The following is a 57671-nucleotide window of genomic DNA, read 5'->3' on the forward strand; positions in this document are numbered from 1 at the left end:
AGTACCATAGAGCTCTACTAACCTTACACCAAATTCTTTCTTGCAGGCCTCAAGATCCTTGTTTAGTTTCGAGCAAACTATTTCGAATAGCTTGTCTGCCTTTTGTTCGTTCTTCCATTCAGCTATCTTTTCCCTGCTTTGATGTTGGTTAACTCTCTTCAAAGAGAGGTCTACATTTTTCCTCTCCTGATTTACATTTATGACTTTGCAAACCACGCGCTGGCCTTCCCTAAGGTAGCTTCTTATGTGTTTTACCCAACCAGTTGCAACCTCTGATATATGTATGTAACCTTCGACACCAGGATACTCTTCTAGTATCCCATTTGCACCGAAGTTCTTAACCTCTGTTATCTTCACTACTACTAGATCGCCTACCTCTGGGAGCAGTTTTATGTTCATAGGCTCTCTATCACTTCTCCGGATGTTTCAAGCACTCCTCCTGTAGGCTTAGCTATTGTTGCCCCGCATATATTGCATGTCACAACGGATGATGGACGTGCGAAGACAACCTGTACATTGCCACAGTCCTTGCACTTTATCTTGAGAAAATGCCCACTAACGTTTTTTGGTTTTACAAATTTAACTTCACTCATGATTATGCCTCCACTATCTCGAATTTCTTAGCCCTTATCCCCGGCGGTGTAATAGCTTTATGGCATTCATCGCACACGAGGCGGAGAGCAATTCTCTTAGTTGGTTTCTCCCTACCTTCAAATCTCGGCCTTGGAAAACCTCCATATCCAGACGTTACCCTCCTGAATCTCCTTTGGCCAGCTTTCAACTCGCTTGCCTTCCTCTTTCTAACCCTCTCAACAGAATGAGTTGTATGCTTCTTACAGTATGGACAATACGTAACTATCTTTTTTGGCATTTTCAACTTGAATTCACCTTTGACTTCGAAAGTATTTCAATCTATTATTTTTACCTTTTCCAAGATTAATATTGTCAATTTTTTGTCGATTCTTTAATGGATCGATACTTGATCGATACTTCAAGTAAAATGATGAAATACTGTAAGTAGATTCATATACAATAACGGTATTTACGTTTGTGTATGCCTATAAGGCATGACACAGGATTTTTTAACATCCGATAACTTAAAGGCTCATGTACCAATTTATTGATATTATTAGCCTTACGATTACTATTGTGCTCGAGAAGAACATCACATCATGAAATTCTGTATCGAAGGAAGTTTATAAGGATCTCAAAAAGTACGGTACGCCTTCATGTTATTATTCGAATATAATCAATAAAGGAGTTGCACTTGTTAAGATCTAAAGGAAAAGGTTGTGAAAAAAGAGAAAGCAAAAGTAACGCATTTGGAAAGGCCAATGCTTTCTGCATTATTTGGTTTTAATATAATCGATGGGAATGCATAATTCATGTAGCTGTCAGAATGCACGACTACAGTAGGCATTGATCGAAAAATTAGGAATAATACTGTAGTAAATGAGTATAATCAACTCTAACCGCTTACCGTTTAGGAATAACAGACCTATTTATGCTTTCATTACTTAATGTTTTATCTCTATTTTAGTTCGGATGAACATTATTGTAATTTGATCTAGAGCTTTGACAGAACGTCTTTCAGTACATCCCCTTTCTTTATACCTAACGCAGATGCTGCACTGGTGACTTCTACGATTTTCCCATTTAGCATATCATCAAGTGTTTTAATGCCGGTTATGCGTACTGCAGTATCCCCAAGTTTTTCTGCTGCATCAAGGTTAAGATACCCGCACATAGCGTATCCATGTTCTCCTTTTAATATTAATAGTGGTGCATTACCTAGCCCCATTCTGAAAAACTGGAACGCTTTTCCATTTAGGTTAACGGTATCGATTTCTATCATAGTAACATGGTATCGTTGGAAAGCATAAATAACTCTGTTTGTTGATAATTCTATTTTCACGATGGCTAATAACCTAGATATGCTATTTGAGCGACAGCAATAATCAAACTGTGTCAGTGCATTGCATATTTGATAAAGGTTGGTAAACGTACACTAGAATTTATGCTAATGGAGTTATAGATGCGGTAATCTAATAATAATTAGAAGACTGAAAAGCTTGTTTTATGGCCATAGTACAATGCAGATTGCACGTAATGCCTAACATTAAATTTAACTTTAGATCGAGGCATAAAATCAACAAAGAGCAAGCAATATACAATGTTTAAAATATCAATGTATATTTAGCATCAGCATGGAGAAGTCTATCAGGGATTTCCAATTCATCATCTACGCTGCGTTGTTCGTAATTTCTATGGCGGTCTTGGTTATAGTTTCAAATCAGCTGATATTTCATAATTCATTTCTCAACGATGCACAGTTCAACGTCGGCGATTGGGTATATTGGATATTTGCTGTATCTTTTATAGCCGCCATTATGTTTGGATACTCGATGTGGGCAAACTTAAGGGATACCTCAAGGTTCGAATCCCTAATCAACAGCTCAAGTAAAAGCGTTTTCGTACGAAATCTTGATGAATTAGAGAGGCTTGCCAAAAAACTTGGCAAAGGTTATTTGATCCAGCTAGAAAATGCAAAGGAAAAGTGGAAAGTTAAGTAATTAAGTCCTTCACAAACTGCGGCAACTTGAACACCCCATCCAAGACATCTTCGTTGAAATACTTTCCCTTTATTGCCGGTTTTCTTGGGTTCATTGCATCTTCACTTGCTATCGTGAAGGACCAGAAACCACTAGGATAAGTGGGTATGAAGCCCGTATATACTTTCACGTCCTTAAAGAGCCTCCTCATGCCAGTGTAAGCTAGTTTTAATGCTTTTGGCTGATAAAATGGAGAACCTGACTGTGATACTATTACTCCGCCGTCGCTAAGTATTTTCGTTATATCACTATAAAATTCCATGGAAAAAAGGCCTTCAGCTGGACCCTCCGGATCGGTTGAATCTATTATAACCAAATCGAATTTTTCATTACATTTCCTTACATACTTTATGCCGTCGTCAATGATCAGGTTAACCCTCTTATCGGTGAAGGCCGAAGAAAGGTCCGGAAAGAACCGTTTCGAAACTTCGACGACCTGGCCATCTATCTCTACATTGACGATCTTATTTAGGCCTAGATCTAACAATCTTCTGGCAGCACCACCATCTCCCCCACCTATTACAAGGGCCGATTGAGGTGGATTCTTTGTCATGTGGTAAGGGATCATAGTTATGAGTTCGTGGTAGATGTACTCATCCCTCTCTGTTAGCTGGACCGTTCCGTCGATGGCTAGAAGCTTACCAAAGTCATATGTATCGAATAAATCGATTCTCTGGTAGTCAGTTTTTATGGAGAGGAGCTGATCGCTTACCCTGAACGATAGCTGCAAGTTATCAGAATACCGCTCGGAAAACCAATTTTCAATGAGCTTCATACGACTTTTATTCCTATACAATATTTAGATTTTGGCTTATACATCAATCATAGCTATACTAAAGAACGAGAATCCTGCTTAGAAATTAAATATGCATAACGCGGGTGATTTCCGTGCTATACAAAATATAGGGAAAAATGGTTTGGTATTACATTCGATAAAAGATTATATTCTCACATAATACCTCTGCATGGACAGAAAAGAATTACTTAGCAAGCCAGTTCAAGACCTGCGCATTGACGGGAATACAACCCTATCAAATCTTATGGCCCAGTTCTCTAACATAGGTGGCTTTACTGCTGCAAAACTCTATGAAGCCCATTCGATAATTTCTGACATGTTTTTGGAAGATAACACAACCTTCCTTTCGTTCCCTGCCGATATTATATCTACCGGTCTACGCGGCCTAATAAACGATGTTGTGAAGAGGAAACTAGTCGATGTCATAATTACTACTTCTGGAACGCTTGACCATGACATCGCAAGAACATTCGGAAAATATTACTGCGGTTCCTTCAACTACAGCGACGTGGAACTGAGGGAGATCAACATAAATAGGTTGGGAAACGTGCTTGTCCCAGATGAATCATATGGAGAACTCATAGAAGAAAAGGTGATGGAACAGCTCGAGAAGCTCTATTCGATAAAGAAAGAGTGGGCAACGGTCGATCTCATAAAAGAGATCGGGCTTAGCATTAACAACGAATCATCAATACTCTATAATGCTGCAAAGAACGATATCCCAATATTCGTGCCTGGCATAACCGATGGCTCCTTTGGTTCTCAGTTGTGGAGCTTTTACGAACAGCACCACGATTTTAAAATAAATTTGCTCGAGGATGAGCACAGACTTTCCGATATAATATTCGATGCAAAAAAGACGGGTGCAATAATGGTTGGTGGAGGTATATCGAAGCATCACACCATATGGTGGAATCAATTCAGGGATGGTTTGGATTACGCTGTCTACATAACTACTGCACAGGAATATGACGGCTCACTCTCAGGGGCAAAGCTTGAAGAAGCCATATCTTGGAAGAAGGTCAGGCCAAACGCTAGGTTTGTGAATATATATGGAGATGCGACTGTGATTATGCCAATACTCATGGCTCCATTCCTGTAGGTATACGTTAAACAAATATAAATAATTTTTATAAATTTATAAAATGAATTAGCGATTGTTCTGACCCTGAAATATAATTGTAATTTATAAAATATCATAATCTTTATTAATTGATACAACATATTTGTATATGGAACTGTTAAAGGTTGGTGATCAAGCCCCTGATTTTGAGACTGTTGATCAAAGTGGAAGCAAAGTTAGATTGAGCGACTTTAAGGGACAGCCAGTTGTTCTTTACTTTTACCCTAAGGATAACACTCCTGGATGCACAACGGAAGCCTGCAACTTTAGGGATAACTTTAACTCATTTAAGGAAGCCGGTATCAAGGTTATAGGGGTGAGCGTTGATTCGCCGGAATCACATAAGAGGTTCGCAGAAAAGTATCAGCTCAACTTTACGCTTGCCTCTGACAAAGAAAAGGAAATTTGTAAAAAATATGGTGTGCTAGGTCTTGCAACGGCTAAGAGAGTGACATACATAATAGATCGAGATGGAAAGATCGTCTACGTATATCCAAAAGTCACACCTAAGGATCACGCAGTGGAAGTTATGAACAAAATAAAGGAGCTAGGCCTTATACCATCCTGATCGTTGATCAGGAATAACTTTTTTCTTCTTGAATAAGCATAATTGAGACGAATATAGATCCAAGTATCCATATTATAGATATAAGCAAAAGTATGAAGATATCAAAAATGATCGCAAACGCAAATAATAAAATGGGGATTATGTATTTAAGCAATCCCCATACAAGGTCATAATAATCCATGAAGGATCATCCGAACAGTGCGCTCAGCCCGGACATTGCCTCTTCTTCTTCCTGCTCTTTGTTCTCTTCTTTCTTCTTTTCTTCCTTCTTCTTAGGCTCTTCCTTCTTCTCCTGTGGGGCTGCTGGTGCAGCAGCTACAGGAGCCACTGTGGCATTCTTCAGTACTTCATCTATGTTGACATCCTTAAGGCCAGAGACAAGAGTCTTGAGTCTTGCCTCATCGACCTGTACACCTACGTCCTCTAGTACCTTCTTCAGTTTCTCTTCATCTACTTCTTTGCCTGCTGCGTGAAGCAACAGAGCTCCATATACATACTCCATTCTTTCAACCTCCTTATTGGAACAGGGAACCTAGGCCCTCCGATATGCTTTCATCTACAGATTTTTCGGCTTCCTTAGGTTCCTCAACCTTTTCACTTTCTTTTTCTGTTGTATTACCCTTATTCAATTCATTGTTTAAAATTATCGCATTCCTGTTTGCAATTGCCAAGAATTCCTTTAAGTTCTCTTCCGTAATGAACTGGGCAGCAACTGCGAAAGCATCGGCCTTAACCTTTGCTTCAGCGATTAGATCCTTGAGCACCTCAGCCACAAAGAACATCGATGCCTTTGAGATTTGTAAGGCCTGTGCGTATCCTATTGCCATCTGTTCTGCTATCTTTTCTGGTGTTAAAGACAGAACATCAGCGCTGTATAATACACCGTCACTATAAAGGCCGAGCAGCTCCAACCCGACTTCTAGCGGCTTTATATCGAGCATAGCCATTATCTTAGCCTTGTCCTTTGGGATAACTTCGCCTTTTTTTACCAGTACGGCTTCTTTTTTTATAGCTATCTTTCCCTTCTCAACCCCTGTTTGAAGGCCAACTTTCTGGAATTCTGTCATCATTGGTCCAGGTGGGAAGCCAGTCACCATAGGTTCAACAGTTATGTCAGCAGGCGCAACTTCTCCACCTCTTGGCGAGGCCTTTGTCAATGTTGCCTGTACCATTTGGTAAATCTCAGTGGGATCGAGCTGAGATGTTAATACCGCTATTTGGCCAGTAGTAGCATCCTTAAGTTTCGTGAGCTTCTCGTCATTTATGCTGTCAAGCGCTTTGAATAGAAGGGTCTTTTTGACAACTTTTATCTTGACTTTGTCTCTGTTCTTTGCCCTTATATCCTGCATCTGCCTGGTGCGAACTCCTTTTATATCAACTATTGCAACGGCCTTAGACTTTGTTATGTCTTGTGCAAGTTCGCTGACTATTTCCTTCTTCTTTGGATTTATCTTCCTCAATTCTGATCACCTGTCCCTACCTGTACGGCTTTTCCCATAGTAGTCTTCACGTAAACATTCTTTATATTTGAATGCCCCCTCTCAAGCTTTCCGGTGATCCTGTTAAGTATAGCCATTATATTTTCACTTATTTTTTGGGTATCCATGGATCGAGTGCCAACAGGCACATGCAGAGTAAGAGAGTTCCGGCTTCTTGCTTTCACTGTGTTCTTCAGAGCTTTTATCAGCGGTACGGGGTCCTGCCCAGGTGGTATTGGCCTAGGCATCTTCCCTCTCGGCCCTAAGACTTGACCGAGGCTCTTACCTATGTTAGCCATTAGGGTTGCTTCAGCGATGAAGAAGTAGGCATCGTTAACTATCTTCTTAAAGGCCTTCTTATCCTCAGCAAATTTTGATATGTCTTCAGGCCCGAATATGTAGTCAGCGACCCCCTTCGCTTTGGCCTTAAGCTCTTCGGAACCGAATATGACTACCTTAACATCTTTTCCCCTCCCATTTGGAAGAAGTATCTCCTCATTTATCCTGTTCTTTGGGTTAGTCATATCGATATCTTTTAGGTTTATTGCTATTTCAACGCTTTCTTCGAACTTTCTCTGGGGGGAACTTTGTTTTACGGCTTCAACAGCCTTGCTAATATCATTGATATCCATATCGCCTCACCGACCTACTGTTCGATCTTGATTTGTCCACTCTTTATTAGCTTCTGGACTTCCTTCGGATCTTTCCCCTCAACGTTTATTCCCATAGCTACGCAGGTACCAAGAACCTCCAAAACAGCTGACTTTAGGTCTTTGGCGAGCATGGATGGCATCTTCTTTATCGCTACATTTTTTATCTGCTCTAAGGTAGCGTTACCTGCTACAGCTTCCTTTTTCTTAGAAGCTCCCTTCTCAAGCCCAAGCTCTTTTTTTAGAAGAGCTGACGTGGGCGGAACCCCTACCGTTATCTCATACTTCTTCGTCTCTGGATCTATAACGGTTACAGTCACAGGCACCTGCATACCCTGAAACTCTTTAGTCTTTTCATTTATTTCCTTTACTACCTGTGCTACGTTTAGTCCAAGTGGACCCAATGCTGGCCCTATAGGTGGTCCCGTGGTGGCTTTTCCACCTTCCACCATAGTCTTTACTGACTGCGCCATAGGTTAAACACCTTTTCAAGACAATATGAAACTCCTATATATACCCATGTCTACTTTTCTTGGGTTGAAGTTTTAGTTTCTCTACACGTTATCCTGATCTTGTTATGCATTGCTACCACAAAATTTCTATTTCTTCATTTCATGAATATTCGGTGGTAGTTGATGACAAAGGTTTTGATAATAACTGGCGATGCCGGAGAAAGCCTAGAGGTTATGTATCCATACCAGAGGTTGTTAGAAGAAGGTTATGAAGTAGATATAGCTGCACCCTCTGCAAAATACGTACAAACTGTAGTTCACGATTTTGTTCCTGGTTTTGACACATACACCGAAAAGCCAGGTTACCTGGTAAAAGCCAATAAAGCGTTCAAGGATGTAAATCCAGAAGAATATGCCGCTATCGTAATACCAGGCGGAAGAGCCCCAGAGTACATAAGGAATGATCCAGACGTGCAGAGGATCGTTAAATACTTCTTCAACAAGGATGCGCCTGTAGCTGAGTTATGCCACGCTCCTCTAATACTTGGGTCAGCTGGGCTTCTCAAGGGAAGGAAGACGGCAGCTTATCCTGCGCTGAAGAGTGACGTTGAGATAGCAGGCGGAACGTTTATTGACGAGGGGGCTGTCGTAGATCGAAACATTGTATCTGCTAGAGCATGGCCAGATCACCCATCTTGGATGAGAGAATTCATGAAAATACTTAAGACAAAATATCCTCCATGATATAAGCCAATATCTGATGTTCGTAGGTTTATCTTCGTAATATTCATTATTTTCTTGCTTTTGTAGTATACGGTTTTTTGTAGTTGTGGCCCGCAATATGCACGTAACTTCGCTTAGATGTAATCAAATCTATTTTGAAAATCTGAGAAATATTTTATGTATGTATATATTAATATAATACGTTTTAGCATTCCGCCTTATTATTTGAACGCTGAAATTATATTTAATCCACGTCCCAAATTTAAATTTCGTTTTCATGCGCTCTTTGTTCAAGAAAATTAAAATATAGGCTACTGCGATTGAAACACAAATGAATAGCATATTAATGCCGCCTTCTCTCGATTATCTAGTTGCTGTAAGAGTAAAAGTGCCTAATCCCATACCTGAAAAGTATTGGAAGAGTATTTCAGATGAGTTTTACGGTATACAGAAATATTATCATATTGGCGCAATGTTCGTCAAAGAGTCTGGGCATTGGAATATATTGATGAACGCCTTCAAGGTGCTTCCTACAGAGGAAGTTATATCTATAGTGGATTATATAAACAACGTCTACACTAAGATGGGTCTTGGAACTGTGGTAAGCAACGATGCAAAGCATATAATAAGAAGTATAACTGATATATCTGATAAATCTATAGATAGGCTTGCAGGCATAGATGGCCTAGTTCTCTACCCTGTAATAAGTATAGGAAACAACGAACTCATAATGGTGTTCGAATACCCTGAAGAAGCAAGCGATGAAGTTAGCCGCATGATACTGGATTACGTGAATAAAGCACCGTTGCCAGCTGAAATAATCAAGATGGAGATGAAAAAACCAGGGGACAAACCTTCCTTATTCAAGGCTATTGAATTGAAAGGCATAGATCCAAGCAGCGTCTTAATTCTGCATACAAGGTGGTTCATGAAACTAGAAGAGTTCGATAGGCAGGTCGGTGGCATATTTAGAAACCTAATGGCCTTCAGGATAAAAAAGTTCGACAGAGATGCATTTCAACTGATAGCTGAAGTGTTCGGTAACGAACTGAAATTCGATGGTCAGTATAAGGTATATAGGAAAAGTGAAAAATCACAGATAGTTCAGTTCACTCTTAATACAGGTTGGTTCAAAGATTTCTTCGACGATGTTATCAAGGTTTTTATGGGCCCGGTTGACTATTGGGGATACAGTGATGGTATAGGCAACGTAGACAACTACTTTATGATCAGGAAGAGTGACCAAGCAGACTTTCTTAAGGCTTTAGGCAAGCACTGGAAAAATCCAATCCGATATTATCACAGGAATAGGTTAATGGAGATTGTACCTATGTCTGATATTCTCCCATCAGACCCACGAAATAGTAAATGAGAACAAAAAAATGTAGAGTTTAAGTTCTAAATCACTAATTATCGATCAAAATTTATTCTATTTTATTTTCAAGGAAATATTCGTTTGCCTCCTTAGTGAAGTTGTTCAAGTCTCTAGTATGCCTATTAAAGTTGTAAGTTCCTTCTATGTATGGATCCTCAACGCTTTGCCTTAATTCCTCGATTAAGGACTTGTCTCTCGATAGAACCATTATTGAAGGGCCTGTGTCAGCCGTGAAAAACAGATCCCCATTCTTTTTAAAGTCTTGTATAGCACGTAGTATCCTCAGACTTTCCCCAGTCTGTATAATTAAGCCACCTGAGAAAAGAATTGCGTTTAGCTTTAGCATGTCATTTTCCCCCGATATGAGTAGTTCGTCGATGTCAAAGTTGTGCTCGATGAGCCTCTTGATATTTGCGTATTTGTCTTCTAGCCATGAAGCATAAAAAATGGATTTAACGGCGACGCTATGTGCGCTATCTGTGGCGATATCTGTATATTTTGGGAATATGCCGTAATATACATCATGGGGATCATCTGCTACTCTAAATGCAGCGCATTCGCGAAGGTTAATACCAGGATACGAAAGCCATATGGATATACCGCTGTGTGCAGCCCTTGTACCCGATCCGGATACAAGTCTTGCATATTTCGAAACGAAGACATCGTCCAACGCTGGGCCTTCTCCGAATACGTTTTTTATGAGTGCCCTAGATACGGCTGCAGCAACTGCGGATGACTCGCTGAGTCCTTTTGCTTTAGTATACCTTCTGTATCTCCTTATGTAGAAATCGAATGAGCCCTTTATCCTAAATTCCTTCCTGAAATAATCTAAGGCAAACTTAGCTTTCCTTAGATATTTTTCGTCTGTGACGCCATCTAGTATGACGGTATCTTCGTTTCCATTTTTATTATATCTACAGGCAGCGATACAATATGAAAAATCAGTTCTCATTGAAATAGATGGATTATATGCAACTCTGTTTTCTACATCATAGTATCCAAGGAATTTTTCAAAGGCCTTTATTGGATATGCATATGAAATAGAAATGTTTCCGTCAATTGGGTTAGGCTCATAATCGTTATTTTCTGAAAGATAACCGTGATCTTCAAGCATCGTTCTTATTTTATCCCCTAATGATTGGAACTTGCTTATTTCCATAATGTTCAATTCAAGGCTTTATATTATAGTTTATTTTTTTTAAATTAGATATTGTCAATTTTTTTGTTGATTTTTTAATGGATTGATACCTCAATTAAAACGATGAAAAAAATCACGAAATACTGTAAGTAGAAACTATATATTTATAATAGCGAAAAAGCGTTCGTACATGTTAGAAGGGAACTATTAAAGTCTTATAAAGTGAAGCAGTCAAAAGATACAGAAAATATGGCATAAAGTCAAACGTCAACGGATATTTGCCAAAGTCTAAATTATCAAGATATGTTTTGTTTAAGATCAAAAAAGATTGACTAGAACAGTATTAAATATAAATCAAAAATCATTGAAAAATTATATGAAATATAAAGAAATATTATATTCGAATATAAAAAGTCAGAAGATGGTATGAAAATCTGGAAGCTAAATCAGTGTTAACCGCTTCTGTATACTTGCGTGGATTGTGGTATTATTGTTAATTGAAAGGAGCAAGTATAACAAATATCTGGCATAATATGGTGCCAACTCAAACTTTTCGTTAAGTTTGCCGGTAACCATTTTTCTTTTCATTTTTCCTTTTTAAAGTTTCTGATGGCGCGCTTCAGAGAAATAATGTAGTAGTACCATATACCAGCAAATATTAAAAACCAAAATCCCAAATACGACACAAGAAAACTATGCCAGTACGGATGGTATTTTATCTCAGCAGATGCCAAATATAATGAAATCGGTAGTGAAGCAATACCACCTGGTAAAATTTCTATAATGATTTTTTTCTTTTCGGGTTCATTTTATTCATTATAAGGCAACACTCTATCCTGCTATATATTTTTTTCGTCGCTGGGGCTTTGCAATTAAGCCTATTTTTAGCATGTTTTAGGTCCAAACTCGAAATTGGGTGTAAAGTCGTTTTGCCACTATGGCGGCAATAAAGCGTTAGGCCTACTATATATACGACTATTAGAGCAACCCATAGAATAGGCAGTTCTCATGTCATAGATGTGTACACCCTATTTGAGTACACACAAAATTAATTGCAGAACCCTTACAATAAGAAGAAATCAATGTATGTGACCTAATAGTCCTTTGCCAACATAGTTTTGCCAAGAAAATTTGTATATAATATATGATTAGAGATATAATCTTAAATTGACGTAGACCAATTAGCGCTTAAGATTAACGAATCTGGTATAGAAAAAAGGGCTAAGCGTAGAGATTATAAAAAGGCAGGTATCGCTATAGCGCGTGCAGTTGTGGTGCTAATGGTGGTGACACAAACTCCATTGGCGTTTCCACTCTTGATACCCGGAATGGAGGCAACTTCTTACTTTGCGTCTCAAGGTCAGGTGCCTGCAATCCCACAATTACTTTACTATTGTTAACCACGACAGCCTTTTACTGTCCATTGAATTAGGTCTTGAACATGGAACACTGGCAGGCTTGTTATCATATTTAGGCATTTACCTGCTGGCAACATCAATCGCGGGACACATAGCTCAAGGAGTTAATGCTGGTTTAGAAGCTGCTGGAATAACGGATATCATAGTAGACGCTTTATTTGGTTTAATGCCATGGTGGGGATGGGTATTTTGGCCAGCTGTAGTTGCGGGAGTAGTTACTTTTGTCTACTTTTAACCATTTTTTCCTTTTGACGATCTTATCCAACTTTACCTTTTCAATAAACCTTGATGTTAGCTGAGACTTCATATGTAATGATGAAGAAAGAGGAGTTGCGTCCATTGTAGTCATTGACATTATTTATCTATATATTCTATTCCAGTCCCTTGGAAGGAAAAGAACACTCGTTGTGAAGAAACTCGTGAGTGAAACTGATATAAACAAGTGAATCAAAGAGGAAAAAACAGGGCAAGAATTATTCCCAGGCTAATACTCATAAAGCTCCTTTATACAGGGATCAGTGTGAATGACGCTGCAAAGAATGTTGGTGTAACCAAGAGGGTTAGATATTAATAGCTTCAGAGATGGAATGATTCTAGTTATGAGGGACTTGTTCCAAGATTTGCTGGAGGAAAGCCGTCTAAACTTACAGGTTTAAAAGAACATTATTGAAGTGAGTCGCCGTTTCACTGGCCTCGAATCCAACTATATAAATTAGTACTCTAATTGCGATTTCTTATAATCCATATGAACCACAACCCTATAATCGATGGATAATGAGGGGTATGTTGAACATAGACAACTAATTAAAAGTCGCAAGTGAGTTCTGGGATTTTCTTGGAAGAATAGGAACATACTTAGAATTATTGGATTGCTTCGAGAGAGTGGGAATCGAACTGAGACCAGAAATAGATAATTACTTAGATGGTTTTAATAAATTCTAAACAAACCCATACCAACAGTTATTGAGACTTCGATTAAGGCACAATGTTTGAATAAGAAGTTGATATCCACTTAATTAAATAATCGGATACCTACCTATCTTTGCAAAATAGGATCTGCTTATAGCTATAAATGGGCCCGACCGGATTCGAACCGGTGACCTCCGCCGTGTCAGGGCGACATCATACCACTAGACTACGAGCCCACAAATTGCGATACCCGTATATGGACACTAAATTTAAACTTAATGCGTTAAGAGTGGTTTCTAACGTATTCATTATACTCTAATAAGGATATTATGAACTCTGCATGGCTCCAAACGAGCGGAGAAACAGAGAGAGGTTGCCCGTTGTACGGGTTTATCTGTTCTGAAAATATACCAGACTTCTGGCGGTGCGATTTAACCCACATTATAAGATCCCATGCCCTTTCAAAGTCCCCGTACCTCAAGTAGTACCTTGCCATCCATAAAGTAGTTATTATCCACGGGTTTCCTGGTATGTTCGTGTCATCTTTCACTCTCATGTACCTGTCATTCTGGTACCTCGCTATGCCTCCAACACCGTTTACCCATAGCGTATCCGATATTTTTTCCATTGTCGATACTATCTTTGGGTCTCTAGGATCTTTCATTCCAAAAATCACGAGCGATGTGAGTGCAGAATCTACAGTGAAATCCGGTTTTCCATCTAGGATCGCCCTTGCATAGTACCCGTACTCTTCGGAATAGAACTTCTCCTCGAAGGCTTCATACATCCTTTCCGCAGCGCTTAAATATTTTTCTGACAGATCCCCATCTCCGAATACATTTGCAAAGTTTGAGGCAGCCTTCAGCGCTGCGTATACCGTCGCTACGGTATATGCGTGAACACCGTATCGCTCCTCCCATAGGTCAAAGGATGGCTGCGGAAGCCCGTCTGAATCGACAAACCTTGTCATGAAGTCAGCTGCTTTCGTTATAAGCTTCTCGTAGTATGGTGCAGTGAAGCCTATGTCGTTGTACTTATGGAAGTATTCCCAGAGTACCCACACTACGAGTGCAGTTTCATCTTCCTGAATTGGGTAGATGTGCTTTCCGTTGATAACATGGGGCAGCCAGCTGCTGGCTATCTTACCATCTACGTTGTACTTATGGTAGAGATAACCCTCCTCTGACATTGAGCTTTCCATCAAGGCGAAGAATCTCCTTGCAGTCTCGCTGTGTCCCGATATGCTTAAAGCATATGCCGCTATTGAAGCATCTCTAGGCCAAACATAATAATAGCCGTCATGGCTCATCTTCAGTATGTCACTGTCACAGGAAGCAGCGATGGCACCAAGATCGTTTGCATGACTCCTAGTTACGAAGAGTGATCTTCTGAAAAGAGCTGTGGAATCAGCATCCAGGTTGGGCGTAACCTTAGAGGACCACAGCTCCCAATAATTGGTGGTTCTCTTTACCAATTTCCTTATGTACCTGAGGTCTATAAGTTTGTATTCTTCCTCAATATCATATATATTCCTACCGGATATTATGAAGTAATAGACTGTGAACTTTGACCCAGGCTTCAATGTAAAGGAATGCCTTATAACGGAATCTACTGAACCTATTGCTACTGGATTCATGGACAGTTCGTTATCCTCGGCATCCTTCCATGTGCCTTTAAGCTCGCCATAGTCTTTTATACCTGTCGCATACTGGTCTATAGTATTTCCTGATTCATCTACTGTTGAAGCCAGAAAGTACCTTCCCCCCTTATAATGGAGTACTCCATTGAATTCTGGATAGTATGTGGCCGTATCCCCTATGTCATTACCATAAATGTAAAAGTTTTGGTGGAAAAATAATTTCACATTCTTCTCTTCATTTCCCTTATTTTCGGCTGTTATCTGCCTCACGTAAATGTTCTTGTAGATATCAACAAGGTCATGGTTTTCAAAGTTAATGTCATCTACATTATAATTTATTATTCCAACCATTGTGTGGTCATAGTAATCCATGTACTTTATGCAGTTCCGATCTATCCACTTAAAATTGTTGTTTACGGAAACACCGAAATAAAACGGATGACCAGAAGAATGATTTTCAGATGCGTACTTTGAAAAGTAGAAATCAACAATCCTATAATCCTCATCAAATGCGACGATCATCCGCCCATTGCCGAGCGGGATATACCTAACCATAGCGGAGTATTGACGACTAAGCTTATAGATTTTTTGGATATATAGGATCGTATCTGTCTTATGTGGCAAAATTAATATCCCAACTTGATTAACTATAGCTGTGGATCTATACTATGAGTGGCTAATGTCAAATGAAAGGGGTTCGTACTCTTCTTCTACGTTTGCCTTCGCCAATACGCGTACTTACCACGGCCTTCTCGTTGTAAACACAAATGAATACTACGATAGGTACGTTTTACTTTCGAAGATAAGCGAAGAAATAGGATACGATGGCGAATACATAAGTATCGACACAAACTTTTACGAAGGTGGAGTCTACCCCGATGGATTTAAATATATATATGAATATAGGGATTTTCCATATCCTTCTGTTTCCTTTAAATTTCCTGGTGATCGAAGGTTAAAGAAAAGCATAGTTATGGATAAGGTCAGTGATCTGGTGATAATACGTTACGAGTTCCAGGGCGAAAGGCCCAAATCACTTGTCCTTACTCCGCTTATTGCTTTACGGAGCTTCCATCGAACTCTTAATTCGAAAGAAAAGAACTTTGATGTACATATAAGTAACTTTTACGTATTTTCAGACGGCAAATATAGCTTTTCTATGAATAAAGTTGGTAAATTCTATGGACCGGGCTACTGGTACTACAACTTCAGGTACCCGCGAGAGGAAGAACGTGGGACGAACAGTTTGGAAGATCTTTATAATCCAGGGAGAATAGTTATAGATGAGCCAGAAGATACAGTAGATATAGAGGTTTTTTCTGGAGCGCATGTCAATAGAAATTTTGATGATATAGCGGCTGATTATGAAAAAAGCTCAAAAATTGATGTGCCGTTACCCATATTGAGGTATGAATCTTCAAAGTTCGTACTTAAGGACAACATAATAGCAGGTTTCCACTGGTTTGGTCCGTGGGGCAGAGACGCCTTCATATCTTTGCCCGGCCTGCTCCTCATTCCAGGTATGTACGATAAAGCTGCAAATGTGTTGAGGCACTATTCTGAGCAATCCGTAGATGGACTCATATTGAATAGTGCGGAAGGCGGAAACGTACTTTATTCAGCAGATTCATCGCTTTGGTTTGTTTACGCCATTCAGAAATTTTATGAGTATACAAAAAACAAGGCTTTCCTTAGGGAAATGTATAATAAGGTTCAAAACATAATATATGCGTACTTGAAGGGAAATGAAAACTTTCATATAGAGGGAAAATTCGTAAGAGTCACTGGCAGTCCGATGACCTGGATGGACGCTGTTATCGACGGCAAAGCTGTGACGCCTAGGAGCGGTTTGCCAATTGAAATAAATGCCCTATGGTATAACACATTGAAAGCTTATACCGATTTCTCGGCTTTACTTGGAAAGGAACCAAAAAAAGAAGCAATAGAAATACTAGATGGCTTTGAGGATGAATTCAAAAAAGCATTTGTAAGGGGAACGCACATACTGGACATTGCGTTTCCGGACGACTATTCTTTTAGGCCGAACTTCCTCTTTGCTTACTTCCTCCCATACCCGCTCTTGAAGGATAAAATATGGATCGATTATGCCATTGATAAACTGGTCACGCCATATGGCCTGCGCTCCTTAGATCCATCTAATCCTAGTTTTATAGGAAAGTACGCAGGCGATCGCTTCTCACGGGATAATGCTTATCACAACGGAACAGTATGGCCCTATCTTGCTGGTATATTCATAAAAGCTGCAATAAAGGTCGGTTATGATAGAATTAAACTTCTCAATATTTTTAAGCCGCTCTTCGATTCTGCGAGAATTCCTGAAATATATGACGGTATCAATCCAGGTGTTCCAAGGGGCTGCATAATGCAGGCCTGGAGCCACGGTGAAGTAATACGGTCTTACTACGAAGACATACTCGAGAAGAGCAGTGGTTTAAGTTGAAGATTGCTGTTATAGGTTGGGAACTTCCACCGGCATTTTCTGGCGGTCTAGGTATACATACCGTCAATATGTTTTCTATCATCGGCTATTATAGAAATGTCGATCTATATGTCCCGGATCTTTGCTATTCATTTCCGAAGTATCCGTTTAACGTAAGGAAGGTAAAGATCGAAAAGGGGATAGATAGATCCGCCTACTCTAGAATAACAGACTTTTACGAAGCCGTAATGGATTACAACGAAAAGGTTGTAGACGCTTTCGACCCAAATGGCGTAAAACTTGTCCACTGTCATGACTGGATAACGTTCCCGGCTGGTATTGCTATAAAGGAAAAATACGGGATACCTCTAATAGTGACTTACCACAGCACAGAGTTCGATCGATCAGCGTATTTTAATCCGCAAGAAAAAATAATGAAGATCGAAAGGGAAGGCGGGAAAGAAGCGGATAGGATAATAACGGTTTCGAATCTTACAAAGAGTATAGTGGTTGAAAAATACAATATCGATCCTGAAAAGATCGTGACCGTTTATAATGGAGTAGATGCGACCCATTATCTCTCTTTCCCAGATGTAAAGAAGGAGAGAAACGTATTGTACTTTGGCAGAGTAACTAACCAGAAAGGGCCAAAGTTCTTCATGGAGACAGCGAAAAAAGTTCTGGAGTTCGATAGGACGATACGCTTTACAATTGCAGGAACTGGAGAACTCCTGGGGGAGATGAAGTCATACGCTATGGATAACGACTTCTTTGATCATATCGAATTTCCAGGATTCGTCCACTTCAGGAAAGCTATATGGTACTATAAGAGGAGCTCTGCATTTATCATACCTGCTGTGTCAGAACCATTTGGAATGACCGTATTGGAAGCTATGGTCTCAGGAACGCCGGTAATACTTAGTAGAACGACGGGTGTTGGAGAAGCTCTCCATCACGTGCTTTCTGCTGATTTTTGGGATACCGATCGTATGGCAACGTACGTAGTCTCTATACTAAATCACCGCGGAATATTGGAGACCATGTCCAGGTACGGAAAGGCAGAGGCTTTGGGATTCACCTGGGATAAAGCAGCTGCCAAAACTATGGAGGTATATGATTCTTTATGAAGGATGTAATGTTTTATTTCGAGATACACCAGCCGTTCCGCCTTAGGCCAACTAATCTTTATGATGTGAAGAGTGAACAAAACGTTTTCTGGGACGAAAAGAACGAAGAAATATTCAGAAGAGTAGCTGAACGGTCTTACATTCCGGCGACACGGAACCTTATGGAATATGGGATAAAGTCCTCCTTTTCAATTACTGGCACTGCTGTTGAGCAGGCATTGATGTATAATACGAAAGTCATAGATGCTATAGACGACTATGTGAAAAGTGGCTTATGCGAAATGTTGTCCGAAACTTACTACCACTCGCTTGCTTCCATATGGAACTACGATGAGTTCAAGCGGCAAGTAGACATGCATAGGGACCTTATGAAACGAATTTTCAATGTAGTACCTAAAGTGTTCAGAAACACAGAGTTGATCTACGACGATAGGATTGCTGAAATGGTAAAGAGAATGGGCTTCACTAGTATAATTACAGAGGGTACGGATAGCATAGTGAAAGATCATAGCCCAAATTACAGATATGCATCACCATCGGGATTAAACCTATATCTTAGGAACTACGTAATGAGTGATAATATCTCGTTTAGGTTTTCAAATACAAAATGGAAGGATTACCCGCTTACGGCAGATAAATATGCGAAGTGGATAAACGAATCAGAAGGGGATATGGTGAACCTGTTTATGGACTATGAAACGTTTGGCGAGCACCAAACGCAGGAAACAGGCATTTTCGATTTCATGAAGTATTTGCCTGTGTATTTTCGAGACTATGGAATAGAAACTATAACAATATCAGAGGCGGAGAAGAGGCATAGGGTAAAGGACGTTCTCAGCATACCGGAAACAATATCCTGGGCAGATACGAGACGCGACCTATCTGCATGGCTTGAGAACGAAATGCAGATAGATACGTTCGATCGCATAAAGAAATGCAGGGAAAAAGCCGGGCGACTTTGGGGATACCTCCAGACATCCGACATAATATATTATATGTCCATAGGGCTGGAACAGGACTTTACTGTGCACGAGTACTTTAATCCATATAAATCACCCTACCTTGCTTTTATATACACGAACTACGCGCTTGATAAGATCTGTGGCAGCAGCTACGGCAAAAATGAAATTTAATAAAATGAATGTAATGCACTATTATGAGGAACGTCCTTCTCATCCATGGAGGAGCTGGATCGGATCCATCGTACAGTGGCCGCCTTAACTCCTATGCGTCCTTTGCTTCTGAAGAGATTAGTGCGCTGGACAACGCTGTAAAAGCAGTTGTCAAGATGGAAGATGACCCAGACTTCAACGCAGGCACTGGATCTGTCCCAAGGTTAGATGGGAGCATTCAGATGGATGCCGCTGTAATGATACCCGGCCACTTCGGATCAGTTATAAACATAGAACGCGTTAAGAACCCTGTACTTGTAGCTAGAGATGTCATGGCAAAGTCTCCGCACATTATGATATCTGGCGATGGAGCTGTAAAGTTTGCCAGGCTGATGGGATATCCAGATTATGATCCTACTACAGAGAAAGCGAAGAAGCTCCTCCAGCAGTTTGAGGAAGAAGCCGAGAAAAACGAAATACCAGATAAATTCAAGATATACTTTAAGTACGTGAAGCCCCACGATACAGTTGGGGCTGTTGCCCGTGTGGAAGGTGAGTTCGCTGGGGCGGTTTCAACAGGAGGTTCATTTCCAATGGTTCGGGGAAGAGTTGGTGATTCTCCAATACCTGGTGCTGGAATATACGTTGGTGAAAAAGGCGCCGTTGTTGCGACAGGCATAGGCGAGGAGATAGCAAAGAATATTTTATCGTTCCGCATATACAACAGAATTGGTGAAAAAAGGCTTTACGACATTGTCAAAGAAGAAGTAGATAAGTTCAGCGTATCAGTAGGTATAATAGCTGTGGATGAGAAAGACTATGCGTATTATGCTAACAGGCCGATGGCAGTAGGAATAAAGGAGTTTTGAAAATCATGGGATATGAGGAAGGAGAGTTCTGGCACGGTATAGCACTTAAAGTCCTCTACGAAGGGAGTAAAACAGTCTATAAAAAGGATCCAGTTTATGGGAATGTGCCCGCCATAGAAAGAAGTGCAGTATTTCGTAGATCTATTGGGGAACCAAAGGGCCAGATCGCGGATTGGAGATGCACGTTCCCTGGAGATCCCAGGAGTGTGCACGCAGTTGAATACATAGACAGGTACGAGATACATGTGGACAAGTTTGATCCTTCGAAGCATCCCTTAAAACACGTCGTTTATGATGCCCCTTCAGTTGGCCTGTTTATTCTTCCACTAACTATAATAGCAGCCCTTTTCCTCGCAAGAAAACGATTCTGAAATTTATCAATAAAGAGATAAAATTTTAAATTTCCTTGAATATTTCATCGTAGATATTTACTTCTTTCTTGACTGTGTCCTTTTCGGAGGCAAGTTCCAATATTTTATCCTTTCTGTATCTCCACTGGTTCACTCTCCAAATTTTTCCATGCATAACTGATACTTCCTCTCTATATGTTTCAAGAATTCCGTACTCTTCAAGGTTATAGAAAACATCCCTTTCTGCAGTTGAAAGTACGTTGTCCAATACGTAGTCGTCATATCCAAAGAAGGATAGCACGAAGTCTGACAGATCCTCCACGTCTGGGCGGGACATACCTTTTTTTCCATAAATATTATTAAGGGCCTGCAGAAGCATTTCTCTAGTTACTATCCCCATATAACCGGAACATCATTAAACCATCGCTATTAAATTTTGCTATGTATAAGCATGCCTATTATGAGCTGATATATATGATAATTATTTTTTACTTCTAATTACCTCGAACCTGCAGTTCTCAATGGCTGTGACATATATACTACCAGACGCATGCCTTATATTTCCTTCCCTAATTCCAGTTTTTTCACCATCATCGATGATACCCTGGCCATCAATTACCTTGATTATTGCTCCTTTATCAAGATCCATCATAGCCTTTTCACCTGTCTTTATAAAGTATTCTTCGATCTTAGCATCTTCATCATCGTAGGCTACTTTCCTATAGCCCCAAGGATAATCGTCCCTGTTCTTGTATTCTTCTCTTATCTTTTCTAAGTCTTTTTCGCTGTCTATCCCCATCCAGAGGGCATCCTCATGATAGGAAGCTACAAGCCCAAGCTTTGTCAGTTTTGGAAAAACGGTAGTTTCGAGGTCTCTGTACATGTATTCCTCGTAAAAGTAGGGAAAAGCATCCTGTTTAATATAGTATAATCCTGCATTTATGTAGTGATCGAGTTCCGGTTTTTCTCTAAATTCAGAAACTTGGTCTCCGAAGGTCTCAACTATGCCAAACGGGCTCTTCATCTTTGTGATATGGATTGTTATAAATGCCTGCTGCGACTGTGCCTTTTTTATAAAGCTCAAGAAGTTGATGTCTGTTATCGTATCCCCATTTCTTAAGATGATGTCATCATCCGATCTTTTGTCCAGCAAATTACGTAGCGAATAAAGTGTACCGAGAGGTTTTTCCTCCCTCAAATAATACATGTTCATATCGTTGTATAGGTCGCCATACCTTTCCTCTATCTTATTTCCTAGATAACCGGAAAGTATGTAAACTTCCTTTACGCCTATATTTCTAAAATCGAATAGCTGGCGATCCATTATAGTGTAGTTGTCCTTTATCTCTACTAATGCCTTTGGGATAGAATCAGTGATCGGCTTTAGCCTTTTCCCGTATCCACCTGCAAGAATGGCGCCTATCATGATCGGTTATTATAAGTTGGTTATATTTTTTTTCTCACTTGCAGAGAATCGGCAAATAACGAATGAAAATACAGAAATCTATATATATAGTCTACTGATGTTTATATGTATATTAGGTTAGTTCAATACCCGTCTACAGGGAGTGGAACGGGATGTACAAACATAGGAGGTATTTGGATGGGTTTCTTTGATGATATGGACAGAATGGGAATAAGACCGTTCCATAGGAAGATAGAGATACTTGCATCTATGGGGATGTTCCTTGATGGGTACGATCTTTCGGTCATAACAATGGCAATACTGCTGATGCCAACACAGCTTCATTTTGGAAAACTAGACTATATCTTGGTCAACGTGTCTGCGTTCATCGGAATGATAATAGGCGCTCCGTTGCTTGGAAGGCTATCCGACAGGATTGGAAGGAAAAAGATATTCGGCATAGACCTACTTCTATTCGTTGTTTTCGCCATAACCGCTGGCCTAGCCACCAATTTTGCGATGCTTTTCATAAGTAGGCTGATGCTCGGCATTGGTATAGGCGGCGATTATCCTATAAGCTCTACTATGGTATCAGAGTTCTCACCTGTCTCGAAGAGGGGCACTCTCTTATACGGTATGGTCGGCATGTACTGGCTCGGCTCATTTTTCTCAGCTGTGATGAACTATACATTTGCGTTTACCCCATACTTCTGGAGGTACACGTTCATAGTGGGCGGAGTAATTGCCATACCTATAATATTCCTTAGGATGCGAATACCGGAATCTCCTAGGTGGCTCATCGGGCATGGCATGACGAAATCCGCAGAGTCGGTAGTTGAAGATCTTACTGGAAGGAAGCCGGATGTCGAAGAAGGCAAGGCAGAGGCAGAGCAGGAAGAATCTGTAAAGTTTTCTTCACTTTTCTCTTCCAAATTTCTCGCTTCCACTATATTCGTCCTCTCTGTGTGGTTCCTTTTCGATGTTGCATCTTACGGTATAGGTTTCTATTATCCTACGCTTATAGACAAGCTTGGTCTAGCTTCTCATGTCCTTAACACGGCAGGGCTTAGGGCAATAGCAGAAAGCAGTATGATAGTTGCGGTAGGTGCTATATTGGGATACCTAGTTGCGATGCCTTTGGCCGACAGGATCGGCAGGAGAATACTAACTATCAGTGGTCTATTCGTTATGTTTCTCTTGCTGCTTCTTGGATCTGTTGTGAAGATAAGCACACTTTTGCCGGTTGTGGCATTCTTTTTCTCCTTCGTGCTATTTGAACAGTGGGTCGGAGCTGCGACGCTTTTCTATCCTACAGAGCTGTTTCCAACCAATTACAGGTCTACAATACAGGGTATCGCTACCTCTGTATCAAGGGTAGGAGCAATAATGGGCATAGTCGTATTTCCACTATATCCTGTTTTCCACTCTATATTCATATTTGCAATCCTGATGGCACTTGCGCTCATAATTAGTGTAATATTTGCCCCGGAGACGAAAAAGACTCCACTTGAAAAGATATGGAAATCAAAAGCGTGAAAATACAATATTAATTATTTATTTTGGTTTAAGGTTATCTGCTATCATTTTCCTCAAATGTTATTCTCCATAAAGATGAATTTTAAAAATATCAATTTATTAAAAAACTAGATTTCGTACTCTTTACCGTTATAGGGTAAAAGTACGTCATAGCCTTCAAGATCAGGCAGAAGCTCTTCTCTATGGTCACCGTGCATAAGCACGACTTTCTCTGGATTTATGGCTTTTATGAAGCTCACTAGTTCGTCATGCCCTGCGTGTGCAGACATATCAAAGAATTCGACCCTCATCTTTGGTTTCATAGTAACACCAGCAACAGTGATCGTACCGTTTTCTAGAAGACTTCTTCCGTTTGTGCCTTCAACTTGGTATCCAGTTACAAATATGGCGCTCTTTTCATCCTCCATAAGTTTCTGGATATAACCTAGTACAGGGCCACCGTCAAGCATGCCAGATGTAGATATTATTATGTCGCTGTTAATGGCGTTCTCTCTCATCCTGCGTCCTTTTACTTCCCTGACCTTTCCAAGGGCCCTGAGGAAGTCTCTCTTCGACTTCAGGAAACCTGGAGTATTCAAGTATATGGAGCTTATGTCATTCCCCATGCCATCTACGGACACATCGTATCCCATATCTGCAATTGTCATTATCAGTTCCTGCGTTCTTCCTACTGCAAAGGCTGGCATTACTACCTTGCCTCCGCTTTCAATGACCTCCCTTACGCTTTCCCTGAACCTCTTCCTTACATCTTCCCTGCTTTCGTGGTTTTTCCCAGCATAGGTGCTTTCTATGATGAGAACGTCTGTCTTTATTGGCTTTGCGCCGTTGATCAAGTACGTATCTATTGTATTAACGTCGCCAGTGACAGTTATCGATTTTCCGTCTTCGAACTTCCACATAGCAGAACCAGGGATGTGCCCAGCCGGATAAGGCGTCACTTTGAAGTCACCCACATCGAACGATTCGAAATACCTCGCAGGCTTCATATTCGCTAGTGCTGTATTTATATCGTCTTCGTTGAACATAGCTGGGTACCCTTCTAAATTTGTTACCTTCAGCGAATCATTGAGCAGCGGTTTCATGCAGTTCAATGTCATCTGCGTAGCGTACAGATCAGGCTCTCCCTTATGGTAATAGACAGGTATTGCCCCTATGTGGTCCAGATGGGAATGTGTTATAAACATTGCATCAACAGGCTCAGGGGGCATAGGGTACTGTGGAGGCTTATCCGGTATTACGCCGTAGTCCACGATCACACTTGTGTTTCTGTCCGTTATTTTTACTCCTAGTCTCCCTACTTCTTCTGCACCACCCAAAAATTTCAATTTCATTTCGATCACACTTTAGCGTTATCTAATCTAAGAGAACATGCGCATTTCCTGTCTTTCCCAATCCTAGGAAGTGCGTTGAAGAGAATGTCTCTAACCTTTTTATCGTTCTGCTTCATAATAGTCATAACTTCTCGAGCATCTACTGGCTTTTCAGACCATACATCATAATCCGTTATGGAAGCTATTACCGAATAACATAGCGCCAGTTCTCCCGCCAACCCAACTTCGGGTACGAGAGTCATTCCAATTATATCAGCGAATTGTCTGAACATTTTCGATTCTGCTCTTGTTGAGAATCTTGGACCCTCAATTGTTATGTACGTACCTGTATTATGAACGGGGATTTTAAGGTTTTTGGCAGTTTGATAAAACAATTCGTTCATCTCTGGACAAAACGGATCTGCCTCTGAAATATGGTATACCTGTGGGCCATCATAGAATGTGAGTTCTCTCCTTTTTGTAAAGTCGATATACTGATCCGGTATTACTATATCGCCAGGCTTGTAATCTTCCCTTAGGGATCCAACCGCATTTAAGCCTATTATCCTTTCGACGCCTAGATCGTGTAGGGCCCATATATTTGCCCTATAGTTGACCTTATGCGGAGGGATCGTGTGCTTCTTGCCATGCCTTGGGAGAAAAGCTACCTCAACACCATTTACTTCACCTATTTCTATTAGATCCGAAGGCTTGCCATAAGGAGTATCAACATCAACCTTCTTCGATTCAGCCATCAAGTCGTAGAGGCCACTGCCGCCAATTATACCTATGTATGCCATTCTATATCGAATCCATAAAAGACTCTAAAACAAAAACCTTCGTTTTAAAGCTGTGCTAAAATAGCCCAAAGTAAGATACAGACTTAAGCGCTTTGTCTATACCAGATCCGTATTGCGCTGCTTTTTTCCTATATCCGTATACTTCTTCAGGGAGGCCGGCGATTTTAGCTATCTCCCTTAAGGCCTTCTTGCCGCCATACAGGCAGTGGTAAGCCGGAGATATTTCACTGGCTAACTTCAATATTCTATCATCGAGGAAAGGTGTAACAAGTTCCTTTCCTTGTCTTTTTGCCATATCCTTTTCTCTTGGTATGGTTCGCTTTAATAGCCTCTCCATCTGAAGCGAATTGTCCATCTCGTTGACAGATCTTTTGTAGCCAAAGAATAGCTCGTCGGCCCCCTGACCAGTAACTAAAAGGTCTGAATCAACATTTTCGAGTAGTATTTCGAGTACAAGTTCAAAAGATATTTCAACCTTATTTATGTCTGGGTATTCCGACTTTAAATATTTAACGTAATTTTCAATGTTAATTTCATCCAAAGTTACGTATTTTCCGGAACCGTTTAAAAGGCTTAGTACAAATTTTGCACGGTTTACATCATGAGAAAAGGAGTACCCTACTGTGTACGGAACAAGATTTCTATCGGAAATTACGTAAAGCAGGGAACTGTCAAGGCCACCAGAAAATGCTATGCTGCCTCTTAGGCCGTAAACATTCTCTTTCAATACCTCGAGTATTTTTTCTTCCTGAATATGGTAGTCCACGTGCGGTGAGTATAAACAATATTAAATAGTTACCTATAATATTCTGAACGTGAATTACGTTCCAGACACATCTGTGATTGTAGATGGCAGGTTTACTGCTTTTATATCAGAAAGGGAAGGATCTAACGTCATTTTGCCGGAGGCCATGCTATCTGAGATAGAGCATCAGGCCAATGAGGGGAGGGCAATTGGCTTTGCTGCCCTTGAGGAACTTAAGAAGCTTAGAAAGATGGAATCGGAAGGAAAGATATCTATAGAAATTGAAGGTGAAAGGCCCAAGGAATGGCAAATAAAGAGGGCAAAGAGCGGCGAAATAGATGAAATGATAAGGCAGGTGGCCTTTCAGTACGATGCCACTCTTGTTACAGGCGATATTATACAAAGGGACGTGGCCATAGTAAAAGGTATAACCGTGGAGTATTTGTCACCGCCTGAAAAGATAATAAAGAACATAGAAGAGTTCTTCGAGGAAACAACTATGAGCGTACACCTCAAGGCTGGTACTAATCCAGTTTTGAAGGATGGCAAGCCTGGCAACGTTAAGTATAAAAGGCTGGACTACGTCATTAATAGAAACGATCTCGAAAATATAGCCAGCAACATAGTCAAGAGAGGAAAGCTAGAACCTGATTCTTTTATAGAAATGGATGCACTCGGAGCCACAGTAGTACAGCTTAAGAACATTAGGATAGTTATTACTAGGCCGCCATTTTCCGATGATATGGAGATCACGGCTGTAAGGCCTATCGTAAAGCTGGGTATAGATTACTATGAACTTAACGATAAGGTTAAGGAGCGCTTAGAAAGTACTGCGAACGGCATACTGGTAGCAGGATCTCCTGGAGCAGGCAAAAGTACATTTGTCCAGGCCCTTGCTGAATTCTTCAATGCACGCGGCAAGATAGTGAAAACTATGGAAAGGCCGAGAGATCTCGATGTCTCAAAGGATATAACGCAGTACACTGAGCTGGAAGGATCCATGGAGATGACCGGCGACATATTGCTCTTAGTAAGGCCTGATTACACCATATTCGATGAGATGAGGGTGACCGACGACTTCAAAGTCTATGCCGATCTAAGGCTCGCAGGAGTAGGAATGGTTGGCGTAGTTCACGCTACTAGGGCCATCGACGCACTTCAAAGATTCATTGGGAGGATAGAGCTAGGTCTAATACCACAGATAATTGATACGATAATATACATAAGCAATGGGCAGGTAGCACAAGTTCTTAGTACAGAATATACAGTTAAGATTCCGTACGGCATGACCCAGGAAGATCTAGCCAGGCCCGTTATAGTTGTGTCAGACTTAATAACCGGGAAGGATTTATACGAAATTTACAGCTTCGGAGAGCAGATCGTAGTTGTCCCAGTTAAAGAAAAGACCGAGAGTTCTGTATCAAGGCTTGCTGTGGACAGGATCGAGGATTACATCAAGAAGGTGCTGAAAAGCGACGATGTTGAAGTAAAAATGGTAGGTGACAGCAGGGCCATAGTTAGAGTGGATCCAAAGTACATACCGAAGCTCATAGGAAGGAATGGGAGAAACATCTCTGAAATAGAAAAAAAGCTTGGCATTAAGATAGATGTGGAAGAAGCTGGTGGATCAAGCGAAAGGGAGAAGGCTGGCGTAGAGATAAAGAACAAGATCATATACATAGACGTTGGGCATCCAAACAAGCATGTAAAAATATACTTAGGCGAAGTGCCAATACTGCAGGCGCTTTCCTCTTCGAAGGGGGTAGTAAGGATAAAGCTCACTACGGACATTGGAAACGCAATATACAATCACATAAAGAACGGTGGGGACATATTCTACTCTATCGATTAGCAGTGTTTAAATGATCGCTATGGAGTACGAAAATGAAATAATGGATCTGATAAATGATTACGATATGCTTAGAGTTTTGAAACATTTTACAGTTGCGCATGTGGATTACGCTAAGAACATAACGAGGTATACTGAGATCCCGCAAATTAGAGTGAGAGCGTACCTTGAAAGATTGAAAGAGATGGGCCTTCTTGATTACTACACGAACACCTCTATAAAAAGGACCGAGGCGAAGCTAAAGAAAAGTGCAGAAGTCCACAAACACCACACCTACTATCAGATCAACAAGAAGGCAGAGGCAGTGTTAAAAGAAATAACGCCGAAGCTTTATGTTAAAGTCCTCGGTAAAGAAAAGTTGGAACTCCTCTGCAGTCGAAAGGTACGCAAAACCAGCCCAGATAGATGCACTGGGCTTCAGGCTATGGGCCTAATAGATAAGTGCTTCGATCTCACGGAACTAGGCAGAGAGGTATTCGAAGCTGCCCTGAGGATGCAGGCAATAAGGTGCCAGGATCAAAACTAGGTTTTTTGGAAAACAAAGATGTATTCATGCTTGAAGACGTAAAACCCACCGGCCAGAGCTCTGTATCTCCACAGATCTGAGGATGAGGCCTTCCCCCTTGTGTATTCGAAGTTCTTTACTATAGTGCTCTTGAGCCTAAACCCCTGATCCATTACCTTTTGCATGGAATAGAAACCTAACGGTATCCATTCGCCGTTGGAATATTTGTCTCCTATAACGAGTGCTAGGAATCGCCCTTTCTGAAGATACTTGGAAACATTCCTCGTCACCTTTCCCAGCATGGATAGGAATTCCTTTGTGTCTCTGGCGTTTGAAAGATCTCCACCAATATCTGTAAACTTGATTATGTCGTGATATGGTGGATGCATTATCACGAGGTTAAACTCAGGTATGCCATAGTATTCCATCACTTTTGTTAGATTGACGCTTGCGGAATCCCCGCTTATAGCTGTAGAAAATCCGTCACCATCTATGCTGTTAAGGATTTCTAATGACTTCTTACATACTTCCTCATTTATTTCGATACCTAAAGAATTCCTGCCAAGCTTTTTAGCTTCAATTAAAGTTGTACCGCTGCCGCTAAAAGGATCGAGTACCCATTCGTCTTTGCGTGAAAACCTAAGAATAAGCTGCCTTGGTATCTGAGGTACAAAGTTTCCCCAATACCAGCCAAGTTTCGATCCTCTATAATCCCTTTTGTCGAATAGCCAGAGGCTGTCAGTAATTACGAAATCGTATTCCCTCCACCTAGATAGATCTATGTCGCTGTATGGTAGTTTTCTGGATATGAATGCCATATTGTAGACTTCATTAGCATAATGCCTTGCCAGCTCAGTTGTATGTGAAGAGGCGATCCTTTGTAGGATCGATTTAAGCACATCTTCCCTTATTGATATGCCATTTTCAGAGGATTTGGATCTCAATTCTTCAGCAAAAGAAGAAACTGCCGCCCTTACTTTATCCATGCTATCGGCATCATTAACGCTTTTTACGAAATTCCGGATAGTCTCTGCATCCAAGACTAGGCTTGAATCAATCATCTGTTTGATTAAACTCCAATATGATTTAATCTTTTTCGATGGAGCTTCAATAGGGTGAGCCATAAAAAGCCATACAGTATTGGAATGGCTACTCTAGAGGCTTTGTATAACAGATAACATATTGCAATAAAACTTTATTTTAGAAAAAAAGGGAAAAACATCCCATTAATATCGTTTATAGAGGTACTACAAAATTGGACAGAATATCACTAATTCCAATCGTATAAGGAACCCGATCTCCATAAACTATTCTAAAGGTAAATTATACATTGCCTGAACGTATTTCATTAATTGCTATTTGTTTAGCATAGTAAAAATTCTTAATGCAAATTACAGTGCAGTATTGATAAAGATGGAAAAGTGAACGTCGTTAATCGGTGAGAAATTTTCTTGAATGGATGTTGTGCAATAAAAGGGAATATGAAGTTACCTGGCGATTACAGCGGAAAATGGCTTGTATTATTCAGCCATTTCGGTGATTTCACTCCCGTACGTGCTACTGAGTTCTTCTCATTTGCTCGAAGAAACGATGAACCCGAAAGGTTGAACGCTTAATTAATAGGGCTTAGTGTCGACTCGAAAATATCGCATATAGAATAGCTCAGCTTGATACATTATAATTTGAAAATAGATGTCAAATTCCGCGTAATAGCTGATCCGATGGAAAATGTTGCCAATGCACTTGGAATCATCTAAGCAGAATCTGCAACCTCTATGGTTAGGACAGTATTTATCGTAGATGGCAAATATGTGGTAAGGGCCAAACTTTATTATCCTATTAAGATAGGGAGGAATTTATCAGAGATCCTCAGAATGATAAAAGCGTTGCAGATGGTTGACAAGTATAAAGTGGAAACTCCTGCAAGCAGGCCGGACAACGAATTAATAAAAGACAAGTCTATAATACCGCCGCCAGTTACTATCGATGATATACCTGAAAGTATGAAAATAATACAAGGGTTATGTGTGGTGGCTAACGTATAAGGAAGCCCCTGAGTAAGATATAAGGAAACAAAAGAAACATCAAGGATGAAAGAGGCAGATTAAGTGCACGATGTATGGAGCAAAAATATTTAGATGAAAGATGTGTCAAGGTGGAGAGTTTGCCAACTGCTCTTCACGGGGGCTTTATAATCTGTTGTTCTGAAATCATTTCATGATTGAACTTTGATTGAAATGCAACTAACAGATAGTAGATTTAATCTCAAGGAGGTGTTCTATTATTTTAGTTATGAAATATTTACTGTGTTTTTTAGAGATATCATTTCTTTCATATTTATCTCTCTAAAGATCAGAATTCTCCAGCCTAATATTAATAAACATTGGTCTTCTTACCTCTTCTAATCCTCTTTCTCTGAGACCACAACGCTGACTCGTTTATCTTTGACTATTTTTCATCCTCAAAATCAATGGAAGCCACTTTCTCTTAAATCAATGGTATAATTTTTGTTGTTTTGCGCACAAATTTAAGTAGTATGGGGTTGACCGGATTCGAACCGGTGACCTCTCGGTTATCAGCCGAGTGCTATAGCCTGTCTAAGCTACAACCCCAACATCAGGTAATTTGTTTGATATTTAATACATTTTCCCTGGTATTTATGTGTATGAGAGCTACTATCAATGATCTAAAGTATATTTTTAATGTTCTGCCATCATTTCATTTACTTCCTGCAATGAAGAACAGGCCGTACAGACATCCCTCTCGGTTGGTGCCCCGCATATCTTGCATCTCTTTAACTTCACCTCTTCATGACCAGTTGTGATATTCTCCCTAACTCTATCAAAGAACTTCAATATTGCAAATTTTGTACTTGGGTTCTCCTCAGAAAGTTTGTTTACTACCTCTCTGAACACGTTTCTCTGTGCCCTGCTGTAGTATGGACACCAGCTGCTGTCAAAGGGTATGTCGTTTGTCACTGCATAAAGCACAACTTCCTTTTCAAGTATGGTCCTTAGTGGAGCAATACGCCTTACCAGCCCTACCTTGCGATCCGTCTGCGGGGACATTCTTATAAATCTATCAAAGTCACCTTTTGCTACATTCATAAGTATGGATTGGCTATAGTCATCTAGATTTAGGCCCAAGGCAACGTAGTCTGCATCCTGCTTATCGGCCATCTCGTTAATTAGCTTACGCCGTAGCGGGCCACAGTAGGCGCATGGTATTTTTACTGGATTAGTCTTTACTATACTATCCAAAGTTAGACCATAAGAATCATAGAATGAAATTGTCTCGTGGTCTATTCCGAGGCTAGTGCAAAGCCTCTTGGCACTTTCCAGCCCACTTGGTCTATATCCATCTATACCTTCATCGACAGTAAAGGCCTTTATTTTCATATTTTTCCTATTACCTAGGATCTTGTGGAGAAGAAAAAGGGTAACAGACGAATCCTTCCCACCAGAAAGTGCAACAGATATCGTTACATCATCACCGTGGAATTCTACCTGTTTTCGTATCTCCTTCTTAACCCTGCCTTCGATCATCTCATTAAAATGATCTCGGCATAGGTATAAGCCATTGTATTTAGCATAATAAATGGCTTCTGCACTACACTTTGAGCATTTCATAACAAGCAAGTATCAGGATTTGATATTAATAAATACTGAATTAAAGCGTCATCAATCCATATGGAAAACTTCCGTAAATTTGTTTGGGAAAGTATCTGTTCTCTCCAATATTATATTACCCATGTATTCCTGCCATTTCTTGTCTATTTCTCTATTAAAGAGGTAGTTCACAACGGTAGAAATATCACCATATTCCCAGTATCAGTATACATTGTCATCATCTATAAACAACGTGTAATTACGTATCCCAGCCTTTTTAAGTTCTGCTATCATTTCATCCCAAACGCGTCTATGCTTTTCGATATATTCTGCTTTTCTTGTACCATCTATTTTCAATGTAAAAAAGTACCGCATAGTCTCAACGTGAATTCTATTTTAATATATATAATTATAGTAAATACCAAAATCAATGATACAGTCAAAATCTTATATAAGGTTTTGATATTTAATGATATATGTATATTTTTAAAGGATATAATAATGCTTATTCATATATATTTTGATCATATGTTAGCCATGAACTCTCGAACGTCCTTTGTCAGCCCAGATGATAGATTTTCGATGGTATACTTCAAGATGGAGCACGAAGGTTGCTGGACTGGTATTACGAAAGAGCATAACATAGCCATTCATACTTTGAAGATAATTCCGCTTAAAGATAGGAATAATATATATGGGCTCTTTGAGATAAGGGCGCAAGGCAAAAAGGAGTTTAGAGACTTCTTAAGACGTATAAACAGGGAGAAAACAATTCACCGTGTTATGGCTTATAGCCCTAGCGAACTCCGAAAGAACGTCTACTTTATCGACCTATACGAAGTCTATGGGGGTATGATAGAAGGTATTTTAAATGATTACCAGAGCATCTTTGAATATGATGTAGTCAGGCGAGGCGTTGAGGAGAAGTACGCAATAATTCCTTCGGATAGAGTCCTTGAACTGAAGAACTCCATTAATGGACTAGGAAAAATTTACCAATTTAAAGCGAGGTGTATTAAAAACTTCTATTATGCTTTCTCTCCATTCCTTTCATACACACCATCTGAGATGCAGATCATAGCGGAAGCAGTGTCTAGGGGTTACTATTCTATCCCAAGGCATGTCGGCATCAGGGATCTAGCAGAATACTTTGGCATGTCAAAATCTACAGTTCAAGAATATCTCAGGAAGGCCGAACAGAAAACAATGAACAATCTTAAACTTTTAAAATTAATGAATGAAATGAAGGAATGAATTTTTGGACAGTTCCGATACCTTATTTTTATCCTTTATTGAATTCATTGTACTTGGTAGCGATCTTATATGAGAACACTTGTTTTGACTGGCATCAAAAAGATGGAGATTGAGGATAATAAATTGGAAGATCCGCAAAGAGGGTGGGTTACACTTAAGGTAAATTATGCTGGCATACGCGGCTCTGAACTTTCAGCATTTGTAGGTCAGAACGAGTTGAGGAAGTCACTCTCAGTAATGGGTCACGAGTTTACAGGAAAAGTTGTAAAATTAGGAGAGGATGTAGATCCTAAACTTCTTAATAAAAACGTTGCTGTTAATCCACTTGTGACATGCGGAAAGTGCAGGTATTGCAAGACTGGAAATAGACAACTCTGTCTTGAGAGGAAGCTGATTGGTGTGGACTATCCAGGTGCTTTTGCAGAGTATGTGAACGTCCCTGAGTACTCTTGTTACGAGATAAAGGAAATCCCTGAAGCTTCATTGGCAGAACCGCTCGCTACTGCCCTGCGTGGCGTACTTCAGGCTGGACCTGAAATTGATGATAGGGCCCTTGTCATAGGTGCGGGAACAATAGGATTGCTGGCCACAAAGATATTCTCTTCTGTGGGTTGCAGGAAAGTAGTTTCAATGGATATCAACGATAACAGACTTGAACATGTTGACATATTGATAAACAATGCGGGTATATGTCCATTTGAAGATTTCTTCAAAATCGATATAGATCTTTTTGAAAAGGTCTGGAAGGTGAATGTAGAGAGCCATTATTTTATTACGCAGGCTGTGAGCAAGCACATGATCGAAAAGGGAATCAAAGGTCGAATTTTAATAATGAGTTCGATAAGTGGACGCGTAGGAGGAGAATTTCAGACTCACTACACAACGACAAAATCAGCTCTGAATGGATTCATGCATTCAGTAGCGATAGTACTTGGTAGATATGGGATACTCGTAAATAGCCTAGAACCTGGGACAATAACTACTGATATAAATAAAGACGATCTTTCTAACGAAGAGAAAAGGAAATACATGGAGAGAAGGACTGTAGTAGGGAGGCTGGGTGATCCAGAAGATATGGTTGCACCAGCTCTCTTCTTAGTCTCCGACGATAATACCTATGTAACTGGCTCCGAGCTGCTTGCCGATGGAGGCATGTTTATAAATTTACAGTAAATTTCCTAATTTTTTTATCACTCTTAGACTTTTTTTCATTGACCTTAGGACAAGTGTATTTTCAGGCGCTGGGAGGGAGATTTGAACTCCCGAGCTCTAATGAGCACAGGTTTTCCAGACCTGCGCCTTACCAGGCTAGGCTATCCCAGCAATAGACCCAGCAGATTTTCCTTTATTATACGTAAATTTATAAAGTTTCCCCAATGGGGCATAACGTTGCACAAGCTAAATTCTAAAGCGTTATATATGAGCTCACAATCCCATCATACTCTAACATTTAACCTTAGCCTGCCCTCGATACATAGGTATCTAACGGGCCTCAAATAAAATAAATATATGATTGGCATTAAGGTTAAGTTTAGAAGATTTAAAAGTGAAGGAGGTAATTGAAATGGAGAAAAGCTATGTAAAGTTTGAAACTCCCGAAGATGTTTCGCAGAAGGCTCTTGACCTTGTGGAAAGTGCGTTCAGGAGCGGAAAGATCAAGAAAGGTACAAACGAAGTAATAAAGTCGATAGAACGCGGGGAAAGTAAGCTGGTAGTCATAGCAGAGGATGTAAACCCACCTGAGGTTGTGTACTATTTGCCTTCCCTATGTGAGGATAAGAAAGTACCTTATGTATACGTCAAAAAGAAGGCAGACCTTGGATCAAAAGTTGGAATTGCATCTGCAGCATCGGTGTCGATTGTTGACTACGGCAAGAACGAGGAACTTTATAAGTCCATAGTCTCCGCCGTAGAACAGTTGAAGAAGTAAGGTGAAGTAGATGCCTAATGAGGCGACCCCAGCAGAAGTTGTTGAAATAATCGGCCGGACAGGGATGACTGGAGAGGCAACAACTGTAAAAGTGAGAATACTCTCCGGGAGAGATCAGGGCAGGATAATAGCTAGAAACGTGCTCGGGCCAGTAAGGGTTGGCGACATCCTCATGCTCATGGAGACTGCAAGGGAAGCTAAGAAGCTATCTATAAGGTGATTGTGTTGGCAAGGACATGCAGCTTCTGCGGGAAAACCATAGAACCCGGCACGGGCATAATGTACGTACGGAAGGACGGAGCAATACTCTATTTCTGCTCCAATAAGTGCAAAAAGAACATGATTGGTCTCAACAGGGTTCCAAGATACGTAAGGTGGACTAACGAATATCACGAACTCAAGAAGATGAGGACTAGATCATAATGGATCGAACACTCGTTTTACTTAAGCCAGATGCAGTTAAACGGCGCCTTGTCGGGAAGATAATAGAAAGGTTCGAGGAAAAAGGCTTAAAGATAGTTGCAATGAAATTCATGCAGATGACAAAGGACCAGGCTAAAACCCACTATTCTGTGCATCAAAATAAACCATTTTTCAATGATCTGGTAAATTACATAACTTCTGGTCCAATAGTTGCGATGATACTTGAAGGCGCCCACGCGATTGAAATTGTAAGGTTAATGAGCGGGGCCACTGACGGATCGAAGGCACAACCCGGTACTATCCGCGGTGATTATTCTATGGGCATCGAAAAGAATATAATACACGCTTCTGATTCGCTTGAAGCGTATAATCATGAAATGCCTATCTTCTTTAGTGATAATGAGATTATAGAATGGGCCTATGGAGACGAAGTCATCTACTAGCCTTCCTGCAAAGAAATTACGGCAACCTATAGTATGTGTTCTTGGCCATGTCGACCATGGCAAGACCACTCTTTTGGATATAATTAGAGGTACAGCTGTAGCCAATAAAGAGCCTGGTGGCATAACTCAAAGGATAGCTGCCACGACGGTTGACATAAACAAGATTTTAAAGGCCACCGAAAAGTTAAACAATAAAGGGATGAAGATACCAGGCCTTCTCTTCATAGATACGCCTGGCCATGTTGCGTTTTCCAATATGAGGGCGCGGGGCGGAGCCTTAGCGGATATAGCCGTCCTTGTGATAGACATTAATGAAGGTATAATGCCGCAGACAGTTGAGTCTATAGACATACTTAAAAAGTTCAAAACACCTTTTATAATAGCTGCCAATAAGATCGATCTCATACCCTTCTTTACAGATGTTAAGACTAATCTTTTCACTGAATTTATCAGGAAGCAGAGACAGGAATACGTCAACGAGCTCGACGCCAGAATATACAATATAGTTAACAAGCTCTACGAATACGGGCTTAACTCAGACCGCTTTGACAGGATATCCGATTTTACCAAGACCATCGCCATAGTACCAGTGAGTGCAAAGAAAAACATAGGCGTACCTGAGATACTGATGGTTTTGGCTGGTCTTGCTCAGCGCTTCCTTGAAAGTGAAATCGAATATAAGGACATAAACGGCCACGCCACTATAATTGAGGTTAGGCGTGAAGAATCTGCTGGAATAGCCCTTGACGCAGTACTTTACCAGGGCACAATTTCGGTAGGCGATACCGTTGCAGTAAATACAAAAACAGGCCCGGTAACTACTAAGGTTAAGGCGCTATTCGTAAATACGGGAAAGAGCCAGAGATCCCTCAAAGAAGTAGAGACTGTTTCTGCGGCCGAAGGAATAAGGGTGCTTATCAGTGACAAGCTAGACGTTATATCGGGTTCTCCTCTGATAGTGGTCAAAGGAAACATGGAACAAGTCATGAAAGAGATCGAGGAAGCATCGAAGGTAGACATTCCCCTAGACGAAAACGGTATATACGTCAAGGCAGAAGCTATAGGTTCACTTGAAGCTATAAGTTATGAGCTGAATAAACAGGGGATAAAGATCCGTGCAGCTGCAGTCGGCGACATCACGAAGAGAGATGTGATGGATGTACAGACCTTGCAGGATCCACTTAACCGCATAATAATTGGCTTTAATGTGTCGATACTGCCGGAAGCAAAAGATGCTATAGAATCATCGGATGTTGGTGTCATAACGGGTGACATAATCTATAAGATCGTTGAGGATACGCAGAAATGGATAGAAGAGCGGAAAAAGCAGCTTAGCCAGAAGAGGAAGGAGGCGATGCCTGTACCGGCAAAGATAAGGATACTTCCACAGTACATTTTCAGGGCATCGAAACCGGTCATAGTAGGGATCCGCGTAGAAACGGGCCAGATTAAAGTTGGGGACAATCTTATACGATCGGATGGAAAATACGCAGGCACAATAAAGAGCATCCGTAACGATGAGGTTAGCGTACGATATCAGGACGCGCCTGCAGAGGTGGCAGTGGCCATCGACAACGTAACGCTGAACAGGCAAATTTTCCCTGACGACGTTCTCTATGTAGATATTCCGGAGAGCGTAGTCAAAGAACTAAGAAAGGCCCCAATGGAAAAGGAAATAATGGATACGCTCGAAGAGATAATCAAAATAAAGAGAAAAGAAAACCCGTTTTGGGGTACGAAAGTATAACTATTATCGTTATCCTTTACTCTGCAGATAGTTTTTCGCATCAGCCGAGTTTCTGTTTAGAAAAATCTGTGCAGCTTTTGATAGATGCGTTCAAAAAAATCGACGCTAACCCAGGACCGGTAAATTTTACATACAATATACGATAAATTATTCTCTACGATTAGATTGCATATTGTCAGAGATCTTTTAGAAATCTAAAAGTATAAAGAAGATTTTGAATACACAAGTACTTAGTGTTAATTGGGAAAAAATATCCTTGAAAGTATAAATAAGATCACAAGGAAATAAGATCAGAGGGCATGTTTACCCTCTATCCCGAGCTTTTCTGATATATGATCTATCATGTCGTCTATTGTGCGGTCAAGGTCGTATTCTATGGAGAAGCCCCATTCATTTGAGGCCTCACTAGAATCTAAACTCTCAGGCCATGTTGCAGCAATCTTATCCCTGAAATCCTCTTTGTATTCGATTTCGAACTCTGGTATTCTTTCCTTTATCTTCGAGTACAGCTCTGACGGAGTAAATGTATAAGCAGTCACATTATAGCCGTTCCTTAACACTAGCTTATCACGATCCGCTTCATACAGATCGACAAGGGCCTTTAAAGCGTCTGGCATGTACATCATCGGAAGCGCCCGATTTGGTGCAAGATAACACTTATATTTCTCCCTCTTAACTGCATAATAGAATATTTCAACAGCGTAATCGGTTGTTCCTGCTGTAGGCTCCGCTTTGTAGCTGATTATGCCTGGATACCTCAATGACCTTACGTCTAAGCCAAATTTCTCATAATAGTACTGCCCGAGAAGTTCGGCTGCAATTTTTGTTACACCATACATTGTCCTTGGCCGGGTTATTGTTATGCTTGGCACTTTATTTTTAGGGGTCTCAGGTCCAAAAACACCTATTGTGCTTGGTATTACAACTTTTTCAACACGATGCTGTTTAGCTGCTTCTAGTATGTTGTAAGTGCCATTCATATTGACCTTATAGGCAAGCGCAGGATCTTTTTCACCTTTCGCTGACAATATGCCAGCGAGGTGGAATATTGCATCTATGCTATATTTCTCAACAGCTCTGTCGATTTCGTCTCTATTAGATACATCAAGTGTTATGAATTTTATTCCACCGGTATCTCGCTGCACTATGTCAGATGCAATTACATTCTTTTTTCCATACTTCTCTGCGAGGTACGGAACTAGCTCAGTTCCAATTTGACCAGATGAGCCGGTAACTAGGATCATAACTTATCATTAAATCTACGTATAAAAAGAATTTTATACCTAAGTTGATATAATCCGTGCTATTTTACAGCTTGTCTCATGCTATTCGTGTCCGGATTTTAGCACTATTAAGTACAAGAAAAAAATACTATGCTATTCCATTGTTATTTGGTCATTATACTGGCTAAAACTACTCAAGATATTTATTGAAATAAGGTATTAGCCCGTGATGAACGTAGGTATTATAGGAAGCGGGCAGCTGGGCTATATGATGATAAATGAAGGTCGAAGGCTCGGAAACAAGTATTTTGTCCTCGATTCTAACGGAGTCGGTCCGGCATCTCTTATTGCAGACGCCCATTTCTCTGTCGATCAGTATAAGGAATTCGTTGATAAGTGCGATGTTGTAACTTATGAATTTGAGCACGTGCTTGAAGAAGCTCTCTTGTATGCTGAGGATCAGCACAAATTAAAGCCTTCAATAAGGCCCGTAGAGTTAAAGAAAGACCGTTCTCTTGAAAAAGACTATTTGACAGGAATCGGGCTAAAGGTCGCTAATTACAGAGTTGCCCATAGTTTCAGCGAAGCTGTAAGATACGCCAAGGATTTTGGCAAAGCGATGATTAAGAACTCTTTCGGGGGCTATGACGGAAAAGGTCAGACCATATACGATAACGGAAATTACGAGGAACTTAAAGGTGAAAAATTCGTAGTAGAGGAATTTGTTGACTTTGATTATGAAGCCTCAATAATAGCTTCAAGGAGCGAAGATAAATCGTTCAGGTACCACGATCCTTCCTTCAACTATAACAGGAATGCCATATTTATATACAACTATGCCCCAATAATGCCTGCTAATATGCCGGATATAGCGAAGAAGCTTATGGATTCTCTGGATTACGTCGGTGTTATGGGCATAGAATTCTACGTTAAGAATGGCGAAGTTATAATAAATGAGTTTGCGCCAAGAGTCCATAATTCTGGCCATCATACCCTGCTAGGCTCATCAATATCACAATTCGAGGAACACGTACGCGCTATAACAGGAATCCCCATATCTCAGCCAATCCTGTACAGGCCATCTTCTTCAATAAATATATTAGGAACAAAACTTAGCACGGACGCGTGGAATTCCATATTATCCATGAGCTCGACCCAGATATATTGGTATGGGAAGGAAGAGATAAGGAGGAGGCGCAAAGTCGGGCACGTTAATGTAACTGCTGGTACAGTTGAGGCGCTGATAGATAAGATAGGAAAGATCATGGAAATAATATACCCAGATGGTATTGAAAACTATATTTGAGCTATAATTTTAATTGCGGAATTCAGAGGATGGTTATGCCCTTTACTCCATCTACTGACCTGAGCTCAGGTATAAGTTCAGCAGGCACCTTCTGATCCGTAACTACTACGGCTTTAGGGTCTTCAACTATCTCAGGATCATCAACTATAACTTGCCTTATACTTATGTTGTGCTTTGCTATTATTGATGAAATGCCTGCTATTATGCCTGGCTTATTTGCGCTCTCTGGTATGATCTCTATTACACCTAGCCCCATTTTCACGCTTGCCTTCCAGAGGTTTGCAACTGGCTCAAGCTGGGAAAAAAATGGGTATAATTTATCATCATTTGCTATGCGATTGATCACGCTTATGACTGATCTTCTATCTGTCTCTGCGGCTTTTGCCAAGGTGTTTGGCCTTATTTCAATATCACCGCACATCAATACCGGCTCATTATCAAAACTCTTCGTTACTTTAATTCCAGTGGAAATCATCTTTTTCACTATCTTCAGTTGCGAAGGACTCCTAGAAAATTTATCGTATATATATGACCACATTCATATTAAAATATCCTTGATCTACTTAAACATTTTTTAGGTCAGTTCTTTTAAAATATTGATTTTCTTAGATAAATAATTCGATAACATCAGTATAGTTGCTTATGTCCCATCGTTGACTCCTTCCTCGCTAATCTGTATTACAGTTTCTCCCTCTGGTAAATAAGGCGAATCTATCAGCCTGGCTATCCTCTTTCCACCTTTGCTCTTCCTAAGGTAGACCCTGAAAGTTGCCGTGTGGCCAACTATATTGCCGCCTATCGGTGCCATAGGGTCGCCGAAGAATACATCAGGCCTTGCAGATACCTGGTTGGTAACAGCAATAACTGCATTGTATATAGTGCCGAATCTCAGCAAATCGTGCATGTGCTTATTCAACAGCTGCTGCCGTTCAGCTAAAGAACCCCTCCCTACATACTCTGATCGGAAATGTGCGGTAAGCGAATCAACAATCAGCAGCCGTATGTTGAATTCCTTGGCAGTTTCTTGGGCTTTCTCCGCCAATAGTATCTGGTGGTGTGAATTGTAGGCCCTTGCTACGTGAATTCTTTTGAGCGTTTCATCCGGATCGAGTCCCTTGCTCTTCGCCATCTGTATTATTCTTTCAGGCCTGAATGTATTTTCAGTATCTATCATCATCACGTCGCTGTCAAAACCGCCTTTTTCCTTTGGCATAGTACAGTTTACGGCAAGCTGATGCATGATCTGGGTCTTTCCTGATCCGAATTCACCGAAGAATTCAGTTATTGCCTGAGTCTCTAACCCGCCGCCTAGGAGGTCATCGAGGTTTTTGCTTCCAGTAGTTAATTTCTGTATTGTTTTCCTCCTCTCAAGGATCTCCTCCCCAGTTTCAAAGTTGCCTATATCTGCAAATTTTCTAGCCGCGGCAATTATTTTTGCTGCGGCCCCTTCACCTATGCCAGTCACATCAGACAAATCCTTTGGGCTTGCAACAGCTATGGCCATTATGTCGTCGTATCCATTCTCCCTTAGTTTTTCAGCGGTAGCCTCGCCAACTCCAGGGAGGTCTTCAAGCGTAGTTTTCTTTTCTTTGTTTTCTTCATTATCTTCCATCAATACACCCTTTTTTCTATTCCAAGACTCTTATCAGTCTTTTCAATTGATTTTTCCTTATCAGCTAGATTGAACATTGCCCTTATTGCATCGACATTTTCAGGTATTACATCGCTCTCCTGGTGAACAGCCTGGATATAACTTATTCTGTTGGCCTTTGCTGAAACGCTGCCTTCCCATATAGCTATTTCGTATAGGTCTGAGCGGTCTCTGCCAAATTCTCGAGCAAGATCCATAATCTGGGCAGTGGACTTTATTCCGTCGTCCTTCTTTACATGTATTATACGCCTATAATTATTCCATGCTTCGAGCACACCATCGTTTGATGCATTCTTCTCTGTATCTACCTGAACCACGTGTACGTGCATTAATGTTGTTGGAACCTTTATGGCGACAGTATTCACGTCTATGTTTCCCATTACAGTCTTTAGGTCAGGGGCATGGTGTGAAGGTATTTTTAAGCTTGGCTCAACCGCATTTATGGGCCCTTTGCTGCTATCGTTTTGATCCGTTGCTCTTCTGATGAGGGTAGCTTCAACATGCTTAACGCCAAAGGCTTGCTGAATTGGATATAAAGTTCTCGCCAAACCTGTTGTGTTGCAGGAAACTACCCTCACATAAGATTTTCCAATAGCGTCATTGTAATTTGAATAAGCATTAAAACTTGTTTCTGCTACATCAGGCTCTTCTCCGCCTTCAAATATCGCTTTAGCCTTCTTTTTTATGTAGAGCGGCTTATTCTTTTCACCCATGCCTTCGGGAGTCGCATCTACTATTATCTCCGCATCATCTAAAAGGTTGTCAAGCGTACCTTCAACCTTTATGCCGGCATCCTGAAAGGCTTTCATGTAGCTGCTATCCGGGACAAATATTTTGAATCTCCTGGAGGCCACTTCTGATATGTAGTCAGGCTTCGTTTTGACTATGCCTACAACTATCATATCGTCCTGGCTTGAGACAGCGTTTGCCACACGTCTTCCAATAGTTCCATAGCCATTTATACCTACTCTAATCATTTATTTTTGTAAGTTATATCATCTTATAAATGTATTCATCATTACAGTCTGTAAAATTTACATATCTTGGCTAAAAATAAGTGAAATTCTGGTAAATATGAGACATTGCGAACATAATGTCCATATCTTTTATTTTGTTCTTTTCTGGGACATGTTTTCTGATATAGTCCTATATAAATAAATCGGAGCATTTTATGTATATTAATGTACTAATACATTGCTTATAAAAATAAATTTAAGTAATTAATGTGATGCATCTATTATGAAAAATAGATTAATTTCATTTATTCTAATGGTTATAATAATTTCTACAACGGTCATATTGATAAATGGATCAGCAAGTGCTCAACCGTACAGTTCGTCTTATCTAAATTTCCAAAAATACGCATCAGGTTCATTTCCATCCAATACGAGTAATTACAGCTTTTCTATAATAAATAAAACTAAAGATACTAATATAGGAATAAAATCAATAAACGGTGTTAAAGGTCTCAATATATACTCCATAAATGAATCTGACAATGCTTATGAAAATTTGTTTAGCCAGGGAACATTCCTGAAGATATCATTCAATAATGCAGAAAATAAGACTATCGCCTTAAATTTTACATATGCTTATTGGGATATAGGTGGGCTCGATGAAAATGACTTCTATATTTTCTCTGGAGGTAGAGAAATAGAATCTTTTAATTTTACATACTATTCTCCGTTTGATCAATACTATCCGGCTTTTCACGAAACAAGTATGAGGCTAAAACAAAACGTAACGTATACACTTTCATTGTCGGTGTATAGAAATTTTACGCTCCTCTCTTTGGCTTCATTAAACCAGAATTTAACATATCCTATTTACTTCCAGTCCGGATTAGTGAACGGTCCACTGAGCTTACTTATAGGCTCTGTTGGAATAAATCTCACATTGTACAGCATAAAAGAACTTCCTGAAATTCCAGTTGCCTCACCAAAATTGATAAGTTATAGCCAAGAAAAGACAGATTTTTTAGTTAGCAGCAAGTCGCCTCTATATTTAGATGAAAAATTGAATTCTATTATAGTGATGAACAGCACAGGCGTATATTCTCTTAACTACGAGGATAATAGATCTTCTATGTTGTATAGTATGAATTCTACTTTTCAGCAATATTGCGTTTCCAGTGGCATACTTTACATACTATTGTCCGGAGATACCTCATCGATTGTAGCTCTTAATACGATAAATCTACATGTACGTAAGTACGTTCAGATCGACGAACACCTCGATGATTATTGGATATCGGCCGGAAACAAATTAATTGTCTATAATAAGACTACCTTGCAAGTAATCAATAGTACAGGCACAGTATATATAATAACTGGTTACGGAAAAATTATCTATATAAATCCAAACAGTACCTTAGTTGAATACTACAACAGTACCGAAAACAAGATCTACGTCTACAATTATTCATCTAAATCGTATGATATCTACAATATCGGCCTTTCAGCTTCCAACATCACCTTTCTATTTGATGGGTCTTCATCATTGGTTGAAAATGGCGCAGGCAGTCCATTTTCATTTTACGATGGGGCCCTTTACCCAGAGGAACTAACGGCTGGAGACAATTACTTTAGATACGGCGATACAGTACTCCTAAATTCAGGATATATATACGACAACTCATTGCCAGCACATCTTTTCTTCGTAAACGAAAACTATCTAGTTGGTGAGCAAAACGGATACATCGTAATTATGTACAATAGTTCCAATATACTATCTAATTTCACAATACGAGCTAACTATACAGGTTATTCGTATTTAAGGGGGATAGAAAACCTCAACTTCGTTGTTAATAGCACGCTGCAATACACTTCACAACTAAGAATTGGTAATTATTCTGATGAAAAGGAAAACAATTCAGAATTTACAGTTAATACGCTCGAGATCGGAAACGGAAGTAAAACAATGAAGTTTTGCGCTGAAAACATAGCAGGTTACTCCATAAATATATCAGATCAGATATTCGTAGATAACTATTTCCCAACGATAAGGCCATCCATAGAAAACGGATCTTACGTATCAGACTATTCCGCTGTTAATTTTAGCATATTTGGCGATCCGATAATATCAAATGTTAGTTTGTTCATAAATAACGAAACCCATACGTATATTGGTAACTTCACCTATATTTTAACGAAAAACGGAACCAATTCGTTTAAAATAAAGATAACCGACATCTATGGTTTCTCATTTAATTTTACGTACACATACTTTGTATATTCAATCCCAAAGTTAGGAATAAATATATACGATGGTGAATACTTCAACACATCTAAAGTAACCCTCCGTATGAATCCATATAACCTCTCTTATTCTATACTAATTAAGGGATCGAACTCTTCATTTTATACTGTATCCAAGGAAGGCGTTCAGAACCTATCGCTAAGAAATGGTATATATCTTGTGGACGTCAGTACTACGTACTTTGGCAGAAACATAAACGTGTTTAACGGTTCTATAACCATATTAACCTATGCACCAAAATTAAATGTAGAGTTCAACGGAAACAGATATTACTCTATCTATGGAAATTCCAAAAATGATACAGTCCAAGTAGGCTTCTCCACAAACATTACGGCTTATATATCAGTAATTTTGTCGTACGGAAAAGATAAATTCCCTATAGGACATTTTTTGGATAATGGCCGAGTAACATTAAATTCCACGGACAATCTACTGATAAAAAACGGTTATTACAATTTGACTATCCAAGCAATTTCAAATAGCGGTACGTCTTCTAATTCCACAATATTATTTTACGTTAATAATTCAATACCTACACGACAAGTTTTCAGGGTATATTCGAACAAAACTTACGTGAAATTGCCTTATGGCCTCCTCGGTGAAGAAAAGATTTACCCTGAGATAAACGATTCTTTAATGTTTCCTGCTCTGGGCCATTATGTTCTAAACTTTACTTACGTAACGAAAACTAGTAATTGGATCAATAATACGTTGTATGCAAACCTATCCAACTATGCGCCAGCCATTTATCTTAAAATTAGCAACCGTGATCTTAACGGTTCTTATTATTTGCATATACTTGCATACCCTAAGAATTTGACATCTCTAGTTATAACGATAAATGGTCTTCGCTTGAGATGCGAAGCGGATTTCATCAATTATCTAGTGGTAAACGATTCGCTTCTGAAGATATCTGCTATTGGAACGGACATATACGGAAATTCAAATAAAAGCCAGATCTATAACTATTCCGCATTTTACTATCCTTATGTGAATGGATACCGCTTGACTATGCACTTTGGCGTTAGTGAAACGCAGTTTTCCCTATACCTTCTTGGATACAAACTCAGTGGCGTTCACATATACTGGCTATTCGACGGAAAAAACTACAGCGGTGGTACGAACATGGAGTTCAGAAACGGAATTGGAAGCTATCGATTAACCGTTTTGGTAACCTTTCATAATGGTATCCTTAAGATCACTAGGTCTTACTTTTCAATAGGGTACCTATTCATCTCACCAGTTTTGGCAATAGGCCTAATTCCGATCTACCTTGCAACAAGGAATAGCGATGTTGAACGGCTTAAAGATATGCTTATTTCCGTAGAAGACAAGAGGCTGGATGCACTCATAAAGGAAATGAAGAGATTAAGATATACGAAGAGGACTATAAATAAAACAATAAAAGAATTAAATTCAATTGGAAAATTAGAAATTGGCAAAGATATGGACGGAAAACAAGTTGTAAGCGGATTACATGGTAAAACAGACAAATAGATCGCAACGAACTTAAGATATTAAGAAAATAGAATCAAGGGGAGTCCTATAAATAAATATTTAAAGCAATTTTTCATTCTCTTATAAAATGAAGGCTTTAGCAATATTGTCCGTGTTCATAGCTCTTATATTCGTTGCCTTACCAGCCGTTTCGAGTGCAAGTACTCCAACGTTACCACCTCCGCCATCTTCGCTGCCGTCCATTACTTATTATTATGATAGTACACACTACACGATAACGAGTACAGAATGGGGATCTTTTTTCGGGGAAATAATAGATAACAAGTCTTATGTTTCGTACGACTGGATAAACGTATCCACGCAGGATCTTATAGTATTCGACCTTTCATACACAGGGCTGAATCCCTTTGGTCTTGAGCTTGTTGTAGCTCTATCGTCGATAGGCTTCCCAAGTGTTTCGAACATGACAAAGGCCTTCCTTAGCATTGAAAACAAGCCTTCTCAAATACCAGGCTATTCCAACATACAGGCTCTTGATGCTGGGGCCTATCCTGGATTCTCATTTTCTAAGCCGGTTACAAATTATACTGGAGAATACATTGGTATAGGTATAATAGTGGCCCTGTTTGCATCTATTTTCGTGCTGTATTACGTTTTTAATAGGAAGAAGTGATATGATTTTGGATGAGAATAGTTGTAGGAGTATCAGGGGCCAGTGGTATACCATATGCAGTTAAGCTACTTGAAAACCTAGGACAAAATGAGGTACATCTAATAATTTCAGAGAATGCTAAAAAGGTAATGAAGTATGAGATGAATCAAGATCCATCATACTTAAGTTCCCTGGCAAGCTATACATATTCTGATGATGATTTTACTGCACCTGTTAGTTCAGGAAGTTTTCTTTTTGATGCTATGGTTATTGTGCCATGTTCGATCTCAACTTTATCTAAAATTGCTGTAGGAATATCGGATACTCTTATTACTCGGGCAGCAGCTGTTTCAATTAAAGAGAGGCGCAGGCTCATCATCGTACCAAGGGAAATGCCTTTAAGTTCCATTGATCTTAAAAACATGCTCTCTCTATCGGAAAATGGCGTTATAATAGCTCCTGCATCACCAGGATTTTACAATAAACCTAAATCTATAGATGATCTTGTATCTTTTGTAGTTTCTAGAATACTAGATCTTATCGGTGTTAAAAACGAACTCATCAAGAGATGGCAAGATTAAATTAACCGTTGACCAGATGCTTGGAAAGCTGGCAAGGTGGATAAGGCTGATGGGGTACGATGTATATTATCCTGCGGGAAATGTAAGTGATAATGAAATAATTGAAGTATCAAAAAATGAAGGGCGCATATTGATAACAAAGGACTACGAACTTTATTCAAGGTATCCATTATCAATCTACGAACTGTATTCTAACATAGATGACCAATTGTATGACTTCGTTTTTCATTTTAGGAAACGGACTGAAGAGGAATTCAAGCGCTGCCCGGTATGCAACGGAAAACTTGTAAAAGTATATGCCTCTCCTCATGTCCTTAACCATCGCGACCTCTATAGATGCGAATTCTGCGGAAAATTATACTGGAAAGGGACACATTACAAGAAAATATACAGGAAATTGAAAAGCTTAGAGAAGAAGAGTGGTGCTGGGAGATGAGGCTACTTGATAAGGATGAAAAGCTAGGCCGCTACACGCTAAGAATCGAGAACTTAGATGACTTATGGTACCTTAAAAACATAATTGCGCCCGGTGATAAAATCAGCGCAGTCACGTTTAGGAGGATAGAAGAATCAAGCGATATGCAAAGGTCCAGGGAAAAAGAACGAATACCAATTCGGGTTACTATTGAAGTTGAAAAGATAGAATTCCAAGACTTTGAGAATCGGCTTAGGATACTTGGGAAGGTAACCAACGGCCCCGAGGATACGATAGGTAAATACCAATCCATAACAGTTAGCGAAGAAACGGAACTAGATGTGATAAAGGTATGGGATGATGATTCCATAAACATGTTGAAGGAAGCAACCGAGCAGGAGCATGCCGCTGTATACCTTGCGATAGCACTAGACGATGATGAAGCAAACGTGTTCATAATCCATCCTTACGGAATACAGCAGATGGGAACGATCTACTCAGGTAGATCAGGAAAATATTCAGAATCAAGCTATTCTGAAACTTCCTATTTTTCTGCTATAGAAAATGCAATTAAACAGTTTAAGTATCCAATTATTGTGATCGGTCCAGGTTTTGCAAAAAACGGACTTTCTGCATTCCTTAAAGAAAGGAATTATAAAGTAGTAGCTGTGAGTTCATCGAATAGAACGGATCAGGGTGCGATTTACGAGTTCATATCTTCTGAAGATGGAAAGAAACTGATAAGTAAAGAACAAATATCAAGAGACAATGAAATAGTGTCAGCATTCCTTTCTTCGCTTAGGAGGGGAAGCGGTATATACGGATCAGAGGAAATAAGGAAGTACCTTGAGATGGGCGCTCTTTCAGATCTGATAATAACAGATAAAAAATTTCGTTCTGAGACTGGCAGAGAATTGCTATCACTTGCAAGATCCGTTGGTACGGATATACATATTGTAAGCACAAGCAATGATATGGGGGAAATCATAGAAAAATTTGGAGGATATGCTGGGATACTCAGGTATAAAGTACAACAATAGATTTTGCATGATCAAAAACATTGGCATCTCTAGAAATGATACATTGAAAAGTTAAATATACTGCCTATAAATCAACCTATGTTGCTCCGGTGGTGTAGTCCGGACAAGCATATCGGCCTTTCGAGCCGACGACCTGGGTCCAAATCCCGGCCGGAGCATCACGTCCACTTCAGCTGGAATTTGAACTCTATGTTCATTTTTCCACGTATTTTCTAAAAAAATTTCACCTTCTTCGCCTCCTCTATCGCCGCATCCTGTGACGGGTGCAGGTAGATGAATTTTCCGTCGAGCCAGTCAGGGTTCTCTCTGAATCTTTGTAGCTCTGCGTACCTCATTCCTGTAGCTATGAGGGAGGTGCATATCCTCTTTGTATCAATGTCCATTGCATCCCTTATGGTCTCCCATTCAGATGGCCTGAACTGGCACACATCAAATTGTCTCGAGACATCCTTAAAACCATGCCTGAGAACCGACAATGAACCGTCTCTGTCCATCACCTTCACCATGCGTTTAAGGAGGACATTTCTATCATCGGGTTCATTTATTCCGGAGCCTTTGAACTTTTCAGGTTGAGTGTCCTCAAGCCACCTAAAAATATCTTCAGGATAAAGTGCAAGTTACCTATCATACTCTGAAGATTCGCCAATAAGCCAGCCATGTTCGCCAAGATATTCCATTATGTAATCTTCAAAATTAACTTCATGGAGTTTGTCTGGCAGATTCGTTCACCTCCTTGACTAATCCCCTTACATCTATCTTGCCTGTTACTGCGTGGGGTAATCAGTGAAGCACGATGCTCCTTGAGAAGTTCTATCATCTTTTCTTGTTTTGAAATCATATTCTTAATAACATGTATTTGATTATCCGAATAATTCGAAATTGCGAATTGTTCTTGCAAGCTTGGAACTGGAATGCGGAGTTCTCTTAAAACTGATAAGGAAAGACCATCTCTTAAATCATCGCCTACGAGTCCTCTCATTTGTTTATATTTGCTCTTGAGAAAGTAATATAAATAGCGATAATGCAGTGTTCTTTCGTTGACATTAAAAGCTGCAAGAGATTGATTGCAAGTCGACTCTACTTTTAGAATACCCACCATACCCTTAGTCTTTCCTTGCCCATTCAGGGCGATCATAACCTAATTTACAGGCAACGATGTTGCGTTGGAATTTTTATATCCTAACTCAGTAATTTTTCCTTCAACTTCGTATATCAAATCTTTATTTATCTCACCTGAGGACATCCAGTTGATTTTGCCATCTTCCCAATACTCCAGCACTCTTTTATCTGGAGTGCCGCAGGTCTTCAATTTTGAAAAGTAAATAATTTTGACGATCGGCCATTTGGAATTGATAGAACCTATCCATTCAATTCCGCTGTCCTTCATGGGCACGTCTGGGTCGAGGCCTTTACCCTGGATATGATGAAGGGCATGGACATCATGAATTCAGCCATGATCCTGGAAATATCATGGTTTCAAGAACATGGAATCATGAGGAGGGCAGTGAATAGGGGACTTGCACGCAAATCCTCACATCCCTCAAGGATAGGTATAGACGAGAAATACTACGGCAAGCACCATCGCTATATCACATTGGTGTTCAACCATGACGATCACTCGGTTGAATTCATCTCACTGGACAGGAAGCAGGAATCACTGGACCTTTACTACAGGAGCATAGGTGAGGAAGCCTCCGGCAGCATTGAGGCAGCCCCCATGGACATGTGGGATCCATTCATAGTCTCCACGAAATCAAATGTAACGGACGCAGAATCGAAGATCGTGTTCGACAGGTTCCATGTCATGAAACATATGAACATGGCCCTTGACGATGTCAGGTGGATGGAATCAAGGATGGCAGAGTATAAGGAGATGTTCAGGAAGACAAGGTGTCTCTGGCTCTACTCTCCAGAGAACCTTCCGGACAAGTACGGGGAGAGATACGAGATACTGAAGGAATCCGATCTCAAGACCGCCAGGGTATATGCAATAAAGGAAAATCTGAGGAACCTGTGGAACTGTTCTGGTGAGGATGAAGCACGATCATTCTGAAAGAAATGGTACTGGCGGGCCTCGCATGCCAGGTTGGAGCCGGTTAGGATTGTAGCGAGGATGATGAAGAACTATCTTTACGGTATACTGTCTCATACTTCAGGCACCACATAACCAATGCCATAGCAGAGGGACTGAACTCCAAGATCGCGACAGTGCAGAAGATGGCATATGGATACAGAAATCTGGAGAACCTCAAGACAGCAATTTACTTTCACTGCGGGAATCTGGATGTGAGTTTCTAAAATTCAGGAAATAATATTCATCCCCAAAAATGTGGTATGAACCAATTAATTATTTGCCATTTATTCATAAAATACTGTTGCAATGTTACCCTGGGTGGTGCTAACTCTCTTGAGAGTGTTGACTAAATAATAAGCGGCAATACAACTTAATATTAATGGAAGCTATTTTATGAGCACTTTAAGGCGGTTTCTGTACTTGTTAATGAGATCGCCGACTTTCTTTTTTTCGCCAAAGGTATCCCACTGATCAGCAAGCTGAACAATTATGAAGAACTCCATATAGTCCATGATTTTCTTGTTTTTAGGCTCGAGAGGTAGTTGGAGTCTGTCCGTCGAAGGATCTATGTCCACATACAGTGATTTGTTTTTTAGGTCGTTGTAATAGTCCACGTCTTGAAGATTCAGGAAGTCAATAATCTCTTTGACCATCTTTTTAATGATGCTCGACCTATCGTCCAAGGCAATCTGCCTTGCCATACTTATTTTGGCCTCCCTTGAATCACGCTTTTCCCCTTCTGTGCCATATCTTACGATTCGCTCAATATAGTCTAAATCACTAGCCATATCAAAGGCTGGTATGTTTTCAGCCAAAAAGGACATTACGTTTTTCATTATTTCTATCTTAGTCTTGTGATTCTTAAAAATATCTCTCAAATTCTCTTCCACGCTGCCTTTCACTAATAGTTGGCCTTTGTCATGTGATAGAAGATAAAAATACAATAATATTGACTTAGCAGTTTCTTCAAATGATAGTTCCAGCAGTGCCATTCTAGTCTGAATCGAAAGCGAATTATTCGAGGCATCGTCAAGTAATCTCTCGGCATTCCTCATACAAAGTTTACAATCATGCTCAGTAAAGATGTGTTTTCTTATGGCGTCGTCGTGTTCCCTTCTATCAGCCATGTTTTTGTCTCTTGACTTAGCTGTTTCCAATATTTAAACCATAGCATGCAGAATATTGCATGAATTTCTTCAATACTTGCAACGTAGGCATGGCATTCTCTTTCCGGTATCGATCAGATCCATTTTATGTAGGTCAAGCCTCCTTGAGAAAACACGGAAAAGTTTATTCTCAGGAGAAGGGATCGTGATATGCTCTTTAAATTAGGGAGTAAGGGTCTTCCCCTCCGGGGGAGGATCAAGCAGTTCAATTCCGGCTATGCCTTGACGGAAGCTTTGCCTGCTTCGTTGATCCTCAGGGGCAGACTTATCCCATGCCTTGAAAGACGTATAATTTCCGGGATGCTCATCCTTCAAGAAAGCATGTCCTGGATCATCATCAGGGCAATATACGCAATCATGGCGGTGAAGACCGCACCTACATCCTTCTTCTTCAACTCCTCCATTATCTTCCTTACCATACTGTTAAGGGCATGCTTCAGAAACCTCTTCCTTTTTTCATGTAATAATTTCATCTCCCTACTCCCTCCCTGCTTATGCCTAGCCAGGGTTTTCTGTGCGACACTTATTCTTTTGCTATAATACTCGTACTGAGAGAGAACACTACCACCTTTGAAAATATACCAAGACCCGTCCTCAACGTAGACAGTTGCTGAGTTTACTATTCCTATGTCTATGGAAGCCTTTAGTTTGTCTTCAGCTTTCACGTCATTCTGGACTTCCACTGGTATATATGCATACCAACTCCTCCTAGCCTCATTATAGATTATTTCCAGCCTACCTTGTTTCCCGCGCCACTTCAACTTTCCATTAAAACTCAGAGAGAGTTTGAAGTCCTTCAAATAGATGATCCTCTTTTCCTCATCAATTTCGTAGCGGTCGTTTCTAATGATTATTAACATCTTGTATTTTCCACTTTTATCCTTCCAGTACCCTGGGGGTCTAGGTTTAAACCATTTGGGCAATTTACCCTTCTTCTCTTCGACTAATGAGAAGAAGCTCCTCCAGCTCTCAGCGTTCTTCCTAGCAACCTGTTGTGTGTTAACCTTTAATATTTGCTTGTACTTCTCATACACCTCCTTTTCTGTTTTAGAGAAATCGACCCTCTCCCCTTTCTTAAACTGTTGCATTCTTAACCAGTTCACTTCGTTCCAGCATTTTGCAGTAACGACAGCGAGTTCTTTGAGCTTCTCGTGCGTCTTCTTGTCTACGGTTAGTTTAACCGCGTTAGCCCTCTTCACCTTCCTTCACCCACTGTTCTTCTATCTTTGTATGGTCTCACTGGACACATTGCCAGCTGTCGATACAAAATAACTTCTAGACCAGAGCTTTTTGTACCTCCTTAGCTCTGGGGATTTCTTCAGTATTAGTCTAGCAGACTTCCCCTTGAAGTAGTTTGTTAGATATGATGGCGAATATCTTGGTGGGCAGTTTACGAAGAGGTGTATGTGGTCTGGCATGACTTCTAAGGCTATAATCTCACATCCCAGCTCCTTTGCTATTGATTTTAAAACCTCTTTAGTGTATTCAGCTACCTCGTTAGTTAGTATAGCTCTTCGATATTTTGGGATCCATAGGTAGTGGTAGTTGCACAGATATTTTACGTGTCTCGTCGATTTTAGCTCCACAACGCTTAGAGTATTCCAGAGTTTAAAAAACTTACCCGGCCCCTAGAAGGGGCGAGGCTTGTCTCTCGTTTTTGTCATGAGGCCAAAATTGCAGAATCCGGATGATCTGATGGCACAATACGAAAAGAAAAACTGACCCTCTTCAGATATGTGGACATCCGGAATAATAATTATTTTGCTATTTAAAGACTGCCAGATCCTTACTGGTTCAATCTGATGTGCTGTTCATCCCCATTCCGAGTCTCATCAGTTGATCTCCCACAGCAGGTTCAGATTTGGTCTCTCAGAGGCGATTTTCTCGTGGCAGATCGCCATATTCTTATGTAATGCGATTCGATATTATGGAATTCAATTTATCGATGTCAAATCAAAAGATAGAGGCCCGTGATTATGATGCTGTGATAATAGGATCTGGCGCGCCGGGAATGTCTGCAGCAGTTTACACAGCAAGGTACGGCCTGAAGGTTGTAATACTGGGCCAGAGTGTGGCAGGCGGCCTGACCGCAGAAGCCCCACTGGTTGAGAATTATCTTGGATACAAGGCCATAAAAGGGACAGATCTTGCATCAAACTTTGCAAAGCATGCCCAGGAATATTCACAGATAATAGACAATACTCTCCGGAACATATTCCATTGTGGATGACATGAACGGATCCCACATGTCCATTGATACCGCTGTTATGTTTGAAAGGTCTTCTTCTGTACAAATCGCAGTCCCCTTAAAACCTTACATTTCCATATGAACTTTTTCTAAATTCATATTTGGGCGAATTGATTTCCGAGTGATTATCTTTGTGAATTAGCTCTACTTAAATAATTTGAAAAATAAATAATATAATAAGTCTATTCAACGCATAGATTAAAGATGGCAGACAATACATAAGATTCGGCACATTGCGCTACGTACAATGGTCGAAATTAATAAAACAAAATATTTAGATTAATAGAATTTTTCCAAAATCATTTAGTTTGTATAAATAAGGATAATTTCTTGTACCTTTACCTAGTCTCATAATCATGTCAAGTGATAGGAGACTCTTTAGTCTCCTAGATATAGTAGAAGTATCTATTTTTAATGATCTTGAAAGATCTTTTATTGTTTTGGGATCTTTGCTTATTTCTCTTATTAAAGTTATGTATTTATTATTGTATATATTGATTTTTTTTAATCTCTTGGCCTCTATCATAACGGTCTTATCAATATATTTGTCATAGATAACCATTGGTATATTTTGTTTAAAGGCATGAATTGTGAGTGCAGATACGCCTAGACCTGAACCACATGATACATTTATCCATCTCGGAATACCTTTTGTTTTGCATATTTTTTGAAGTATTAAAAAGACTTGGAAGAAGTTGTTTACATCTCCTATCCCTACAAATTCAGTCTTTATTCCAGATAATTTTAAAAAATCTAAAATTTCTTTTCTTGCTTGTTCATATTCAAGGTTTCTATCATAAATGATGGATAAAGTTGAAATTTTTGGAATTCCTGAGAAGAAGGGTTTTATAATGTATTCACCTTCTCGTTCAAGGATTGCTATTCCGTAGTTTTCAAGCATATTTATTTATACTGCGGTAATTTATAAAATTTTTGCAACGAGTTATTATTTTCATTATTTTTTGCATAGAATAAATTTGTTTATATACATATAAATTTTTATATATTGGTAAGCTACATGAATGAAAATATAGGTTCTATAAATATTAGCTCTGATGCTTACAAACGGGATAAATCTCTCTTCTGGAAATCAGTCTACGCTCTGCTAATACTTGCATTGGCTCTGTTGATAGGTGGAATAATAATGCAGGTTTTATTCCACGTAACAAAAGCACCATTGCTTCTAGGATTAATTGTGGCTTTTCCATTAGCTATCCCTCTGGAACTGTGGAACTTTACTGACCCTGATACGTTGTTTAGAGTAATGGCGTTTCAAGATAGATTCCTAATGGTATGTTTTGGGTTTGCAATTGGCCTGGGCTCAATAATTCTCTACCTTGTAGCTATATTCACGCATCCAAATTTCGGTATAAAGGATTTCTTCGTTCCTGGCATAGTGATAGGAGGCCTCATATTTGGGATCGGAGTAGGACTAGCAGGATACTTTCCTGGAACCATCTGGATAGCACTCGGTCAAGGAAGGAGGGATGCAATATATGCGTCTTTTGGGGGCCTTTTAGGTGCTTTTACTTGGTCTATAATATTTGGAAATGTTAAATGGTTCTTCTGGGATACGTTAAACTTTGGTCCTATTACCTGGGCATCAGTCGCCGGTATATCAAGCAAATTTGGTGTTTTTGCAGTCAGTCTGGTGTTTGGAATTATCCTCCTACTGGTCTTTCTTTTGCTTCCAAGATACCCAAAAAGTAAAGTGAAGGATTCATGCGGTTATCATATGCTGGGCAAAAGTGAGAAGACGATAACTTTCGATTTGGTCATAAGCGAGGACTTTGAAAAATATCCAAAAGCTAATAGATATTTAACAAAACTTATTAACGAAAGCAGCAAAGAAAACGCCAGGATGACTATACCTCTAGGGCTTGCTTTTACAATTACTGCTGTTGCAGTTATAATACTCCATCAAATATTTGGAGAATCTACTACATTTTCATGGATTGGAGCTCAGCTATCGTATCTCGCCAATCCGACTTGGGCAGCTTCAAACGCATATTTCCAATTATTCGGTGGACTTCACATGGTTAATGGTGTTCCTGTGAACCATCCATTCAGCGAAATTGGGTGGGAACCATTTACTGATCTGAGCTCGTTCCTTGGCGGTTTGATCGCAGCGACATTGATATCTAAGAGATATATGGCATTCAAACCTCAAGTTCCAAAGATATGGAGCCATAGCCACAACCCAAAATACAGGCCAATTGGAGCCTTCCTAGGGGCCTTTATGGTATTGTTCGGGGCGCGTATGGC

60 protein-coding genes, 4 tRNA genes and 4 pseudogenes (2 of these 68 only partly in view) are annotated in these 57671 nt (G+C 40.0%); 34 read left to right on the top strand and 34 right to left on the bottom strand.

Annotation, left to right across the window (positions count from 1 at the left end; all coding sequences use genetic code 11):
• The 4 genes from TVG_RS02140 to TVG_RS02155 all read right to left on the bottom strand — a co-directional run.
• Positions 1-399, bottom strand: the 5' portion of a protein-coding gene (locus TVG_RS02140; protein WP_010916670.1) for a translation initiation factor IF-2 subunit alpha. It extends 366 nt beyond the left edge of the window; the window shows 399 of its 765 coding nt (coding positions 1-399); its start codon is at positions 397-399; the stop codon falls past the left edge of the window.
• On the bottom strand, positions 396-593 hold the full coding sequence (locus TVG_RS02145) for a 30S ribosomal protein S27e (protein WP_010916671.1): 198 nt from the start codon (positions 591-593) through the stop codon (positions 396-398). Before TVG_RS02145 ends, TVG_RS02140 begins: the two co-directional genes overlap by 4 nt.
• A gap of 2 nt (positions 594-595) precedes the next feature.
• On the bottom strand, positions 596-877 hold the full coding sequence (locus TVG_RS02150) for a 50S ribosomal protein L44e (protein WP_010916672.1): 282 nt from the start codon (positions 875-877) through the stop codon (positions 596-598).
• 690 nt (positions 878-1567) lie between these two features.
• Positions 1568-1855: a YunC family protein gene (locus TVG_RS02155; RefSeq protein WP_010916673.1), complete on the bottom strand. Its 288-nt coding sequence runs from the start codon at positions 1853-1855 to the stop codon at positions 1568-1570.
• 352 nt (positions 1856-2207) lie between these two features.
• Here TVG_RS02155 and TVG_RS02160 point away from each other — a divergent pair, with 352 nt between their 5' ends.
• Entirely contained in the window at positions 2208-2573 is a 366-nt protein-coding gene (locus tag TVG_RS02160; RefSeq protein WP_010916674.1) for a DUF3198 domain-containing protein, read from the top strand.
• Here TVG_RS02160 and speE read toward each other — a convergent pair.
• Complete coding sequence (gene speE, locus TVG_RS02165; RefSeq protein WP_010916675.1) at positions 2566-3387, bottom strand: polyamine aminopropyltransferase; 822 nt, start codon at positions 3385-3387, stop codon at positions 2566-2568. The genes TVG_RS02160 and speE overlap by 8 nt on opposite strands.
• 190 nt (positions 3388-3577) lie before the next feature.
• Here speE and TVG_RS02170 point away from each other — a divergent pair, with 190 nt between their 5' ends.
• Both TVG_RS02170 and bcp read left to right on the top strand, forming a co-directional pair.
• Positions 3578-4510: a deoxyhypusine synthase gene (locus TVG_RS02170; RefSeq protein ID WP_010916676.1), complete on the top strand. Its 933-nt coding sequence runs from the start codon at positions 3578-3580 to the stop codon at positions 4508-4510.
• A gap of 130 nt (positions 4511-4640) precedes the next feature.
• Positions 4641-5099 (top strand): thioredoxin-dependent thiol peroxidase, encoded by a 459-nt coding sequence (gene bcp / locus TVG_RS02175; RefSeq protein ID WP_010916677.1) that lies wholly within the window; start codon positions 4641-4643, stop codon positions 5097-5099.
• 187 nt (positions 5100-5286) lie between these two features.
• Here the strand turns inward: bcp and rpl12p are convergent, their stop codons facing one another.
• Genes rpl12p through TVG_RS02195 form a run of 4 tightly spaced genes read right to left on the bottom strand, consistent with a single transcriptional unit; the run spans position 5287 to position 7700 of the window.
• Complete coding sequence (rpl12p, locus tag TVG_RS02180) at positions 5287-5601, bottom strand: 50S ribosomal protein P1 (protein ID WP_010916678.1); 315 nt, start codon at positions 5599-5601, stop codon at positions 5287-5289.
• 13 nt (positions 5602-5614) lie between these two features.
• On the bottom strand, positions 5615-6559 hold the full coding sequence (locus tag TVG_RS02185) for a 50S ribosomal protein L10 (RefSeq protein WP_010916679.1): 945 nt from the start codon (positions 6557-6559) through the stop codon (positions 5615-5617).
• Entirely contained in the window at positions 6556-7209 is a 654-nt protein-coding gene (locus TVG_RS02190; protein WP_010916680.1) for a 50S ribosomal protein L1, read from the bottom strand. The genes TVG_RS02185 and TVG_RS02190 overlap by 4 nt, the downstream gene beginning before the upstream one ends.
• Before the next feature lie 14 nt (positions 7210-7223).
• Complete coding sequence (locus TVG_RS02195) at positions 7224-7700, bottom strand: 50S ribosomal protein L11 (RefSeq protein WP_010916681.1); 477 nt, start codon at positions 7698-7700, stop codon at positions 7224-7226.
• 162 nt (positions 7701-7862) lie between these two features.
• Between TVG_RS02195 and TVG_RS02200 the strand changes: the two genes are divergently transcribed.
• Both TVG_RS02200 and TVG_RS02210 read left to right on the top strand, forming a co-directional pair.
• Complete coding sequence (locus TVG_RS02200; RefSeq protein ID WP_010916682.1) at positions 7863-8423, top strand: DJ-1/PfpI family protein; 561 nt, start codon at positions 7863-7865, stop codon at positions 8421-8423.
• 310 nt (positions 8424-8733) lie between these two features.
• Positions 8734-9774: a hypothetical protein gene (locus TVG_RS02210; protein ID WP_156769048.1), complete on the top strand. Its 1041-nt coding sequence runs from the start codon at positions 8734-8736 to the stop codon at positions 9772-9774.
• 52 nt (positions 9775-9826) lie between these two features.
• Here TVG_RS02210 and TVG_RS02215 read toward each other — a convergent pair whose 3' ends face one another.
• Positions 9827-10936, bottom strand: a complete 1110-nt coding sequence (locus TVG_RS02215) for a mevalonate 3,5-bisphosphate decarboxylase (protein ID WP_010916684.1) — start codon at positions 10934-10936, stop codon at positions 9827-9829.
• Positions 10937-12262: 1326 nt separating this feature from the next.
• On the opposite strand from TVG_RS02215, the gene TVG_RS02220 reads away from it, so the two are divergent.
• Positions 12263-12568, top strand: coding sequence for a hypothetical protein (locus TVG_RS02220; protein WP_010916685.1), 306 nt, complete (start codon positions 12263-12265; stop codon positions 12566-12568).
• Positions 12569-12984: 416 nt separating this feature from the next.
• A pseudogene (locus TVG_RS08935) lies at positions 12985-13275 on the top strand (TdeIII family type II restriction endonuclease); the annotation flags it as partial.
• A gap of 131 nt (positions 13276-13406) precedes the next feature.
• Here the strand turns inward: TVG_RS08935 and TVG_RS02225 are convergent.
• A tRNA-Val gene (locus TVG_RS02225) sits at positions 13407-13478 on the bottom strand.
• 47 nt (positions 13479-13525) lie between these two features.
• The gene (locus tag TVG_RS02230) at positions 13526-15436 is read right to left on the bottom strand and encodes a glycoside hydrolase family 15 protein (RefSeq protein ID WP_010916686.1); all 1911 of its coding nucleotides are present in this window, start codon (positions 15434-15436) and stop codon (positions 13526-13528) included.
• 100 nt (positions 15437-15536) lie between these two features.
• On the opposite strand from TVG_RS02230, the gene TVG_RS02235 reads away from it, so the two are divergent.
• Genes TVG_RS02235 through TVG_RS02255 form a run of 5 tightly spaced genes read left to right on the top strand, consistent with a single transcriptional unit; the run spans position 15537 to position 20800 of the window.
• A complete protein-coding gene (locus tag TVG_RS02235) occupies positions 15537-17342 on the top strand; it encodes an amylo-alpha-1,6-glucosidase (protein WP_010916687.1) in 1806 nt (601 codons plus the stop codon).
• Entirely contained in the window at positions 17339-18448 is a 1110-nt protein-coding gene (locus TVG_RS02240; protein ID WP_010916688.1) for a glycosyltransferase family 4 protein, read from the top strand. The genes TVG_RS02235 and TVG_RS02240 overlap by 4 nt, the downstream gene beginning before the upstream one ends.
• Positions 18445-19581 carry a glycoside hydrolase family 57 protein gene (locus tag TVG_RS02245; protein WP_010916689.1) on the top strand — a complete coding sequence of 379 codons (1137 nt, stop codon included), beginning with the start codon at positions 18445-18447 and terminating at the stop codon, positions 19579-19581. The genes TVG_RS02240 and TVG_RS02245 overlap by 4 nt, the downstream gene beginning before the upstream one ends.
• A 23-nt stretch (positions 19582-19604) precedes the next feature.
• Positions 19605-20429 (top strand): isoaspartyl peptidase/L-asparaginase, encoded by an 825-nt coding sequence (locus TVG_RS02250; protein ID WP_010916690.1) that lies wholly within the window; start codon positions 19605-19607, stop codon positions 20427-20429.
• 5 nt (positions 20430-20434) lie between these two features.
• Positions 20435-20800: a hypothetical protein gene (locus TVG_RS02255; protein ID WP_010916691.1), complete on the top strand. Its 366-nt coding sequence runs from the start codon at positions 20435-20437 to the stop codon at positions 20798-20800.
• A gap of 25 nt (positions 20801-20825) precedes the next feature.
• Here the strand turns inward: TVG_RS02255 and TVG_RS02260 are convergent, their stop codons facing one another.
• Together TVG_RS02260 and TVG_RS02265 are read right to left on the bottom strand one after the other, a co-directional pair.
• Positions 20826-21179 carry a DUF6015 family protein gene (locus TVG_RS02260; RefSeq protein ID WP_010916692.1) on the bottom strand — a complete coding sequence of 118 codons (354 nt, stop codon included), beginning with the start codon at positions 21177-21179 and terminating at the stop codon, positions 20826-20828.
• Between the two features lie 81 nt (positions 21180-21260).
• Entirely contained in the window at positions 21261-22205 is a 945-nt protein-coding gene (locus tag TVG_RS02265; RefSeq protein ID WP_010916693.1) for a nucleotidyltransferase family protein, read from the bottom strand.
• Between the two features lie 105 nt (positions 22206-22310).
• Here TVG_RS02265 and TVG_RS02270 point away from each other — a divergent pair, with 105 nt between their 5' ends.
• Complete coding sequence (locus tag TVG_RS02270; RefSeq protein ID WP_241760309.1) at positions 22311-23720, top strand: MFS transporter; 1410 nt, start codon at positions 22311-22313, stop codon at positions 23718-23720.
• A gap of 107 nt (positions 23721-23827) precedes the next feature.
• Here the strand turns inward: TVG_RS02270 and TVG_RS02275 are convergent, their stop codons facing one another.
• Genes TVG_RS02275 through TVG_RS02285 form a run of 3 tightly spaced genes read right to left on the bottom strand, consistent with a single transcriptional unit; the run spans position 23828 to position 26596 of the window.
• Complete coding sequence (locus TVG_RS02275) at positions 23828-25051, bottom strand: MBL fold metallo-hydrolase (protein WP_010916695.1); 1224 nt, start codon at positions 25049-25051, stop codon at positions 23828-23830.
• A gap of 5 nt (positions 25052-25056) precedes the next feature.
• Positions 25057-25830 carry an S-methyl-5'-thioadenosine phosphorylase gene (locus TVG_RS02280; protein ID WP_010916696.1) on the bottom strand — a complete coding sequence of 258 codons (774 nt, stop codon included), beginning with the start codon at positions 25828-25830 and terminating at the stop codon, positions 25057-25059.
• 55 nt (positions 25831-25885) lie between these two features.
• Positions 25886-26596: an asparagine synthase C-terminal domain-containing protein gene (locus tag TVG_RS02285; RefSeq protein WP_010916697.1), complete on the bottom strand. Its 711-nt coding sequence runs from the start codon at positions 26594-26596 to the stop codon at positions 25886-25888.
• Positions 26597-26645: 49 nt separating this feature from the next.
• On the opposite strand from TVG_RS02285, the gene TVG_RS02290 reads away from it, so the two are divergent.
• Together TVG_RS02290 and TVG_RS02295 are read left to right on the top strand one after the other, a co-directional pair.
• On the top strand, positions 26646-28427 hold the full coding sequence (locus tag TVG_RS02290) for a PINc/VapC family ATPase (RefSeq protein ID WP_010916698.1): 1782 nt from the start codon (positions 26646-26648) through the stop codon (positions 28425-28427).
• A gap of 10 nt (positions 28428-28437) precedes the next feature.
• A complete protein-coding gene (locus TVG_RS02295) occupies positions 28438-28950 on the top strand; it encodes a DUF2250 domain-containing protein (protein ID WP_010916699.1) in 513 nt (170 codons plus the stop codon).
• On the opposite strand, the gene TVG_RS02300 is transcribed toward TVG_RS02295, so the two are convergent.
• Entirely contained in the window at positions 28947-29990 is a 1044-nt protein-coding gene (locus TVG_RS02300; RefSeq protein ID WP_010916700.1) for a TRM11 family SAM-dependent methyltransferase, read from the bottom strand. The genes TVG_RS02295 and TVG_RS02300 overlap by 4 nt on opposite strands.
• 714 nt (positions 29991-30704) lie before the next feature.
• Here TVG_RS02300 and TVG_RS08760 point away from each other — a divergent pair.
• Positions 30705-30974 (top strand): peroxiredoxin, encoded by a 270-nt coding sequence (locus TVG_RS08760; RefSeq protein ID WP_010916702.1) that lies wholly within the window; start codon positions 30705-30707, stop codon positions 30972-30974.
• 492 nt (positions 30975-31466) lie between these two features.
• Here TVG_RS08760 and TVG_RS02310 read toward each other — a convergent pair.
• From TVG_RS02310 to TVG_RS08275, 3 genes are all read right to left on the bottom strand, one after another.
• Positions 31467-31541, bottom strand: a tRNA-Ile gene (locus TVG_RS02310).
• Positions 31542-31628: 87 nt separating this feature from the next.
• Positions 31629-32558, bottom strand: coding sequence for a TIGR00269 family protein (locus TVG_RS02315; RefSeq protein WP_010916703.1), 930 nt, complete (start codon positions 32556-32558; stop codon positions 31629-31631).
• Between the two features lie 201 nt (positions 32559-32759).
• Positions 32760-32912: an L-rhamnose mutarotase gene (locus TVG_RS08275; protein WP_083755823.1), complete on the bottom strand. Its 153-nt coding sequence runs from the start codon at positions 32910-32912 to the stop codon at positions 32760-32762.
• Between the two features lie 162 nt (positions 32913-33074).
• On the opposite strand from TVG_RS08275, the gene TVG_RS02325 reads away from it, so the two are divergent.
• Positions 33075-33791, top strand: coding sequence for a helix-turn-helix domain-containing protein (locus tag TVG_RS02325; RefSeq protein ID WP_010916705.1), 717 nt, complete (start codon positions 33075-33077; stop codon positions 33789-33791).
• A gap of 69 nt (positions 33792-33860) precedes the next feature.
• The gene (locus TVG_RS08765; protein WP_010916706.1) at positions 33861-34964 is read left to right on the top strand and encodes an SDR family oxidoreductase; all 1104 of its coding nucleotides are present in this window, start codon (positions 33861-33863) and stop codon (positions 34962-34964) included.
• A gap of 66 nt (positions 34965-35030) precedes the next feature.
• Here the strand turns inward: TVG_RS08765 and TVG_RS02335 are convergent.
• Positions 35031-35114, bottom strand: a tRNA-Ser gene (locus TVG_RS02335).
• 241 nt (positions 35115-35355) lie between these two features.
• Between TVG_RS02335 and rpl7ae the strand changes: the two genes are divergently transcribed.
• The 5 genes from rpl7ae to infB are packed head-to-tail and all read left to right on the top strand — an operon-like array spanning position 35356 to position 38334.
• Positions 35356-35721, top strand: coding sequence for a 50S ribosomal protein L7Ae (gene rpl7ae, locus TVG_RS02340; RefSeq protein WP_010916707.1), 366 nt, complete (start codon positions 35356-35358; stop codon positions 35719-35721).
• 10 nt (positions 35722-35731) lie between these two features.
• Positions 35732-35941 (top strand): 30S ribosomal protein S28e, encoded by a 210-nt coding sequence (locus TVG_RS02345; protein ID WP_010916708.1) that lies wholly within the window; start codon positions 35732-35734, stop codon positions 35939-35941.
• Complete coding sequence (locus tag TVG_RS02350) at positions 35941-36144, top strand: 50S ribosomal protein L24e (RefSeq protein ID WP_394295255.1); 204 nt, start codon at positions 35941-35943, stop codon at positions 36142-36144. Before TVG_RS02345 ends, TVG_RS02350 begins: the two co-directional genes overlap by 1 nt.
• Positions 36144-36587, top strand: a complete 444-nt coding sequence (gene ndk, locus TVG_RS02355; protein ID WP_010916710.1) for a nucleoside-diphosphate kinase — start codon at positions 36144-36146, stop codon at positions 36585-36587. The genes TVG_RS02350 and ndk overlap by 1 nt, the downstream gene beginning before the upstream one ends.
• Positions 36565-38334 carry a translation initiation factor IF-2 gene (gene infB / locus TVG_RS02360; RefSeq protein ID WP_010916711.1) on the top strand — a complete coding sequence of 590 codons (1770 nt, stop codon included), beginning with the start codon at positions 36565-36567 and terminating at the stop codon, positions 38332-38334. The genes ndk and infB overlap by 23 nt, the downstream gene beginning before the upstream one ends.
• Positions 38335-38624: 290 nt before the next feature.
• On the opposite strand, the gene TVG_RS02365 is transcribed toward infB, so the two are convergent.
• On the bottom strand, positions 38625-39578 hold the full coding sequence (locus TVG_RS02365) for an L-threonine 3-dehydrogenase (RefSeq protein ID WP_010916712.1): 954 nt from the start codon (positions 39576-39578) through the stop codon (positions 38625-38627).
• Between the two features lie 208 nt (positions 39579-39786).
• Here TVG_RS02365 and TVG_RS02370 point away from each other — a divergent pair, with 208 nt between their 5' ends.
• Positions 39787-40863 carry a 5-(carboxyamino)imidazole ribonucleotide synthase gene (locus TVG_RS02370; protein ID WP_010916713.1) on the top strand — a complete coding sequence of 359 codons (1077 nt, stop codon included), beginning with the start codon at positions 39787-39789 and terminating at the stop codon, positions 40861-40863.
• Positions 40864-40885: 22 nt separating this feature from the next.
• Here TVG_RS02370 and TVG_RS02375 read toward each other — a convergent pair whose 3' ends face one another.
• The 3 genes from TVG_RS02375 to TVG_RS02385 all read right to left on the bottom strand — a co-directional run bounded on the left by TVG_RS02375 (position 40886) and on the right by TVG_RS02385 (position 43491).
• On the bottom strand, positions 40886-41401 hold the full coding sequence (locus TVG_RS02375) for an ACT domain-containing protein (RefSeq protein WP_010916714.1): 516 nt from the start codon (positions 41399-41401) through the stop codon (positions 40886-40888).
• A gap of 102 nt (positions 41402-41503) precedes the next feature.
• Positions 41504-42475, bottom strand: a complete 972-nt coding sequence (gene radA, locus TVG_RS02380) for a DNA repair and recombination protein RadA (RefSeq protein ID WP_010916715.1) — start codon at positions 42473-42475, stop codon at positions 41504-41506.
• Positions 42475-43491, bottom strand: coding sequence for a type II glyceraldehyde-3-phosphate dehydrogenase (locus TVG_RS02385; protein WP_010916716.1), 1017 nt, complete (start codon positions 43489-43491; stop codon positions 42475-42477). Before TVG_RS02385 ends, radA begins: the two co-directional genes overlap by 1 nt.
• A gap of 262 nt (positions 43492-43753) precedes the next feature.
• Here TVG_RS02385 and TVG_RS02390 point away from each other — a divergent pair, with 262 nt between their 5' ends.
• From TVG_RS02390 to TVG_RS02415, 6 genes are all read left to right on the top strand, one after another.
• Complete coding sequence (locus TVG_RS02390) at positions 43754-47269, top strand: hypothetical protein (RefSeq protein ID WP_048053930.1); 3516 nt, start codon at positions 43754-43756, stop codon at positions 47267-47269.
• Positions 47270-47357: 88 nt separating this feature from the next.
• Positions 47358-47903: a hypothetical protein gene (locus TVG_RS02395; protein WP_010916718.1), complete on the top strand. Its 546-nt coding sequence runs from the start codon at positions 47358-47360 to the stop codon at positions 47901-47903.
• Positions 47904-47914: 11 nt separating this feature from the next.
• A complete protein-coding gene (locus TVG_RS02400) occupies positions 47915-48463 on the top strand; it encodes a UbiX family flavin prenyltransferase (protein WP_010916719.1) in 549 nt (182 codons plus the stop codon).
• Positions 48426-48899 carry a Mut7-C RNAse domain-containing protein gene (locus tag TVG_RS02405; protein WP_010916720.1) on the top strand — a complete coding sequence of 158 codons (474 nt, stop codon included), beginning with the start codon at positions 48426-48428 and terminating at the stop codon, positions 48897-48899. Before TVG_RS02400 ends, TVG_RS02405 begins: the two co-directional genes overlap by 38 nt.
• Positions 48896-49918, top strand: a complete 1023-nt coding sequence (locus tag TVG_RS02410) for an mRNA surveillance protein pelota (RefSeq protein ID WP_010916721.1) — start codon at positions 48896-48898, stop codon at positions 49916-49918. Before TVG_RS02405 ends, TVG_RS02410 begins: the two co-directional genes overlap by 4 nt.
• Positions 49919-50001: 83 nt before the next feature.
• A tRNA-Glu gene (locus TVG_RS02415) sits at positions 50002-50076 on the top strand.
• Between the two features lie 54 nt (positions 50077-50130).
• Here TVG_RS02415 and TVG_RS02420 read toward each other — a convergent pair.
• From TVG_RS02420 to TVG_RS08090, 3 genes are all read right to left on the bottom strand, one after another.
• Complete coding sequence (locus TVG_RS02420) at positions 50131-50346, bottom strand: hypothetical protein (RefSeq protein ID WP_156769049.1); 216 nt, start codon at positions 50344-50346, stop codon at positions 50131-50133.
• A gap of 248 nt (positions 50347-50594) precedes the next feature.
• Positions 50595-51053, bottom strand: a complete 459-nt coding sequence (locus TVG_RS08940; RefSeq protein WP_010916722.1) for a restriction endonuclease subunit S — start codon at positions 51051-51053, stop codon at positions 50595-50597.
• 3 nt (positions 51054-51056) lie between these two features.
• Complete coding sequence (locus TVG_RS08090; protein WP_010916723.1) at positions 51057-51305, bottom strand: hypothetical protein; 249 nt, start codon at positions 51303-51305, stop codon at positions 51057-51059.
• A gap of 45 nt (positions 51306-51350) precedes the next feature.
• On the opposite strand from TVG_RS08090, the gene TVG_RS02430 reads away from it, so the two are divergent.
• A complete protein-coding gene (locus tag TVG_RS02430) occupies positions 51351-51971 on the top strand; it encodes a transposase (protein ID WP_162009529.1) in 621 nt (206 codons plus the stop codon).
• A gap of 98 nt (positions 51972-52069) precedes the next feature.
• Positions 52070-52216: pseudogene (locus tag TVG_RS08945) on the top strand (transposase); the annotation flags it as partial.
• 162 nt (positions 52217-52378) lie between these two features.
• Here TVG_RS08945 and TVG_RS02435 read toward each other — a convergent pair.
• The 4 genes and pseudogenes from TVG_RS02435 to tnpA form a co-directional block, all read right to left on the bottom strand.
• Positions 52379-53149, bottom strand: a complete 771-nt coding sequence (locus tag TVG_RS02435) for an AbiV family abortive infection protein (RefSeq protein WP_010916725.1) — start codon at positions 53147-53149, stop codon at positions 52379-52381.
• Positions 53150-53320: 171 nt separating this feature from the next.
• On the bottom strand, positions 53321-53473 hold the full coding sequence (locus TVG_RS08435; RefSeq protein WP_156769050.1) for a hypothetical protein: 153 nt from the start codon (positions 53471-53473) through the stop codon (positions 53321-53323).
• A gap of 53 nt (positions 53474-53526) precedes the next feature.
• A pseudogene (locus TVG_RS02440) lies at positions 53527-54357 on the bottom strand (transposase); the annotation flags it as partial.
• A pseudogene (tnpA, locus tag TVG_RS02445) lies at positions 54344-54744 on the bottom strand (IS200/IS605-like element ISTvo5 family transposase). The pseudogenes tnpA and TVG_RS02440, both read right to left, overlap by 14 nt.
• A 275-nt stretch (positions 54745-55019) precedes the next feature.
• Here tnpA and TVG_RS02450 point away from each other — a divergent pair.
• Complete coding sequence (locus tag TVG_RS02450) at positions 55020-55388, top strand: FAD-dependent oxidoreductase (RefSeq protein WP_241760311.1); 369 nt, start codon at positions 55020-55022, stop codon at positions 55386-55388.
• A 292-nt stretch (positions 55389-55680) separates the two neighbouring features.
• Here the strand turns inward: TVG_RS02450 and TVG_RS02455 are convergent, their stop codons facing one another.
• Positions 55681-56307 carry a winged helix-turn-helix domain-containing protein gene (locus tag TVG_RS02455; protein ID WP_010916729.1) on the bottom strand — a complete coding sequence of 209 codons (627 nt, stop codon included), beginning with the start codon at positions 56305-56307 and terminating at the stop codon, positions 55681-55683.
• Positions 56308-56424: 117 nt separating this feature from the next.
• On the opposite strand from TVG_RS02455, the gene TVG_RS02460 reads away from it, so the two are divergent.
• Positions 56425-57671, top strand: partial view of a YeeE/YedE family protein gene (locus TVG_RS02460; RefSeq protein ID WP_010916730.1) — the 5' portion only. 151 nt of this gene lie beyond the right edge of the window; 1247 of the gene's 1398 nt are visible here — the first part of the coding sequence; its start codon is at positions 56425-56427; its stop codon lies beyond the right edge, outside the window.

The sequence above is a fragment of the Thermoplasma volcanium GSS1 genome, from assembly GCF_000011185.1.
GTDB classification, from domain to species: domain Archaea; phylum Thermoplasmatota; class Thermoplasmata; order Thermoplasmatales; family Thermoplasmataceae; genus Thermoplasma; species Thermoplasma volcanium.

Coding starts and splice junctions, on each gene's coding strand:
- TVG_RS02145 (WP_010916671.1), bottom strand. CDS start 593: ATGAGTGAAGTTAAATTTGTAAAACCAAAAAACGTTAGTGGGCATTTT.
- TVG_RS02155 (WP_010916673.1), bottom strand. CDS start 1,855: ATGATAGAAATCGATACCGTTAACCTAAATGGAAAAGCGTTCCAGTTT.
- TVG_RS02160 (WP_010916674.1), top strand. CDS start 2,208: ATGGAGAAGTCTATCAGGGATTTCCAATTCATCATCTACGCTGCGTTG.
- speE (WP_010916675.1), bottom strand. CDS start 3,387: ATGAAGCTCATTGAAAATTGGTTTTCCGAGCGGTATTCTGATAACTTG.
- TVG_RS02170 (WP_010916676.1), top strand. CDS start 3,578: ATGGACAGAAAAGAATTACTTAGCAAGCCAGTTCAAGACCTGCGCATT.
- bcp (WP_010916677.1), top strand. CDS start 4,641: ATGGAACTGTTAAAGGTTGGTGATCAAGCCCCTGATTTTGAGACTGTT.
- rpl12p (WP_010916678.1), bottom strand. CDS start 5,601: ATGGAGTATGTATATGGAGCTCTGTTGCTTCACGCAGCAGGCAAAGAA.
- TVG_RS02190 (WP_010916680.1), bottom strand. CDS start 7,209: ATGGATATCAATGATATTAGCAAGGCTGTTGAAGCCGTAAAACAAAGT.
- TVG_RS02195 (WP_010916681.1), bottom strand. CDS start 7,700: ATGGCGCAGTCAGTAAAGACTATGGTGGAAGGTGGAAAAGCCACCACG.
- TVG_RS02200 (WP_010916682.1), top strand. CDS start 7,863: ATGACAAAGGTTTTGATAATAACTGGCGATGCCGGAGAAAGCCTAGAG.
- TVG_RS02210 (WP_156769048.1), top strand. CDS start 8,734: ATGAATAGCATATTAATGCCGCCTTCTCTCGATTATCTAGTTGCTGTA.
- TVG_RS02215 (WP_010916684.1), bottom strand. CDS start 10,936: ATGGAAATAAGCAAGTTCCAATCATTAGGGGATAAAATAAGAACGATG.
- TVG_RS02230 (WP_010916686.1), bottom strand. CDS start 15,436: ATGGTTAGGTATATCCCGCTCGGCAATGGGCGGATGATCGTCGCATTT.
- TVG_RS02245 (WP_010916689.1), top strand. CDS start 18,445: ATGAAGGATGTAATGTTTTATTTCGAGATACACCAGCCGTTCCGCCTT.
- TVG_RS02250 (WP_010916690.1), top strand. CDS start 19,605: ATGAGGAACGTCCTTCTCATCCATGGAGGAGCTGGATCGGATCCATCG.
- TVG_RS02255 (WP_010916691.1), top strand. CDS start 20,435: ATGGGATATGAGGAAGGAGAGTTCTGGCACGGTATAGCACTTAAAGTC.
- TVG_RS02260 (WP_010916692.1), bottom strand. CDS start 21,179: ATGGGGATAGTAACTAGAGAAATGCTTCTGCAGGCCCTTAATAATATT.
- TVG_RS02265 (WP_010916693.1), bottom strand. CDS start 22,205: ATGATAGGCGCCATTCTTGCAGGTGGATACGGGAAAAGGCTAAAGCCG.
- TVG_RS02270 (WP_241760309.1), top strand. CDS start 22,311: ATGTATATTAGGTTAGTTCAATACCCGTCTACAGGGAGTGGAACGGGA.
- TVG_RS02275 (WP_010916695.1), bottom strand. CDS start 25,051: ATGAAATTGAAATTTTTGGGTGGTGCAGAAGAAGTAGGGAGACTAGGA.
- TVG_RS02280 (WP_010916696.1), bottom strand. CDS start 25,830: ATGGCATACATAGGTATAATTGGCGGCAGTGGCCTCTACGACTTGATG.
- TVG_RS02295 (WP_010916699.1), top strand. CDS start 28,438: ATGATCGCTATGGAGTACGAAAATGAAATAATGGATCTGATAAATGAT.
- TVG_RS02300 (WP_010916700.1), bottom strand. CDS start 29,990: ATGATTGATTCAAGCCTAGTCTTGGATGCAGAGACTATCCGGAATTTC.
- TVG_RS08760 (WP_010916702.1), top strand. CDS start 30,705: ATGGTTAGGACAGTATTTATCGTAGATGGCAAATATGTGGTAAGGGCC.
- TVG_RS02315 (WP_010916703.1), bottom strand. CDS start 32,558: ATGAAATGCTCAAAGTGTAGTGCAGAAGCCATTTATTATGCTAAATAC.
- TVG_RS08275 (WP_083755823.1), bottom strand. CDS start 32,912: ATGCGGTACTTTTTTACATTGAAAATAGATGGTACAAGAAAAGCAGAA.
- TVG_RS02325 (WP_010916705.1), top strand. CDS start 33,075: ATGAACTCTCGAACGTCCTTTGTCAGCCCAGATGATAGATTTTCGATG.
- TVG_RS08765 (WP_010916706.1), top strand. CDS start 33,861: ATGAGAACACTTGTTTTGACTGGCATCAAAAAGATGGAGATTGAGGAT.
- rpl7ae (WP_010916707.1), top strand. CDS start 35,356: ATGGAGAAAAGCTATGTAAAGTTTGAAACTCCCGAAGATGTTTCGCAG.
- TVG_RS02345 (WP_010916708.1), top strand. CDS start 35,732: ATGCCTAATGAGGCGACCCCAGCAGAAGTTGTTGAAATAATCGGCCGG.
- ndk (WP_010916710.1), top strand. CDS start 36,144: ATGGATCGAACACTCGTTTTACTTAAGCCAGATGCAGTTAAACGGCGC.
- infB (WP_010916711.1), top strand. CDS start 36,565: ATGGAGACGAAGTCATCTACTAGCCTTCCTGCAAAGAAATTACGGCAA.
- TVG_RS02365 (WP_010916712.1), bottom strand. CDS start 39,578: ATGATCCTAGTTACCGGCTCATCTGGTCAAATTGGAACTGAGCTAGTT.
- TVG_RS02370 (WP_010916713.1), top strand. CDS start 39,787: ATGAACGTAGGTATTATAGGAAGCGGGCAGCTGGGCTATATGATGATA.
- TVG_RS02375 (WP_010916714.1), bottom strand. CDS start 41,401: ATGTGGTCATATATATACGATAAATTTTCTAGGAGTCCTTCGCAACTG.
- radA (WP_010916715.1), bottom strand. CDS start 42,475: ATGGAAGATAATGAAGAAAACAAAGAAAAGAAAACTACGCTTGAAGAC.
- TVG_RS02385 (WP_010916716.1), bottom strand. CDS start 43,491: ATGATTAGAGTAGGTATAAATGGCTATGGAACTATTGGAAGACGTGTG.
- TVG_RS02390 (WP_048053930.1), top strand. CDS start 43,754: ATGAAAAATAGATTAATTTCATTTATTCTAATGGTTATAATAATTTCT.
- TVG_RS02395 (WP_010916718.1), top strand. CDS start 47,358: ATGAAGGCTTTAGCAATATTGTCCGTGTTCATAGCTCTTATATTCGTT.
- TVG_RS02400 (WP_010916719.1), top strand. CDS start 47,915: ATGAGAATAGTTGTAGGAGTATCAGGGGCCAGTGGTATACCATATGCA.
- TVG_RS02410 (WP_010916721.1), top strand. CDS start 48,896: ATGAGGCTACTTGATAAGGATGAAAAGCTAGGCCGCTACACGCTAAGA.
- TVG_RS08940 (WP_010916722.1), bottom strand. CDS start 51,053: ATGATCGCCCTGAATGGGCAAGGAAAGACTAAGGGTATGGTGGGTATT.
- TVG_RS08090 (WP_010916723.1), bottom strand. CDS start 51,305: ATGAAGGACAGCGGAATTGAATGGATAGGTTCTATCAATTCCAAATGG.
- TVG_RS02430 (WP_162009529.1), top strand. CDS start 51,351: ATGGACATCATGAATTCAGCCATGATCCTGGAAATATCATGGTTTCAA.
- TVG_RS02455 (WP_010916729.1), bottom strand. CDS start 56,307: ATGCTTGAAAACTACGGAATAGCAATCCTTGAACGAGAAGGTGAATAC.